The 54399-nt window shown below is 71.2% G+C and carries 58 protein-coding genes and 1 pseudogene (2 of these 59 cut by a window edge); 35 read left to right on the plus strand and 24 right to left on the minus strand.

The features are described 5' to 3' along the window. Together ligD and murJ are read left to right on the plus strand one after the other, a co-directional pair. A protein-coding gene (gene ligD / locus ACQP17_RS31685) for a non-homologous end-joining DNA ligase (protein ID WP_433859372.1) crosses the window boundary here: on the plus strand, window positions 1-791 show its 3' portion. It extends 157 nt beyond the left edge of the window; the window shows 791 of its 948 coding nt (coding positions 158-948); its start codon lies beyond the left edge, outside the window; it ends in the stop codon at window positions 789-791. Window positions 792-800: 9 nt separating this feature from the next. Next, on the plus strand, window positions 801-2561 hold the full coding sequence (murJ, locus tag ACQP17_RS31690) for a murein biosynthesis integral membrane protein MurJ (protein WP_433859373.1): 1761 nt from the start codon (window positions 801-803) through the stop codon (window positions 2559-2561). An 18-nt stretch (window positions 2562-2579) separates the two neighbouring features. Here murJ and ACQP17_RS31695 read toward each other — a convergent pair whose 3' ends face one another. Beyond that, window positions 2580-3008, minus strand: coding sequence for a hypothetical protein (locus tag ACQP17_RS31695; protein WP_433859374.1), 429 nt, complete (start codon window positions 3006-3008; stop codon window positions 2580-2582). 228 nt (window positions 3009-3236) lie between these two features. On the opposite strand from ACQP17_RS31695, the gene ACQP17_RS31700 reads away from it, so the two are divergent. The 4 genes from ACQP17_RS31700 to ACQP17_RS31715 all read left to right on the plus strand — a co-directional run bounded on the left by ACQP17_RS31700 (window position 3237) and on the right by ACQP17_RS31715 (window position 7027). Further along, window positions 3237-3860, plus strand: a complete 624-nt coding sequence (locus tag ACQP17_RS31700; protein WP_433859375.1) for a class I SAM-dependent methyltransferase — start codon at window positions 3237-3239, stop codon at window positions 3858-3860. Between the two features lie 367 nt (window positions 3861-4227). Then, window positions 4228-5106, plus strand: coding sequence for an endonuclease I family protein (locus ACQP17_RS31705; RefSeq protein ID WP_433859376.1), 879 nt, complete (start codon window positions 4228-4230; stop codon window positions 5104-5106). Window positions 5107-5257: 151 nt separating this feature from the next. Continuing rightward, the gene (locus tag ACQP17_RS31710; protein ID WP_433859377.1) at window positions 5258-6529 is read left to right on the plus strand and encodes a D-alanyl-D-alanine carboxypeptidase family protein; all 1272 of its coding nucleotides are present in this window, start codon (window positions 5258-5260) and stop codon (window positions 6527-6529) included. Between the two features lie 294 nt (window positions 6530-6823). After that, on the plus strand, window positions 6824-7027 hold the full coding sequence (locus ACQP17_RS31715; RefSeq protein WP_085922226.1) for a cold-shock protein: 204 nt from the start codon (window positions 6824-6826) through the stop codon (window positions 7025-7027). 202 nt (window positions 7028-7229) lie between these two features. On the opposite strand, the gene ACQP17_RS31720 is transcribed toward ACQP17_RS31715, so the two are convergent. Further along, window positions 7230-7424, minus strand: coding sequence for an antitoxin (locus tag ACQP17_RS31720; RefSeq protein ID WP_364874451.1), 195 nt, complete (start codon window positions 7422-7424; stop codon window positions 7230-7232). Between the two features lie 359 nt (window positions 7425-7783). Here ACQP17_RS31720 and ACQP17_RS31725 point away from each other — a divergent pair, with 359 nt between their 5' ends. Together ACQP17_RS31725 and ACQP17_RS31730 are read left to right on the plus strand one after the other, a co-directional pair. After that, entirely contained in the window at window positions 7784-8104 is a 321-nt protein-coding gene (locus tag ACQP17_RS31725) for a hypothetical protein (protein WP_364874449.1), read from the plus strand. Window positions 8105-8232: 128 nt separating this feature from the next. Next, on the plus strand, window positions 8233-9765 hold the full coding sequence (locus ACQP17_RS31730) for an SDR family oxidoreductase (protein ID WP_433859378.1): 1533 nt from the start codon (window positions 8233-8235) through the stop codon (window positions 9763-9765). Between the two features lie 155 nt (window positions 9766-9920). Here the strand turns inward: ACQP17_RS31730 and ACQP17_RS31735 are convergent, their stop codons facing one another. From ACQP17_RS31735 to ACQP17_RS31745, 3 genes are all read right to left on the minus strand, one after another. Beyond that, complete coding sequence (locus ACQP17_RS31735) at window positions 9921-10379, minus strand: spore-associated protein A (RefSeq protein WP_433859379.1); 459 nt, start codon at window positions 10377-10379, stop codon at window positions 9921-9923. Window positions 10380-10607: 228 nt separating this feature from the next. Next, a complete protein-coding gene (locus ACQP17_RS31740; protein ID WP_433859380.1) occupies window positions 10608-11468 on the minus strand; it encodes a lysozyme in 861 nt (286 codons plus the stop codon). Window positions 11469-11848: 380 nt separating this feature from the next. Next, window positions 11849-12502, minus strand: coding sequence for a transglycosylase SLT domain-containing protein (locus tag ACQP17_RS31745; RefSeq protein WP_433859381.1), 654 nt, complete (start codon window positions 12500-12502; stop codon window positions 11849-11851). A 724-nt stretch (window positions 12503-13226) separates the two neighbouring features. On the opposite strand from ACQP17_RS31745, the gene ACQP17_RS31750 reads away from it, so the two are divergent. Then, on the plus strand, window positions 13227-13412 hold the full coding sequence (locus tag ACQP17_RS31750) for a hypothetical protein (protein ID WP_433859382.1): 186 nt from the start codon (window positions 13227-13229) through the stop codon (window positions 13410-13412). Window positions 13413-13556: 144 nt separating this feature from the next. Here the strand turns inward: ACQP17_RS31750 and ACQP17_RS31755 are convergent, their stop codons facing one another. The 7 genes from ACQP17_RS31755 to ACQP17_RS31785 form a co-directional block, all read right to left on the minus strand. Continuing rightward, entirely contained in the window at window positions 13557-14273 is a 717-nt protein-coding gene (locus tag ACQP17_RS31755) for a transglycosylase SLT domain-containing protein (RefSeq protein WP_433859383.1), read from the minus strand. A gap of 466 nt (window positions 14274-14739) precedes the next feature. Then, window positions 14740-15585 (minus strand): SRPBCC family protein, encoded by an 846-nt coding sequence (locus tag ACQP17_RS31760; RefSeq protein WP_433859384.1) that lies wholly within the window; start codon window positions 15583-15585, stop codon window positions 14740-14742. Continuing rightward, the gene (locus tag ACQP17_RS31765; protein WP_433859385.1) at window positions 15582-15899 is read right to left on the minus strand and encodes an ArsR/SmtB family transcription factor; all 318 of its coding nucleotides are present in this window, start codon (window positions 15897-15899) and stop codon (window positions 15582-15584) included. Before ACQP17_RS31765 ends, ACQP17_RS31760 begins: the two co-directional genes overlap by 4 nt. A 58-nt stretch (window positions 15900-15957) precedes the next feature. Further along, window positions 15958-16857, minus strand: a complete 900-nt coding sequence (locus ACQP17_RS31770; protein ID WP_433859386.1) for an alpha/beta fold hydrolase — start codon at window positions 16855-16857, stop codon at window positions 15958-15960. A 73-nt stretch (window positions 16858-16930) separates the two neighbouring features. Then, window positions 16931-18169, minus strand: coding sequence for a beta-ketoacyl-[acyl-carrier-protein] synthase family protein (locus ACQP17_RS31775; protein WP_433859387.1), 1239 nt, complete (start codon window positions 18167-18169; stop codon window positions 16931-16933). Further along, the gene (locus tag ACQP17_RS31780) at window positions 18166-18372 is read right to left on the minus strand and encodes an acyl carrier protein (protein ID WP_433860061.1); all 207 of its coding nucleotides are present in this window, start codon (window positions 18370-18372) and stop codon (window positions 18166-18168) included. Before ACQP17_RS31780 ends, ACQP17_RS31775 begins: the two co-directional genes overlap by 4 nt. A 296-nt stretch (window positions 18373-18668) precedes the next feature. Then, window positions 18669-19130 (minus strand): MarR family winged helix-turn-helix transcriptional regulator, encoded by a 462-nt coding sequence (locus tag ACQP17_RS31785; RefSeq protein ID WP_433859388.1) that lies wholly within the window; start codon window positions 19128-19130, stop codon window positions 18669-18671. A gap of 126 nt (window positions 19131-19256) precedes the next feature. On the opposite strand from ACQP17_RS31785, the gene ACQP17_RS31790 reads away from it, so the two are divergent. Further along, the gene (locus ACQP17_RS31790) at window positions 19257-19667 is read left to right on the plus strand and encodes an organic hydroperoxide resistance protein (RefSeq protein ID WP_433859389.1); all 411 of its coding nucleotides are present in this window, start codon (window positions 19257-19259) and stop codon (window positions 19665-19667) included. 101 nt (window positions 19668-19768) lie between these two features. Here ACQP17_RS31790 and ACQP17_RS31795 read toward each other — a convergent pair whose 3' ends face one another. Next, entirely contained in the window at window positions 19769-21478 is a 1710-nt protein-coding gene (locus ACQP17_RS31795) for an amidohydrolase (RefSeq protein WP_433859390.1), read from the minus strand. A gap of 58 nt (window positions 21479-21536) precedes the next feature. Beyond that, window positions 21537-23069, minus strand: a complete 1533-nt coding sequence (locus ACQP17_RS31800; RefSeq protein WP_433859391.1) for an APC family permease — start codon at window positions 23067-23069, stop codon at window positions 21537-21539. A 283-nt stretch (window positions 23070-23352) separates the two neighbouring features. On the opposite strand from ACQP17_RS31800, the gene ACQP17_RS31805 reads away from it, so the two are divergent. The 5 genes and pseudogenes from ACQP17_RS31805 to ACQP17_RS31825 all read left to right on the plus strand — a co-directional run. Beyond that, window positions 23353-24105: a helix-turn-helix domain-containing protein gene (locus ACQP17_RS31805; RefSeq protein WP_433859392.1), complete on the plus strand. Its 753-nt coding sequence runs from the start codon at window positions 23353-23355 to the stop codon at window positions 24103-24105. 127 nt (window positions 24106-24232) lie between these two features. After that, complete coding sequence (locus tag ACQP17_RS31810) at window positions 24233-25552, plus strand: PP2C family protein-serine/threonine phosphatase (protein ID WP_433859393.1); 1320 nt, start codon at window positions 24233-24235, stop codon at window positions 25550-25552. Window positions 25553-25782: 230 nt separating this feature from the next. Beyond that, entirely contained in the window at window positions 25783-26019 is a 237-nt protein-coding gene (locus tag ACQP17_RS31815; protein WP_433859394.1) for a DUF6400 family protein, read from the plus strand. Window positions 26020-26021: 2 nt separating this feature from the next. Continuing rightward, on the plus strand, window positions 26022-26252 hold the full coding sequence (locus ACQP17_RS31820) for a hypothetical protein (RefSeq protein ID WP_042158133.1): 231 nt from the start codon (window positions 26022-26024) through the stop codon (window positions 26250-26252). Window positions 26253-26332: 80 nt separating this feature from the next. Further along, window positions 26333-27147: pseudogene (locus ACQP17_RS31825) on the plus strand (IS5 family transposase); the annotation flags it as partial. A 16-nt stretch (window positions 27148-27163) separates the two neighbouring features. Here ACQP17_RS31825 and ACQP17_RS31830 read toward each other — a convergent pair. Together ACQP17_RS31830 and ACQP17_RS31835 are read right to left on the minus strand one after the other, a co-directional pair. Then, a complete protein-coding gene (locus ACQP17_RS31830; RefSeq protein ID WP_433860090.1) occupies window positions 27164-27532 on the minus strand; it encodes a hypothetical protein in 369 nt (122 codons plus the stop codon). Window positions 27533-27601: 69 nt separating this feature from the next. Then, window positions 27602-28501 (minus strand): S41 family peptidase, encoded by a 900-nt coding sequence (locus tag ACQP17_RS31835; protein ID WP_433859395.1) that lies wholly within the window; start codon window positions 28499-28501, stop codon window positions 27602-27604. Window positions 28502-28635: 134 nt separating this feature from the next. Here ACQP17_RS31835 and ACQP17_RS31840 point away from each other — a divergent pair, with 134 nt between their 5' ends. After that, complete coding sequence (locus ACQP17_RS31840; RefSeq protein WP_433859396.1) at window positions 28636-29502, plus strand: SCO6745 family protein; 867 nt, start codon at window positions 28636-28638, stop codon at window positions 29500-29502. Window positions 29503-29510: 8 nt separating this feature from the next. On the opposite strand, the gene ACQP17_RS31845 is transcribed toward ACQP17_RS31840, so the two are convergent. After that, entirely contained in the window at window positions 29511-30380 is an 870-nt protein-coding gene (locus ACQP17_RS31845; RefSeq protein WP_433859397.1) for a hypothetical protein, read from the minus strand. Between the two features lie 243 nt (window positions 30381-30623). Between ACQP17_RS31845 and ACQP17_RS31850 the strand changes: the two genes are divergently transcribed. The 3 genes from ACQP17_RS31850 (at window position 30624) to ACQP17_RS31860 (ending at window position 33446) form a co-directional block, all read left to right on the plus strand. Beyond that, window positions 30624-31481, plus strand: coding sequence for a hypothetical protein (locus ACQP17_RS31850; RefSeq protein ID WP_433859398.1), 858 nt, complete (start codon window positions 30624-30626; stop codon window positions 31479-31481). 123 nt (window positions 31482-31604) lie between these two features. After that, window positions 31605-32555, plus strand: a complete 951-nt coding sequence (locus tag ACQP17_RS31855) for an SDR family oxidoreductase (RefSeq protein ID WP_433859399.1) — start codon at window positions 31605-31607, stop codon at window positions 32553-32555. Window positions 32556-32729: 174 nt separating this feature from the next. Further along, a complete protein-coding gene (locus tag ACQP17_RS31860) occupies window positions 32730-33446 on the plus strand; it encodes a hypothetical protein (RefSeq protein ID WP_433859400.1) in 717 nt (238 codons plus the stop codon). Window positions 33447-33663: 217 nt separating this feature from the next. On the opposite strand, the gene ACQP17_RS31865 is transcribed toward ACQP17_RS31860, so the two are convergent. The 3 genes from ACQP17_RS31865 to ACQP17_RS31875 all read right to left on the minus strand — a co-directional run bounded on the left by ACQP17_RS31865 (window position 33664) and on the right by ACQP17_RS31875 (window position 36169). Continuing rightward, the gene (locus ACQP17_RS31865; protein ID WP_433859401.1) at window positions 33664-34122 is read right to left on the minus strand and encodes a hypothetical protein; all 459 of its coding nucleotides are present in this window, start codon (window positions 34120-34122) and stop codon (window positions 33664-33666) included. Between the two features lie 275 nt (window positions 34123-34397). Next, window positions 34398-35270 (minus strand): undecaprenyl-diphosphate phosphatase, encoded by an 873-nt coding sequence (locus ACQP17_RS31870; RefSeq protein ID WP_433859402.1) that lies wholly within the window; start codon window positions 35268-35270, stop codon window positions 34398-34400. Window positions 35271-35467: 197 nt separating this feature from the next. After that, a complete protein-coding gene (locus ACQP17_RS31875; RefSeq protein WP_433859403.1) occupies window positions 35468-36169 on the minus strand; it encodes a TVP38/TMEM64 family protein in 702 nt (233 codons plus the stop codon). Window positions 36170-36613: 444 nt separating this feature from the next. Between ACQP17_RS31875 and ACQP17_RS31880 the strand changes: the two genes are divergently transcribed. The 3 genes from ACQP17_RS31880 (at window position 36614) to ACQP17_RS31890 (ending at window position 39699) form a co-directional block, all read left to right on the plus strand. After that, on the plus strand, window positions 36614-37777 hold the full coding sequence (locus tag ACQP17_RS31880; protein ID WP_433859404.1) for an elongation factor Tu: 1164 nt from the start codon (window positions 36614-36616) through the stop codon (window positions 37775-37777). A gap of 123 nt (window positions 37778-37900) precedes the next feature. Beyond that, window positions 37901-38743 (plus strand): patatin-like phospholipase family protein, encoded by an 843-nt coding sequence (locus tag ACQP17_RS31885; RefSeq protein ID WP_433860062.1) that lies wholly within the window; start codon window positions 37901-37903, stop codon window positions 38741-38743. A gap of 101 nt (window positions 38744-38844) precedes the next feature. Further along, complete coding sequence (locus ACQP17_RS31890) at window positions 38845-39699, plus strand: spermidine synthase (protein WP_433859405.1); 855 nt, start codon at window positions 38845-38847, stop codon at window positions 39697-39699. A 24-nt stretch (window positions 39700-39723) separates the two neighbouring features. Here ACQP17_RS31890 and ACQP17_RS31895 read toward each other — a convergent pair whose 3' ends face one another. Then, on the minus strand, window positions 39724-41007 hold the full coding sequence (locus ACQP17_RS31895; protein ID WP_433859406.1) for an MFS transporter: 1284 nt from the start codon (window positions 41005-41007) through the stop codon (window positions 39724-39726). A gap of 233 nt (window positions 41008-41240) precedes the next feature. Between ACQP17_RS31895 and ACQP17_RS31900 the strand changes: the two genes are divergently transcribed. Both ACQP17_RS31900 and ACQP17_RS31905 read left to right on the plus strand, forming a co-directional pair. Continuing rightward, on the plus strand, window positions 41241-41696 hold the full coding sequence (locus ACQP17_RS31900) for a DUF4442 domain-containing protein (protein ID WP_364874389.1): 456 nt from the start codon (window positions 41241-41243) through the stop codon (window positions 41694-41696). Between the two features lie 274 nt (window positions 41697-41970). After that, window positions 41971-42621 carry a DedA family protein gene (locus ACQP17_RS31905; protein ID WP_433859407.1) on the plus strand — a complete coding sequence of 217 codons (651 nt, stop codon included), beginning with the start codon at window positions 41971-41973 and terminating at the stop codon, window positions 42619-42621. A 50-nt stretch (window positions 42622-42671) separates the two neighbouring features. Here the strand turns inward: ACQP17_RS31905 and ACQP17_RS31910 are convergent, their stop codons facing one another. Beyond that, window positions 42672-42881: a hypothetical protein gene (locus ACQP17_RS31910; protein WP_189096091.1), complete on the minus strand. Its 210-nt coding sequence runs from the start codon at window positions 42879-42881 to the stop codon at window positions 42672-42674. A 660-nt stretch (window positions 42882-43541) separates the two neighbouring features. On the opposite strand from ACQP17_RS31910, the gene ACQP17_RS31915 reads away from it, so the two are divergent. The 9 genes from ACQP17_RS31915 (at window position 43542) to ACQP17_RS31955 (ending at window position 51578) form a co-directional block, all read left to right on the plus strand. Next, entirely contained in the window at window positions 43542-44537 is a 996-nt protein-coding gene (locus tag ACQP17_RS31915; protein WP_433859408.1) for an alpha/beta hydrolase, read from the plus strand. Between the two features lie 129 nt (window positions 44538-44666). Further along, window positions 44667-45023, plus strand: a complete 357-nt coding sequence (locus tag ACQP17_RS31920) for a DUF4333 domain-containing protein (RefSeq protein ID WP_364874383.1) — start codon at window positions 44667-44669, stop codon at window positions 45021-45023. Between the two features lie 435 nt (window positions 45024-45458). After that, the gene (locus tag ACQP17_RS31925; protein WP_364874382.1) at window positions 45459-46685 is read left to right on the plus strand and encodes an ATP-binding protein; all 1227 of its coding nucleotides are present in this window, start codon (window positions 45459-45461) and stop codon (window positions 46683-46685) included. Next, a complete protein-coding gene (locus ACQP17_RS31930) occupies window positions 46682-47095 on the plus strand; it encodes a roadblock/LC7 domain-containing protein (protein WP_249635696.1) in 414 nt (137 codons plus the stop codon). The genes ACQP17_RS31925 and ACQP17_RS31930 overlap by 4 nt, the downstream gene beginning before the upstream one ends. After that, the gene (locus tag ACQP17_RS31935; RefSeq protein ID WP_364874379.1) at window positions 47092-47472 is read left to right on the plus strand and encodes a DUF742 domain-containing protein; all 381 of its coding nucleotides are present in this window, start codon (window positions 47092-47094) and stop codon (window positions 47470-47472) included. The genes ACQP17_RS31930 and ACQP17_RS31935 overlap by 4 nt, the downstream gene beginning before the upstream one ends. Further along, window positions 47447-48037: a GTP-binding protein gene (locus ACQP17_RS31940; RefSeq protein ID WP_189096097.1), complete on the plus strand. Its 591-nt coding sequence runs from the start codon at window positions 47447-47449 to the stop codon at window positions 48035-48037. Before ACQP17_RS31935 ends, ACQP17_RS31940 begins: the two co-directional genes overlap by 26 nt. A gap of 10 nt (window positions 48038-48047) precedes the next feature. Beyond that, the gene (locus tag ACQP17_RS31945; RefSeq protein WP_433859409.1) at window positions 48048-49409 is read left to right on the plus strand and encodes a cytochrome P450; all 1362 of its coding nucleotides are present in this window, start codon (window positions 48048-48050) and stop codon (window positions 49407-49409) included. Between the two features lie 222 nt (window positions 49410-49631). Beyond that, window positions 49632-50765 carry a cytochrome P450 gene (locus ACQP17_RS31950; protein ID WP_433859410.1) on the plus strand — a complete coding sequence of 378 codons (1134 nt, stop codon included), beginning with the start codon at window positions 49632-49634 and terminating at the stop codon, window positions 50763-50765. A gap of 54 nt (window positions 50766-50819) precedes the next feature. Then, window positions 50820-51578 carry an enoyl-CoA hydratase/isomerase family protein gene (locus ACQP17_RS31955; RefSeq protein ID WP_433859411.1) on the plus strand — a complete coding sequence of 253 codons (759 nt, stop codon included), beginning with the start codon at window positions 50820-50822 and terminating at the stop codon, window positions 51576-51578. 100 nt (window positions 51579-51678) lie between these two features. Here ACQP17_RS31955 and ACQP17_RS31960 read toward each other — a convergent pair whose 3' ends face one another. Further along, complete coding sequence (locus ACQP17_RS31960; protein ID WP_433859412.1) at window positions 51679-52218, minus strand: gamma carbonic anhydrase family protein; 540 nt, start codon at window positions 52216-52218, stop codon at window positions 51679-51681. A 138-nt stretch (window positions 52219-52356) separates the two neighbouring features. On the opposite strand from ACQP17_RS31960, the gene ACQP17_RS31965 reads away from it, so the two are divergent. Further along, window positions 52357-53127: an acyltransferase gene (locus ACQP17_RS31965; protein ID WP_433859413.1), complete on the plus strand. Its 771-nt coding sequence runs from the start codon at window positions 52357-52359 to the stop codon at window positions 53125-53127. A 43-nt stretch (window positions 53128-53170) separates the two neighbouring features. Here the strand turns inward: ACQP17_RS31965 and ACQP17_RS31970 are convergent, their stop codons facing one another. Continuing rightward, on the minus strand, window positions 53171-54040 hold the full coding sequence (locus tag ACQP17_RS31970; protein ID WP_433859414.1) for an EamA family transporter: 870 nt from the start codon (window positions 54038-54040) through the stop codon (window positions 53171-53173). A gap of 107 nt (window positions 54041-54147) precedes the next feature. On the opposite strand from ACQP17_RS31970, the gene ACQP17_RS31975 reads away from it, so the two are divergent. Beyond that, window positions 54148-54399, plus strand: partial view of a helix-turn-helix domain-containing protein gene (locus ACQP17_RS31975; protein ID WP_433859415.1) — the beginning only. 321 nt of this gene lie beyond the right edge of the window; 252 of the gene's 573 nt are visible here — the first part of the coding sequence; it begins with the start codon at window positions 54148-54150; its stop codon lies off the right edge, out of view.

Genomic DNA, 54399 nt, shown 5'->3' on the forward strand with positions numbered 1-54399 from the left:
CCTTCCTGCGCTACCCCGACGGGCCCGACGGCCAGCGCTTTTTCACCAAGAACGTGCCCCCCGGCACACCCTCCTGGGTGAAGACGTGCGAGGTCCCCCATTCGACGTCCGGGCCCACCCGCCAGGTCCTGCTGCAGGACCTCCCCTCGCTGGTCTGGGCCGCGAACCTGATCGTCGAGCTGCACACCCCGCAGTGGACGTCCCGGGCGCCGGGCCTCGCCGACCGGCTCGTCCTCGACCTCGATCCCGGCGCCCCGGCCACCCTCGTGGAGTGCTGTGCGGTGGCGCGGTGGCTGCACGAGCGGCTGGCGGCCGACGGTCTGGACGTCCACGCCAAGACCAGCGGGGCCAAGGGCCTGCACCTTCTCGTGCCCGTCGAGCCCACCCCGGCCGAGCGGACCACCGCCTACGCCAAGGCGCTCGCCGTCGAGGCGGCGGCGGCCCTCCCGGACCTGGTCGTGCACAAGATGACCAAGACGCTGCGGCCCGGCAAGGTCTTCCTCGACTTCTCCCAGAACGCCGCCGCCAAGACCACCGCAGCCGCCTACACCCTGCGGGCCCGCGAGACCCCCACCGTCTCCGCCCCGGTCACCTGGGACGAGATCGCCGACTGCACCGACCCCCGCCAACTCACCTTCCTCTTCGACGAGATCGGCCCCCGCCTCGACCGCCACGGCGACCTGTTCGCCCCGCTGCTCGACCCGGACCGCGCCCGCCCGCTGCCCGCCGTGACACCGTCCGGTGCGCGGTCCGCGTCCCGCCGGACCGGACCCGGCCGCCAATCCCCGTAGATTGGCGGCATGTTGGACGGGACGTCACACACACCACAGCCATCGCACGACACACTGCCGCTGCGTCTGCCGGACCACTCGGGGGGCCGCCCGGCGGACGAGGAGATATCCGGCGACGGAACGGTGCCCGGCGGAGACGAGGGCGCGGCCACCGGGGCGGACGGGGACACGGGCGCGGGGCTGCGGCGCTCCTCGCTCCTGATGGCGGCGGGGACCGTGGTCTCCCGGGCCACCGGGCTGATCCGCCTGGTGCTGCAGGCCGGCGCGCTCGGTACCGGACTGCTCGCCACCACGTACAACATGGCCAACGTCATCCCGATGAGCGTCTACACGCTGATGATCGGCGGCGCGCTCAATTCGGTGCTGGTGCCGCAGCTGGTCCGGGCCAGGGCCGAGCATCCCGACGGCGGCCGCGCCTTTGAACAGCGCCTGGTCACCCTGGTCCTGAGCGTCCTCGTGGCCGGCACCGTGCTGTCGGTCTGGGCGGCCCCGCAGATCGTCGCCGTCTACACGAGCGACACTCCCGGGAATCACGCCGCCTTCGCGCTCACCGTGGTCTTCGCCCGCTTCCTGCTGCCGCAGATCTTCTTCTACGGACTGTTCTTCATCCTCGGCCAAGTCCTCAACGCCCGACACAAGTTCGGCGCGATGATGTGGACACCGGTGCTCAACAACGTCGTGCTGATCACGATGTTCGGCCTCTACCTCGGCCTGCTCGCGGGCCCGGACCGGATCGAGGACATCACTCCGGGCCAGGTCGACTTCCTGGGCACCGTCACCACGTGCGGGATCGCCGTACAGGCGCTCGCGCTGATCCCCTTCGTCCGCGCCGCCGGCTTCCGCTTCCGTCCGCGCTTCGACTGGCGCGGCAGCGGTCTGCGCAAGAGCGTCGGGGCCGCCCGGTGGACGCTGCTGCTGGTGCTCGCCAACCTCGCCGCGATGACCGTCGTCACCCACTTCGCCGGCGCCGCCGACCAGCAGAGCCCCACCGGGGGTGTCGGGTACACCGCCTACAACTACGTCCAGAGCATCTGGATGCTGCCGCAGTCGATCGTCACCGTCTCGCTGGTGACCGCGCTGCTGCCCCGGATGAGCCGGGCGGTCGCCGAACGCCGCCTGGACGACATGCGCGCCGATCTCTCCCGCGGGCTGCGGATCAGCGGGGTCCTCATCGTCCCGGCCGCCTTCTTCTTCGTCGCGCTCGGCCCGCAGACCGCCCAACTCCTGTTCGCGCACGGCGCCGTGGACGCGGCGTCGGCCGTGCCCGCCGGGCAGATGCTCCAGGCCTTCGGGCTCGGCCTGATCCCGTTCTCCGCCCAGTACCTGCTGCTGCGCGGCTTCTACGCGTTCGAGGACACCCGTACGCCGTTCCGGGCGGCGCTGTGCATCGCCGTCGTCAACATCGGCCTGGCCGCGGCCTGTCACCTGTGGCTGCCCACCCGGTGGGCGGTCATCGGGATGGCCGCGGCCTACGCCGTCGCCTACGGGGCGGGGCTGCTGTTCACCGCGGTGCTGCTGCGCCGCCGGCTCGACGGACGCCTCGACGGCCGGCGGCTGTGCCGCACCTACGGCAAGCTGGCGCTGGCCGCGGCCGTGGCCGGCGTGCTGGGCCGGCTCGCGGCCGGGGCCGGCTCCGGTGTGCCCGTCCCGGCGGGCTGGACCGCCGTGCCGGCCCTGGCCGCCGGCGCCCTCACCATGGCGCCGGCCTTCGTGCTCCTGGCCCGCGTGCTGAAGATCGCCGAGCTGCGCAGCATCCCCGGTCTGCGCTGACGGGGGCGCGGCCCGCCGTCACACCGCCCGGGGCCGTGGCCAGGACGCCCGGGTGGCGGCCCCGAGCCAGCCGATGACGGCGGCGACCGTGGTGTCGCCGAGACTCGCGATCTCCGCCAGGGCCGCCAGGTCGGCGTCCGCCGGGGCGATGCCCGCGGCGCTCAGCGCGGCCTGGAGCTCCTGCCGCCGCCGGTCGGGCATGGCCACCGGCCCCTGCCGCTGGTCTCCGGGGGACGGGGGCGCCGGCGGCGCGTCCTGCGGGAGCAGCGACGCGAAGGGCAGCCGGTCCTCCGGGCGGGGCGGCGGGAGAACGGGCTCGGCGAAGTACCCGGACGGGCGCTGCTGAGCGCTCGCCGGCGCACCGAGACGCTCCTCGGGGCGCGGGGGAGCGAGCACATAGCCCGGCGTGGCACCGTACGGCGGGGGAGTGGGGCAGAACTGCGACATAAGGGCCTCCACAACTCACGGTCCGAAGGGGTCGGGGATTCGAGGGGTTCTGAGGGGTCGGCGGGTCCGGCAGGATCGGGGGAATCCGGAGAGTCTCCGGTATTCGGGGCATTCGGTGAACAACGTGTCAGTTCTTCGGAAGCCGGGCCGCGCCCGTCCGGTTGCAGAAGGGGGGCGAGTTCACCCGATAAGGCCAAAGTGCGCCGGTTGCCTCGTTACCGTGGCGGCATGCCGCGCTCGGATGACCTGAACCCGTACTGGAATCACAATGTGCACTATCACCGGCTGGTGCTCGGTGCCGTGCCGGACGGCTGCGCCCGGGCGCTGGACATCGGATGCGGCGACGGCCTGCTGGTGCGCAAACTCGCGCGGCGGATTCCCGAGGTGACCGGCGTGGACCGCTCGCCGGCGATGATCCTGCTGGCCCGCGAGGCCGGCGCCCGGTCCCCGAACGCCACCTTTGTCGAGGCGGATTTCATGACGGCGGACGAGTCCCTTCCAGGCGGGTACGACTTCCTCTCCGCCGTGGCCGTCCTCCACCATCTGGATTTCACCGCGGCGGTCCGCCGTATGGCCGCCCTGCTCGCACCCGGCGGACGCCTCGTCGTCATCGGCCTGGCGCGCACCCGGACGCCGCTGGACTGGCTCGTCAGCGGCGCGGGCGTGCCCGCCGCCCGGGCGCTGGCCCGGCGCCACGGTGGCACGTCCGGACCGTCCGGCATGCCGATCGAGGACGCGGACATGACCTGGGGTGAGATCCGGCGCGCGGCACGGAACATGCTGCCGGGCAGCCGTATCCGCCGCCATCTGCTGTGGCGCTATGCGCTGGTGTGGGACAAACCGCATTCCTGAAGCGGACCGGAGCGGAACGCCAACTCGACCGTCCGGCACGCCATTTCGATCCCCGCTCGGATTTCGACGAGCGGTGGTCGTGTGCCCGCGTCCACCCCTCCCGGGCAGCGGTACGAAACATCCCGGGGCCGAACATCTCCTGTCTCTCCCCCTCCTGACGGGGTATCGACAACTGTGCTGCGTTTCCACGGATTCGGGAGAATTCAGCGACTGTCACGGAGTGGGCACATAACCCTCCCTCCCTGTTCACGCCGTGATGATTCCCGTGATGGAAAGCTGCCTGCGGCTGTGTTTCCCCACGGCCGGCCCGGGTCGCGCCCCCACATTTCGCGACTCGACGCCACAATTCGGGGAGAGGACACACTTCGTGGACACCACTCGCGTGACCCGTCGCGCCCGTATCGGACTGGCTCTCGCCATCGGTACGGTGCTGACGGCGGTGGTCGCACAGATCCCGGCCACCGCGACGGCCGGCGAGGCCGGACACCGGCCCGCCGCCGCGCCCTTCGCTTCGCACCCGTCCCACGCCCTGCGTGCGGGCGACGACACGACGTACGACGACACGTACTACAAGGACGCCGTCGGCAAGACCGGCCAGGCGCTCAAGGATTCCCTGCACCGGATCATCAGCACCACCCAGACCGGGAAGCTGACGTACGACGAGGTCTGGGACGCCCTCAAGGAGACCGACCAGGACCCGGCGAAGAGCGCGAACGTGATTCTGCTGTACTCCGGGCGCTCGGTGAGCAAGGACGCCCACGGCGGTGGCGAGGACGACTGGAACCGGGAACACGTCTGGGCCAAGTCCCACGGTGACTTCGGTACCGACACCGGCCCCGGCACCGACCTGCACCATCTGCGCCCGGCCGAGGTCTCCGTCAACGGCGCCCGTGGCGACAAGGACTTCGACAAGGGCGGTGAGGAGGTCCCCGGAGCCCCGGGCAGCCGCACCGACGACGACTCCTTCGAGCCCCGCGACGCGGTCAAGGGCGATGTCGCCCGCATGATCCTCTACATGGCCGTCCGCTACGACGGCGGCGACGGGTTCCCGGACCTGGAGCCCAACGACAAGGTCGACAACGGCACCGCGCCGCACATCGGCAAGCTCTCCGTCCTGAAGGAGTGGAGCAAGCAGGACCCGCCGGACTCCTTCGAGAAGCACCGTAACCAGGTGATATTCGACAAGTACCAGCACAACCGGAACCCGTTCGTCGACCACCCGGAGTGGGTCGACGCGATCTGGTGACCCAGGACGCGGCCGCGTGGGCCGGGCCGGCGGGACGACCGCCGGTCCCGGCCCGCCGGTCCCGGCCTCCGTGTCCGCCGCTGGAGCCCCCGCACATCGGATGGCGTACGCCAGACGGCGACACGCCCGGGTCGTTTTTAGCGTGGGCGTCATGTCTAGCGTGAGTTGGGCCCCCGTCAGAGTCGCCACCGCCGCCACTCTTTGTGCCGCCGGCCTGTGGGCCGTGCCCGGTCAGGCAGCCGCCGATGGTCCGAACGGCATCGACGACCTGCGGCCCGGAACGCACCTCGCCGATCCGGCCGCCGCCGACTACCGGCTGGACCGGCACGGAGTGCAGTTCCAGCCCAGGGCGGAGGTGCCCGAGCCACCGGACCTCTCCGCGCTGTCCTGGATGGTGACGGACATGGCGAGCGGCAAGGTCCTCGCGGCCAAGAACGCTCACCGGCCCCTGCCGCCCGCCAGCACCCTCAAGGCGCTCTTCGCCGTGACGGTGCTGCCGAAGTTCTCCCAGGGGGAGGTGCACAGGGTCTCGCTGGAGGACCTGTCCGGTATCGAGTCCGGGAGTTCGCTGGCCGGACTCAGGGAGGACATGCCCTACCACGTCGACGACCTCTGGCGGGCCGTCTTCCTGCGCTCCGGCAGCGACGGCGTCCACACCCTGGCGGCCATGAACGGCGGCTGGAACAAGACCATCGACGACATGCAGGAGACCGCGCACCGCCTGGGCGCGCGCGACACGCGGGTGGAGTCGGCCGACGGGTTCGACACGCCGGGCCAGGTCTCGTCCGCCTACGACCTGACGCTCTTCGGGCGGGCCGGCCTGCACAACCCGGACTTCGCCCACTTCGCCGAGACCAAGGAGGCCCAGCTTCCGCAGGACGGCGGCCCGGACTCGTTCGGCATCCAGAACACCAACCGGCTGCTGGTCGGCTCACACGGCGTCAAGCCGTACCACGGGCTGATCGGCGTGAAGAACGGTTACACCACCCACGCCGGCAACACGCTGATCGCCGCCGCCCGGCGCGACGGCCGGACGCTGCTGGTCACCGTCATGAACCCGCAGTCCGGCGCCCCGAACGCGGTCTACGAGGAGACCCGCACCCTGCTGGACTGGGGCTTCGAGGCGGCACCGCACACCGCGGCCGTCGGCGCGCTCCCCGCCTGGGCGCCCGGCGACGCCGACGCGCAGAACGCCGCGCACCGGCAGGGGTCCGGAATGGCCCTGCACAAGGCGGCGATCGGACCGACGGACGCCGGATGGCAGGGGCGGTACTGGTGGCTGCTGTCGGCCGCCGGCGTCATCGCCCTCGCCGGCCTCGGCACCGGGGCGTGGTGGCGCCGCCGCAAGCTGCGCGAGAGCGAGCGGGAGCGCGCGGCCGAGCGGGCGGTCGAGCCCGAGGCCGAAAGCGTGGAGACCGGCTGAGGCCGCCGCCGACACCGCCGGAGCTGTCGCACATCCGTCCGATCGGTCAGGAATACGGAGGACGTGCGATGGCCTTGGCCGGTGAAGGGCGACGCGTCCGTCATGGTTCTGCGGTGCGCCGGGCGTCGCTCGGTGTAGCGTCCTGATCAGCTGTCGTGGTTCCGAAGTGCCGGACGCCCGTGTCGCATTCACGGGCGTCCTTGCTGTGTAGCGCGTCTCCGGACCAGGGCGATCACCTCCGGATTCCGCAGCACGCGGAAGCCGACGCAAGCCCATTGAACGAAGGAGACGGACATGGCTTCCGGCACGGTCAAGTGGTTCAACTCGGAGAAGGGCTTCGGCTTCATCGCCCAGGATGGCGGCGGCGCCGATGTCTTCGCGCACTACTCCAACATCGACGCCACGGGCTTCCGAGAGCTGCAAGAGGGCCAGAAGGTGACCTTCGAGGTCACCCAGGGGCAGAAGGGCCCCCAGGCCGAGAAGATCCGGCTGGCGTAGTCACCGCGGAACACCTCTCGGTGCCCGCTCCCGATCCCGGGGGCGGGCACCGTCGCGCGGGGGCCGCTCACCCCATCGGCCCCGCCCCCGGCCTCCTGGGGGGCACCGGGCGCGACCGGCCGGATGGCACGGTGCTCATCCGTGCGGCGTACGGCGGGGCGGCGGAAAGGTGCCGCCGCCGGGCGGGCCGCTCAGGTCTTGGTCAGGTCCCCGGTGGCCGGTCCTGGCCCTGACCGCCGCCGAACTGGTCCCTGAGCTTCTCCTGGCCCGTGTCGACCTGGCCCTTGTACTTGCCCTGGGTCTTGTCGTCGGCCATGTCGCCGGCCTTGTCGATGCCCTTGTCCGTCTGGCTTTCGTGGCCCTTCAGCATGCTCTTGATCTTGTCCATCATGGACATGATTCGTCCTCCTCACCACGATCCCCCACGCCTCCAGCATCGTCCTGTCCCAGGGGATCTGCATCAGGGAGCCCGGCAGGCCGTCCACGCCCGGGGTATGGCGCCGGTGCGGCGGCGGATTCCCGGGGACCGGATGCCGTCGGCGGCGGGTGACCCGTGCTCCGGCGGCGCGGCGGCACCGTCACGGGCAGCGGACCGTCCCCGCCCGGCCCCGCGGCGTCGGAGGAGGCCCGCCCCGCCCCCGGCCCGGGGAGCGCGCCCGCCCACCCGTGTGGAGCAGTTGCCCGGTGGAAAATGCCGGGCCGCGCCGTCGGCCCGTTCGACGGGCACGGCGCCGCGGTCCGGCTGAGAATGCAGCGGTGAGCGATGAACACCGCAGTGCCGAGGAGCCCGCGCCGCGCGCCGTGTCGTGTGAAGAGGAACGACGGCTCGCCAGGAAGGCGCTGGCCGGCCATGCCCGCAACGCGGGCGACCTGTCGATGCTGATGGACATGCTGGGCCTGGACCCGAGCCGCGATCAGGACGCCGATGCGCCCTGCTGCCAGGAGCCGGGCCATGGCCACGAGTGCGACGGCGGCCCGGCCGCCCGGACCGCCGCCCGCGAACGCGAACGCCGGCCCGAGCCCCGCCGGGACACCTGCCGCGACGCCCGGTCACCCTCGGGCGGACCCCGGGGGTAGGCGGTACGCACGCCGGGCGCCACCCGCCCGGCCGCCCACGACCCGCCCGCTCCCGTACCTACCTGACCGCACGTCACCCACGCACCGTGCTCCGCCTGCACCGTGCTCCACCCGAGGAGGCCGCGCAGATGTCCGGCACCGGCGACGTTCCCGCACGGCCCGGGTCCCGCCCGCGCGCCCTGGTCACCGGTGCCACCGGCTACATCGGCGGGCGGCTGATCCCCGAGCTGCTCACGTCCGGTTACGCCGTCCGCGCGCTGGCCAGGACCCCGCAGAAGCTGCGCGACCACCCCTGCGCGGAGCGGATGGAGGTGGTGCGCGGGGATGTCACCGACGCCGACTCGGTGGCCGCCGCGATGGACGGCGTCGACGTCGCCTACTACCTGGTGCACGCCCTGGGCAGCGGCCGGCGGTTCGAGGACACCGACCGCCGGGCCGCGCAGATCTTCGCCGGGCAGGCCCGCGCCGCCCGCGTGCGCCGGATCGTCTACCTCGGCGGCCTCACCCCCGAGGGCGTCCCCGAGCAGCAGCTGTCGCCTCATCTGCGCTCCCGCGCCGAGGTCGCGGACATCCTGCTGGCCTCCGGTGTCCGCACCGCCGTGCTGCGCGCCGCGGTCATCATCGGCTCCGGCTCGGCCTCGTTCGAGATGCTGCGCTATCTCACCGAACGGCTGCCGGTCATGGTCACCCCCAGCTGGGTGCGCACCCGCATCCAGCCGGTCGCCGTCCGCGACGTCCTGCGCTACCTGGTCGGTTGCGCCCGCCTGCCCGACGACGTCAGCCGGGCCTTCGACATCGGCGGACCCGACGTGCTCAGCTACCGCGACATGATGCAGCGCTACGCCCGCGTCGCCGAACTGCCCGAACGGTTGATCCTCCCGGTGCCGATGCTCACCCCGCGGCTGTCCAGCCTCTGGATCGGCCTGGTCACCCCGGTCCCGCCGGGCCTCGCCCGGCCGCTGGCCGAATCGCTGCGGTACGAAGTCGTCTGCCGCGAGCACGACATCGCCCGATACGTTCCCGACCCGGACCCGCCGGGCCACCCGATCGCCTTCGACGAGGCGCTGCACCTCGCGCTGCGCCGGGTACGGGACGCCGAGGTCGCCACCCGCTGGTCGAACGCCGCGGTGCCCGGCGCGCCGAGCGATCCCCTGCCCACCGACCCCGACTGGGCCGGCGGCAGCCTCTACACCGACCGGCGCGAACGGATCGTGGACGCGCCCCCCGACACGCTGTGGCGGGTGGTCGAGGGCATCGGCGGCGACAACGGCTGGTACTCCTTCCCGCTCGCCTGGGCGGTGCGCGGCTGGCTGGACCGGCTGGTCGGCGGGGTGGGGCTGCGCCGCGGCAGACGGGACGCCCGCCGGCTGCGGGTCGGCGACTCGCTCGACTTCTGGCGCGTCGAAGAGGTCACCCCCGGGCGGCTGCTGCGACTGCGCGCCGAGATGCGGCTGCCCGGACTCGCCTGGCTGGAACTGACGGTCGGACACGACGACCGGGGCCGGACACGCTACGGCCAGCGGGCCCTCTTCCACCCGCACGGGCTGACCGGCCACGCCTACTGGTGGTCCGTCTCCCCTTTCCACACCGCGGTGTTCGGCGGCATGGCCCGCAACATCGCGGCGGCCGCGGAGGCCGAACACCGGGCCCACGGCGAGTGATCCGGCCGCGCGGCCACGGCTGCGCCCGATGCGGCGTCGGCGCCGGACTCCCGCTGCCCGCCAGGGCGTCGGCCCGGTGCCGGGCCGACACGCCGACGGCGGGCCCCCGGGCGCAACGCCCCGGGAACCCGCCGTGGTGGGTGAGGCCGGTGACCTCAGTGAGCGCGGTGGTGCGTCACCACACCGGCCGCGAACCGGCCGCAGTTGGAGCCGGAGACGTTGACGCTGACGGACTCGATCGAGCCGCCCCAGTCCACGCAGATGCCCTTGCCGGGCAGGTAGACGGGACCGGCGTACGAGGTGTACTTGCCGCTGTCGTAGACATACGGTGAACTGCCGTCGCTGGCCGTGATATAGGCGTACATCTGCACGGGCTTACCGGTGGCGTTGCGCACCGTCACGACGCAGTTCTTTCCGGTCTTTGCGTTGTACGTCAGGAACACGGTCCCCTTTCCGGAGACCGGCACGGAATTCACCACGCTGTAGCCGCTTCCGCAGGCGCCGTTGTACGCGGCGGCCTTCGGCGCGGCGGTCGCGGTGGTGGCCGTCGCCATCGTGGCGATTCCCGCGACGGCCAGGATTGCGGATCCCGCGATGGCACGTGAACGCTTCATCAAAATACCCCCGTTGGGCTCGGTGCCTTGTGTGGTCGTTGCGCAGTGTTGGACACCGGTCCGCCGTGAATGGTTGCACGGCCGCCTGAATTCCCGCTTTTTCCAGCCGATGTGCGCTCGGGATTTCCGTGAATTCTGTGACGGCAGAGGCGTATGAGGTATGACAAAGGCCGGTCCCCGGCGCCGCGGAGGGCGCCGGGGACCGGCCCGGGATGGTGGGGTATCAGGTCAGTGGCCGTTGGCGAGGACCTTGAGGCGGCTGTACGTACCGTTGAAGCGGTTGCGGTCGCCCACCGTGTGACCGGAGGAAGTGTGCTGCCAGATGCTGTGGAATTGCCAGCCGGCCGGCAGCGCGCCGACGGAGGAGCCGTAGCGCGGGATCCACAGCGGAGTCGTCCGGCCGAACTTGCCGGAGTTGCCGGTGCAGCGCTTCCACCAGTTGGTCGAGGTGTAGATGACCGGATAGCGGCCGGTCTCCTCCCGGTAGGTCAGCACGAAGTCACGGATCCAGCTGACCATCGCCTTGTGGCTCTTGCCGTAGCAGGTCGCACCGTAAGGGTTGTACTCCATGTCGAGTGCGCCGGGCAGCGTCCGGCCGTCCCGGGACCAGTCGCCGCCGTGGTCGGCGAAGTACTCGGCCTGGGAGCCGCCGCTGGAGTGGTCGGGCAGCGCGAAGTGGTACGCGCCGTGGATCATCCCGGCCTTGTACGAGCCCTTGTACTGCTGCGCGAAGTACGGGTTCGTGTAACTGGTCCCCTCGGTGGCCTTGACATAGGCGAACCGCACACCGGACCTGCGCAGCCCCGACCAGCCGACCTTGCGGTTGTGGCTCGAGACGTCGACGCCGGCCACGGCTCTTCTGGACGACATCCGCGGCGCCAGGCCGCCGGCCCGTAGGGTACCGAGGCCTTCGTGAGCCACGATGGTGGACCCCATCCAGTCCTGGTCGGGATGGGCGGGTCTCTTCCCGGCGTCCTGGGCCGTGGCGGCGCCGGGCAGCGCGAGGGGCAGCACGGAGAGAAGAGAAGCAAGAGTTCCGGCCGCAATAGGGACAGTACGGCGGGCCGGACCGGATCTGCGCAAGGGCATCGCATGCCTCCGAAGGCCTTCGGTTGAGTCAGGTTCGGCAGCATTTGAGCAGAATCCTGCCGATAAGAGACTTATACGCAGAACTGCCTGACGCTATGACCCAACAGGCCGTCAGTCCGCCGACCGGCCCCGCATCTCACCCGTCTGGCGGCCGCCGGGGGCCACCCCGGGCCCGGTTCGCGCACCTGTCCGGACAGAGCGAAGCGGGCCCCGGCTGTGCCGGGACCCGCTTCACCGCGCAGCGGCGAACGCGCCATTCCGCCGCTTCGCAAGCTGCTGTGTGCAGAGCCTGTCGGCTCGTTGTGGGTCCGTCATTCCCGTTGCCTCATCCGGCAGGGCCGGTCCGGGCGGGTGGGTGACGGCGCGTCGGCTCGCTCGGCTCAGTACGCCGAGTCGACGTTGTCGATCGAGCCGTAACGGTCGGCCGCGTAGTTGGCCGCGGCGGTGATGTTGGCGACCGGGTCGGTGAGCTTGTCGGCGGTTCCGGCCACGTGGTACTGGTCGAACGTGGGCTGGATCACCTGGAGCAGACCCTTGGACGGTATGCCGTTGACGGCGTTGACGTCCCAGCCGTTCACGGCGTTCGGGTTGCCGCTGGACTCCCGCATGATGTTGCGGTGCAGGCCCTCGTAGGAGCCGGGGATGCCCTTGGCCTTCATGATGTCCAGGGACTGGCGGATCCAGCCGTCCAGGTTGTTCGGGTAGTCCTTGACGGCCTTGCGCTCGGTGGAGCGGTTGGCTGCCTGCTGGGCGCTGTGCTGCTTCGCGACGGCGGTGACCTTGACGCGGTCGGCGACCGAGGCGGTCACCGGGCGGCCGGTCTTCGCGTCGTCGGCCTTCGCCGGCTGACCCTTCGCATCGACGGGCTTGACCGCGGCCGGAGCGTGTTCAGAAGCGGCCTGAGCGGTGTCCGGGGCCGAGGTGAGGGCCAGGCCGGAGGTGGCACCCGCGGCGGCCAGAACGGCCACGGCGACCTTGTGGGTGCGGGTGATGCGGGTGATACGGGCAGCGCGGGGCAGGGTGAAGCTGGGCATGCAGAGTGACCTCTTCCAGGTACTGGGGACGGGGAGGCGGCCTTCTTTGGCGGCGCGAGACGAACCGGAGGTCTTTGCTGCGTCCGCCGTGCGGCGTGAATCGCAAACTCGCTCTCAGCGCGTCGGAATCCATGGTTAACGCCCGTCCCGAATTGAGGCAATGGTGCTCTGTACTACTCAACTTCGTGAGAGAAATCCGTATCTCCGAAGTGATGGACGTGTGCGGCTCCGTTGACCCGGAATGGCCGCAGAATATCGACTAGGCGGGCTCGTAAGTGACGTACGTCGCGTGCCTCGGGTCACCCGGAAGCGGCCGTAAAGCCCGTTGCGGACAGGGCTATAAGTTGCCTGGCTCACACCGGAATTAGCTTTCGTCGGGGCCGATTTACCCGTCGGCGGCAGCCTATTTATCCGGAGGGCGGCCGGGCGTGGCGTATCGGGACGCCTCAAATGCGGTGACAGGCGCCGCGTCCGGGCCCGTCAGGGCGGCGTTTGTGCCCTGATTCACGCGCGCCGCACGTCCGGCCCACGGCGCCGATGGCCCGGGCACCCGGTGCGCGGGGGTGGCGGCGTTCGCTCGGCCGTTGGTGAGCGCCCGCTACGGCGATACGGCGGTGGTGCTGGGCCGTTCGCAGCAGCGCACGGGGCTGTCGCATGACTCGGGCCCCTCGGCTCCCGGAGGGTGGCATCGCACACCGTCCACACTCAGCGTAGGGAAGTGCTCATGCTCCGTCGTCTTGCCGTCGTGCTCACCGGTCTTCTCGTCACGGGCTTCCTCGCCGCCGGCCCCGCCGTCGCGTCGTCGGACGACGGGCACCGTCTCACCGCCAAGGAACGCGCGGGACTTCGGGTGGCCGGTGAGGTGTTGGACGCCCTCTTCGGCGGCCCGGCGGAACCGGACCGCTACTGACGCGGTGGTCACGCACCACGGCAACGGCAGTGGCCCCACCCGCGAATTGCGGGCAGGGCCAATGCCGTTGCCGATTCCGGTGCCGCCGGTGCGGCACCCGAAGTCAGTCCGTTCCGACCGTCCGCACGGTCGTGTCTCCCCGGCTCAGTAGGCCGAGTTGACGTTGTCGATCGAGCCGTAGCGGTGCGCCGCGTAGTTGGCGGCGGCGGTGATGTTGGCGACCGGGTCGGTGAGCTTATGGGGCGTACCCGAGACGTGGTACGTGTTGAAGGTGGGCTGGATCACCTGGAGCAGGCCCTTGGACGGGATGCCGTTGATGGCATTGATGTCCCAGTTGTTGACGGCGTTCGGGTTGCCGCTGGACTCCCGCATGATGTTGCGGTGCAGGCCCTCGTACGAGCCCGGTATTCGCTTGGCCTTCATGATGTCGAGCGACTCACGGATCCAGCCGTCGAGGTTGTCGGCGTAGCGCTTGGGGGCGGCCTTCGGCGCGGCCTTGGGGGCGGCGGCCTTCGGCGCAGCGATGATCTTGCGATCGGCCGACCGGTCGGCGGCCTGCTGGGCCGTGTGGCCCTGCTTCGCGACGGCGGTGACCTTGAGGCCGGCGCTCAGCGACGAGGCGACCTGGCGGTCCTTCGCGCCGTCGTCGGCCCGGTCCTTCGCGGTGAGCGGCAGACCGTTGGCGCTGACCGGCTTGACCCCGGCCGGCGCCTGCGCGGCGGTGGTCTCGGCGTTGCCGGGCGCCGCGGTGAGCGCCAGGGCGGCGGCACAGCTCGCGGACGCCACCACTGCCGCGGAGATCTTGTGGGTGCGGGTGATGCGGGTCGTACGGAGGGCGCGGGGCAGAGTGAAACCAGGCATGCGGATAGGACCTCTTCCAGGGCTGGGTGGCGGGGGGAGACGGCCTTCGGTTGGCGCGTGAGAACCGAGGGTCATGGCCGCGTTTCGCCGTTCTGGCTGAGGCCGCAGGCTCGTTCTCGGTGCTGTGCGGAACATGCTTAACGCGAGCCCTGGATGGTGGCAAAGGTGCCTTGTACTACCTATCTTCGTGAGATAGGGCGAGATGTCCGTTGTAAAGATGGCGCTCTGCGGTAATGCCGGGAAACGCGTCGACTAGCCGTGCTCGTACGTGACGTACGTCGCGTGCCGTGCATCACCCGGCGCGGGCTCCGAAGCCCTCTCCGGAGCCCCGCGGAGTTGTGTGGCTCACACGGGGGAGAAGGTATTTCCGCGGGGGAGTCGGTGGTGCCGCAGCCGCCTGTTGCGCGCGCCCCCTGCGGAATCCACAGGGGGCGCGAAGAGGCGGGGCGGGGGGAAGGGGGAAAGGTCAGTCGCTCAGCAGCCGGGCCGCGAGGTGCTCGATCCGGTCGTGCCAGGCGTCCAGCGCGGCGGCGGTGTCGAAACCGCGCGGGCCGGTCTGGGTGAGGACGAGGCGGGCGCCGTGACCGGTGCCCGCGCCCAGCTCCCAGCGGACGGTGCCCTGCGGATGCCAGCGGTAGGCGAGCGCCGACGGGGCGTGCACCTCGGTGACGGGCCCGGCCGCCTCCCCGGCGGTGAAGCCCTCCGGAGCGGGCGCGTCCACCGCGGGCTCCGTGCCCGCGGCCAGCGCGGCCCAGACGGCCTCGGCGGGCCGGACGAGCTGGCGCTCGAAGCGGATCCGCGGGCCGTGTGCGGTGTCCTCGACCAGGCCGTGCCCGAGATCGAACTGCTCGACATAGGCCTCGTGGAGTTCGCCGGCGTCGCGCTCCACGGCGGGCGGGGCGCCGTCGAGCAGCTGCGAGAGCGCGGTGAGGCACAGGTGCCAGCCGGACGCGAAGCTGGCGCCGCCGAAGCGGTCGCCGAAGGTGTGCACCAAGGTCAGCAGCGAGCCGTCGCCGTCGGGGGCGATCTCCCAGCGCAGATGGTCCGCGCCCCAGGTGAAGGCGAACAGCCGGGGCTCCTCGGCGTCGGTGACCGTCCCGGTCATGGCGACCCCGCTGACGCCCGGCATGGTGAAGGTCACCGCCCCGCCGGGCCGCAGTTCCACGGTGACCTCGGCGGGGAACCACTGGCCGAGGTGCGCCGGGTCGGTGATCGCCGACCAGACCTTCGCGGGCGGGTGGGCGAGGCGGCGCTCCATGCGCAGGGCGGTGCGGCCGTCGGAGGTGGTGAGGGTGTCGGAGTGCGGGTTCATCGGGGGTCGTCCTCCATGGCGTCGAGATGCCGTTCCAGCGCGTCCAGGCTCCCGGTCCACAGATGGCGGTAGTGGGCGAGCCAGGCGTCCAGCTCCGCCAGGGGCTCGGGCCGCAGCTCGTACCAGCGGCGCTGGGCGTCCTGCCGGACCCGGACCAGCCCGGCCTCGCGCAGCACCCGCAGGTGTTTGGAAGTGCCTGGCTGGCTCAGTCCGAGCTGCTCCGTGAGCTCACCGACCAGACGCGGCCGCTCCAGGAGCAGATCGAGGATCTCGCGCCGGCGCGGTTCGGCGAGTACGTCGAACGGTAGGGGCATGACACCAGCATGCCTGCCTGGCTATATAACCGCAAGAGAATGCACCGGGAGTGGCGGCTCAGACGCACGCCGGATCGGCCGGCGAGGGCTCCCTGCCCGCGGCCGGTGCGAGAGCGGGCGCCGAGCTGAGCGGGCCGTCGGTGAAGAACCGGGCCGCCAAGTCCGCGACGTCCTGCGGACGTTCGAGCACCACCCAGTGGTCGGCGTCCGGAATCATCAGGAAGCGGCTGCCCGGGATGGTGGCCGCGAACGCCCGCTGGCGGGCGGGCGAGGTCACCGTGTCGTGCTCACCGCTGAAGACGAGGGTGGGGATCCCGGTCAGTCCGCCGGAGAAGTCCGGACGGTCCTGGAGTCCGCGGCTGAGCGCGGCGGCGGCGTCCCCTGAGTGGCGGGCCGCATGCAGTATCGAGCGCCGGACGTAGCGGTAGGCCAGCTTGCGGTGGGTGACGTGCCGGCCGGCGTCCAGGCACATCAGCCCCTCGGTGACCAGGGTGGCGAAGGTCTCGTCGTCGCCGCGCAGCAGATGATCGGCGGCCCGCTGCCACAGCTCCCGCTGCGCCTCGCTGATGTGCGCAGGTACCCCGCCGAGGGCGAGCCGTGCGATGCGTCCGGGGAAGCGCCGGGCGCACCCGAAGGCCACGCCCGCGCCGTAGGAGAAGCCGAAGAGATTGATCCGGGGGACGTCCAGGTCGTCGATGATCCGCTCGATCGCCGCGCACACCACGTCGATGCTCGGCCCCGCAGGCAGCGGATCGGCACTGCCCATGCCGGGCAGGTCGGCGGTCACCACATCCGCCACCGGCCCCAGGTGATCCTCCATCTGCGGCCAGCCGAACATCCCCTGGAGCGCGCCCCCCAGCACCAGTACGGGCTCGGTGGTCCACTGCGGCTGCCGCAGCCGCCGGTAGGAGTAGGACAGCCCGCCCACCGACAGGGCACGGATCGTTTCCTCGGACATGGCGGTTTCCTTCTCGGGGCACCGGCGGGGACGTGCCCGCCGGCCAGGCGTGCGGAGTGGTCCAGGGGGCGGGCTAGCGGGTCAGCACCAGCGCGGCGTTGTGTCCGCCGAAGCCGAGCGACGTCTTGACCGCGCAGTCGAAGGACGCCGGGCGGGCCTCCTTGCGCACGATGTCGATCGGGATCCGCGGATCGGGCACCTGGAGGTTGGCGGTCGGCGGCACCAGCTGCTGTTCCAGGGCGAGCACGGTCAGCGCCGCCTCGATGCCGCCGGCGGCGCCCAGCGCGTGCCCGGTCATCGCCTTGGTGGAGGTGACCAGGGGGTGATCGCCGAGCACCCGCCGCAGCACGGTGGCCTCGATCCGGTCGTTGACCACCGTCGAGGTGCCGTGCGCATTGACGTGGCCGACGTCGCCGGGCTGCACCCCCGCGTCCGCCAGCGCGGTCCGCAGGGCCCGCTCGATGCCGTTGCCCTCGGGGTCCGGGGCCACCGCTGAGTGGGCGTCGCTGGAGGCGCCGTAGCCGCGCAGCCGCGCGCGGACCGGTGCCCGGCGCGCCTGGGCGTGCTCTGGGCGCTCCAGCACCAGGAGCCCGGCGCCCTCGCCGACCACGAAGCCGTCCCGGTCGGCGTCGAAGGGGCGGCAGGCCGTGGCCGGGTCGTCCCGGCGGGTGGAGACCGCCTTCATCTGGCAGGCGCTGGCGATCAGCAGCCGGGACAGCACCGATTCCGCACCGCCGGCGATGGCGATGTCGCAGACCCCGGCGCGCAGCAGCTGGTGCGCGGTGCCCAGGGCGACGGTGCCCGACGAGCAGGCCGTCGCCACGCCCAGGCTGGGGCCGTGCGCGCCGAGATCGGTGCAGACACTGCTGGCGGCGCTGTTGACGACGGTCAGCGGGGCGAGCTTGGGCGAGACCCGCCGGGCGCCGCGTCCGGACATCGCCACGTGCTGCTGGTCGTAGAAGGGCAGCCCGCCGTGCGCGGAGCCGATCACCACCGCGACCCGGTCGCTGTCCCAGGACTCCGGGTCGAGCCCGGCGTCCGCGACGGCCTCCCGGGCGGCGATGACCGCCAGCTGTGAGAAGCGGTCCATCAGCCGCTGGGTCGCGACGCCGAGCAGTCCGAGGGTGTCCAGATCGGGGACGGTGTACATGAAGTCGCAGGGCAGATCGGCGAGTTCCTCGTGCCGCGCCACTCCGGAGGGGACCGTGTCCTGGGTGACGGAATGCCAGGTGGCCTTCGCGCCGACGCCCGCGGCGGTGACCAGTCCCAGTCCAGTGACGGCCGCGGCGAACGGCTCCTGGCGGCCCGTCATGCCGGGACGGTGTCGTCGACGGCCGCGACCAGCTGGCCCACGGTGTTCCGCGGGGTCAGCGACACCGCGTCCAGGTCGATGTCCAGCCGTTCCTCGATGAGCACGCGGAGCTCTTCCAGTGCCAGGGAGTCCAGCCGCAGGCTGCGCAGGGCGGTCCCGTCGGTGATGTCGCCCGAGGAGACCCCGAACCGTTGGACCAGCATGGTGGTGACAACTTCTGCCGCATTCACGTGGCGCTCCTCCTTGCCGTAGGCGATGCTGCCGACCGCGTCGTGGGCGGAATCTCACCGGCGGCTCCGGCTGGTTTGACCACCCTTTATACGCCTTTGCCCTGATGACTCCCCAACTTTGGTAGCTCAATGGGGTGATGGGTACGCCAGGGTGGACAGGGCATGCGTGCCCCGCCTTGCGGACGCCGCGGAAAGCACCTACGTACGTAACGCCGCGGACCCGTGAGAGGTACGGGCCGCGGGGGCGCGGACTCGGGGGAGCGGTGGGGTCAAGCCTCGTCGAGGGCGCTGGTGACCCGCCCCAACAGGCCCTGGAGGGTGCGCAGTTCCTCGATCGTCAGGCCGGTCGCGGCCAGGATCCGGAGCGGGACCGGCAGGGCCCGGGCGCGCAGCTCGTCGCCGGCGGGGGTGAGCCGCACGGTGACCGAGCGCTCGTCCTCGCTGCTCCGTTCGCGCCGTACCAGGCCGGCGCTCTCCAGTCGCTTGAGAAGCGGGGAGAGGGTGCCGGAGTCCAGCCGCAGCCGCTCGCCGATGGTCTTGACCGGCTGGGGCCCGTGCTCCCACAGGACCAGCATGGCCAGGTACTGCGGATAGGTCAGGCCCAGGTCCTTCAGGGCGTCCCGGTAGACGCCGCCGAAGGCGCGCGAGGCGGCGTGCAGGGAGAAGCAGACCTGGTGGTCGAGGCGGAGCAGTTCGGCGTCGGGCACCGGGGGCCTGGTCGTGGGCGTCATGGGTCCAGGTTAGCCCGCCCAGTTATTTAATTGTGCACAACTTAGTTGCGTGCAATTTAAATGTGTGCGACTGTGGTGCTCATCGGACGGCCGGGAAACGGCCGCCGCGCCACGAAGGGAACCGTCATGGACGCGCTGTACACCGCTGTCGCCACCGCCAACGGCCGCGAGGGACGGGCCGTCAGCTCCGACGGCCGGATCGACCTCGCCCTGGCCATGCCCCCCGAGCTCGGCGGCAACGGTGCGGGCACCAACCCGGAGCAGCTCTTCGCCGCCGGTTACGCGGCTTGCTTCGCCAGCGCGATGAGCAATGTCGGCCGCCAGATGAAGATCGACACCAAGGACGTCTCGGTCACCGCCGAGGTCTCGATCGGCAAGGACGGTACCGGCTTCGGCCTCGGCGTCGTCATGCGCGTCGAGCTGCCGGAGGCGCTGGAGGGCGAGACCGGCCGCAAGCTGGTCGAGGCCACGCACGAGTTCTGCCCGTACTCCAAGGCCACCCGCGGCAACATCGACGTCGAGCTGGTCGTCGAGTAGGCGCGGTCCGACCGGCGGACCGGCCCCCGCGCTCCCGCGGGGGCCGCACCACGGGGCACACGGCGCGGCCGGGGCGTGGGGCGCCGGCCGCGCCGTCCTGCTCAGGCGTCGTCGGCCGCGTACACCCGGCTCCCGCCGACGAAGGTCTGGAGCACCCGGGTCGCGGCGATCTCCTCGTCGGGGCCGTCGAACGGGTCGCGGTCGAGGACGGCCAGGTCGGCCAGCATGCCGGGGCGGATGGTGCCGGTGTCGTCTAGGTGGTTGGCGTAGGCGCTCCCGGCCGTGTACGCGGCCAGCGCGGACCCCAGGTCGATGCGCTGCTCGGGCAGGAAGGCCGGTGCCGCGTCCGGGCCGTCCGGCGTCCGGCGGTTGACCGCGACGTGCAGGGCGGCGATCGGGTCCGGGGAGCTGACCGGCCAGTCGCTGCCCGCCGCGAGGGTGGCGCCCGAGCGCAGCAGGTCTCCGAACGGGTACTGCCAGGCGGCCCGTTGGGCACCCAGGAACGGGATGGTCAGCTCGTCCATCTGCGGTTCGTGGGCCGCCCAGAGCGCCTGGATGTTGGCGGTGGCGCCGAGCCGGCGGAAGCGCGGGATGTCCTCGGGGTGGACCACCTGGAGATGGGCGAGGTGCGGCCGGGTGTCGGTCCGGCCGTTGGTCCGCCGGGCCGCCTCGACCGCGTCCAGCGCCTCCCGTACCGCCCGGTCGCCCAGGGCGTGGAAGTGCACCTGGAAGCCCTCCGCGTCCAGCCGCGTGACATAGGTGCACAGGTCCCCGGGGTCGATGAACGAGATGCCGCTGTTGCCGGAGGTGCAGCCGCAGGACGTGAGGTAGGGGCTGAGCATGGCGGCGGTGTGGTTCTCGGCGATGCCGTCCTGCATGATCTTGACGCTGGTCGCCTGGAGCCGGCCGCCCGTCAACTCCTCCCGCCGTGCCAGCAGTTCGGGGATCTGCTCGATGCCGCGGTCCCGCTCCCACCACAGCGCCCCCCGCACCCGCGCGGTGAGCTTGCCCTCGCTGCGGGCGGCCACGTACGCGGGGGTGGCGTCGGGCGAACCCGGGGCGCGGCCCAGCATCGCGTCCTGCCAGGCGGTCACCCCGTAGCCGTGCAGCAACTCCTGCGCCCTGAGCAGCCCCGCGGTCCGCTCGGCCGGCGTCGGCTCCGGCACCAGATCGCCCACCAGCCGCATGGCCCCCTCCTGCAGCATGCCGGTCGGATGGCCGTCGGCGTCCCGCTCGATGCGCCCGTCGGCCGGGTCCGGCGTACCGGCGGTCACCCCGGCGCGTTCCAGCGCGCGGGTGTTGGCCCAGCCGCCGTGGTGATCACGGTTGACGAGGAACACCGGGCGGTCGGGGACGAGTTCGTCGAGGAACTCGCGGGTCGGCATCCCGCCGGGGAACGCCTCCAGGGACCAGCCGCCGCCCGTGATCCACGGAACCTGCGGATGCGCCGCCGCGTACGCGCTGATCAGCTCGCGGTACGCGGGGGCGGTCTCGGCCGCGCTCAGATCGCACAGCGCCAGCTCCAGCCCGCCGCCGACCGGATGGACATGGGCGTCCTGGAAGCCGGGGATCAGCAGCTTGCCGCCCAGATCGACGACCTCCGTGCCCGGCCCGATCAGCTCGCGCACCGCCGCGTCGTGCCCCACGGCGATGATCCGCTCCCCGCGGACCGCCACCGCGCTCGCCCGGGTCCGCGCGGGGTCGACGGTGTGGACGGGGCCGGAGAGGAAGACGAGGTCCGCGTGGTGGTCGCCGGCGGAGGCGGAGGCGGAGGGGGCGGGCTCGGGGTGCACGGTGGTGCGGAGATCCATGAGTGTGTGGCTCCAGTGGTGTCGGTGGGTGGTGCGGTCGGGAGAAGCGGACGGGCGGTCAGCTCTCCGCGGGGCGGGGCAGCGGCTCGCCGGCGTCCCCGTCCATCGGCAGGGTGAGCGCGTCGGCGTCGGTGCCCTGTCCGGTGCGGAAGTACGGTGCGTGGCGCACCCACTTGGCCCAGGCGGCGGTGGCCAGCCCCAGCAGCAGGAACAGCGCGGGGAGCAGCAGCATGAACCAGCCGTTGTCCGGGCTGGCCTCGAAGTGGTCGCTCATGGTCGCGTAGTCCCAGACGAGGTAGCCGCCGAGCCCGAACAGCGTCAGGGCGCTCGCCGCCGGGACGACCACGTCCCGCGCCGCGCGCACCGCGCCGTCCCGCAGGCTGCCGCGGAAGCGCACCGCGCAGGCGAGTGCGGTCAGGCCGTAGTAGAGGGCCACGGTCAGGCCGATGGAGTTGACCGCGGTCAGGATCATGTCGTTGAGCTTGGGGATGCCGACCGCGAGCACGGCCAGCAGCGCCGCCATGGCCATGATCACGAGGGTGCCCACGGCCGGCGAACCGTAGCGCGGATGCAGCCGCTGCCAGACCGGGCCCAGCGTGTGGTCGCGGGCCATCGCCAGCGCGCCCCGGGCGGTGGGGATCACGCTCGACTGGAGCGAGGCGAAGGCGGAGCACATCAGAGCGGCCAGCGGAAGCGAGGCCCAGGGCTCCGGCGCCAGGCTGCTGCCGAGGAAGGTGAGCGCCTGCGGCCCGTTGTGGATGAGTTCGCCGGTGCTCATCACCCGCTGGAACGCGACCGCGCCGATCAGGAACAGCCCCAGCATCGCCACCAGAGCGATCAGCCCGCCGCGGGCCGCGTCGGAGGCGCTGCGGGTCTCCTCGTTGACGCTGAACGCGGCGTCCCAGCCCCAGTAGATGAACACCGCGATCACCATCCCCTGGGCGAGCGCCTGCGGTGAGCCGATGTCGAGGGGGTTGAGCCAGGACAGCGAGAACGGCTGGTCGCCGATGTAGAGCGCGTAGCCGCAGAAGACCACCAGCACCGTGTACTCGAAGATCAGCAGCCACATCTGGAGCCGGGTCGCGGACCGCACGCCGGTGATGGCGGTGATCGTCACGGCGACCAGCGCGACCAGGCCGACGGCGGTGCTGATGCCGGTCGACGAGGGATCCAGCCGCAGGCCCAACAGGCTGTGCAGACCGAGCTTGTTGAGGAACTGGAGCACCACGGAGCCGGTGACCGCCCCGGTGTACGCCATGAAGATCACGTTGCCGATCAGCACCACCCAGCCGGTCAGAAACCCCGGCCAGGGGCCGATGGACCGGCCCACCCAGGTGTAGCCGCTGCCGCAGTTCGGCTCGGTGCGGTTGAGCCGGGCGTACGACAGGGCGATGCCGAGCACGGGCAGGAACGCGAGCAGCAACAGGGCGGGCGTCTGGCGCCCGGCGTACGCGGCCAGCGAGCCCATGCCGATGCCGAGGCTGGTGGTGGCGGCGGTGCTCGACGCGGCGATGGCCACCCCGTCCTTCACCCCCAGCGAGCGGTGCATTCTCGGTGGCCGGCCGGGTTCCTGCTGCACGGGGGAAGGCATGGCACTCACTCCTTGAACGGCTGCCCGGGCCGGATTTTCGCCGGGCCGGGGGAGGTGCGGAAGGGGCGGCAGGGCAGAGCGGCGCGGGCCCGGCCCGGGGTCGGGGCCCGGCCGCGACATGGGAAAGGCGTGCGGAGCGGGGTGCGGCACCGCGGCGGTCCGTGTATGTCCGCCGATGAAACCGCCCGCCCCTCCTTGTGTCAACGGTGTTGACGTAACCTGGTGATTAACTTGCGCGCACAGGGCCCGAGGGGCCGGGGACGGAGCGATACGGAGGTCCGGCGTGACGGAGAGTGAGCGCGTACCGGCCGAGCGCAAACGGCGCCGACCGACCAGCTCAGGGGTGGTGCTGTCGGCCGATCTCATCGTCGACGCGGCCTGCGAACTGATCGACTCCCAGGGCGCGCAGGCCTTCACCGTCCGCAAACTCGGCGCGGCGCTCGGCGCCGACCCCTCCGCCGTCTACCGCTACTTCCGCAACACCGAGGACCTGCTGCTGGCGCTCGCCGACCGGCTCATCGGCGAGTCCATGACCGGCTTCGGACCCAGCGGCGACTGGGCCGCCGATCTGCGCGAACTGGGCCTGCGCGCCTACCGTTCCGCGCTGCGCCATCCGCAGGTCGCCGCCTTCAGCACGGTCCGGGTCACGGGTCGCCCCCATGAGCAGCGCGTGGTCGACACCGGCATCGGCCTGCTGCTCGGGGCCGGCTTCGACGAGGCCACGGCCGTCCGCCACTACCACGTGCTCGTGGACACCGCCCTCGGCCACGCGGCCCTGGACGCCGGTGTGCTGCGGCTGGCCCCCGCCCAGCGCGCCGCGGACGAGCAGGCCTGGCAGGACCGGTACGGCAGCCTGCCCGCCGACGAGTACCCGAGCCTGCACCGCGTGCGGGAGCATCTGCCGCTCATGGCGGCTTCGGCCGTCGAGCGCGCCCTTGATCTGCTCGTCGCGGCGATGCGGCAGGAGGTGGCGGACCGGGAGGCGGCCGAACGGGGGGCGGCCGAGCGGGAGGCGGCGGACCGGGGCGGTAGATAGGGGCCCGCGGCGGAAGGGGCGGAGCGGTCGGGATGAGGCGGCTCCGTTGTGAGGGGGTCCCTCGGAGGCGACCCGGCGGGATGATCCGGGCATTTCACCTCCCTCGGTGCCACCATGAGGCATGCCCTTGCGACGGCTGCCTCGGCTCTGGGGACGACGGGAGCTCAGTCACGTCCTGGTACTGATCCCGATCGGACTCATCGCGGCGGTCTGCACGATCGATGTCCTCTCGCCGCCCGACATCCATCTCGGGCCGCTGCTGGTCGCGGCCCCCACGCTCACCGCGGCCTTCGCCGGGCCCGTGCTGACGGCGGCGATCGGGGCGCTGGCGGTGGTCGCGCAGGTGAGCATCGGGCTCGTGCGCCGGGTGCTGTTCACCGAGAATCTCGAGGCCCAGATCGCCGCGCTGGTCGTCGTCTCCGCGCTGGTCGTGCTCTACACCGTCGTGCGCGACCGCGGCGAGCGGCGGCTCACCAAGAGCCGCTCGGTGGCCGCCGTCGCCCAGCGGGTGCTGCTCAGACCGCTGCCCGCGCGCAGCGGCTTCCTGGAGATCGCGTCCTTGTATCTGCCGGCCGAGGAGGAGGCGGCGATGGGCGGCGATCTCTTCGCCGCGGCCCGCACCACCACCAGCACCCGGCTGATCATCGGCGACGTACGGGGCAAGGGACTGCCCGCCTACAGCCACGCGGCCCTGCTCCTCGGCGCCTTCCGGGCCGCCGCCCACCGCCAGGCCACCCTGCCCAAGCTGGCCATCCACCTCGACGGCGCGGTGCGCTGGGACAGCAGCCAGTGGGTCAACGCACCGAAGGTCGCTTCGGGAGCCGGGTCGGGGGCCCGGTCGGGGGGTTCGGCGGAGGTCGGTGATGCGCGTGGGGTGGATGGTCGGTCCGACACGGGCGGGGGTGCGGAGCCCGGCCCGGGGCCCGCGGCCGGCCCCGAGCCGGCCGCCGGCCCGGATCCGGGCCTCGACACCGACAACGCCCCCGCCCCCGCTCCCGCCCCCGACTCGGACACCGACGAGACCTTCGCGACCGTCTCGCTCCTGGACATCCCCGACCACTGGCCCGTGCTGCGCACCATCACCTGCGGTCATCCGCCCGCGCTGCTGCTGCGCGACGGGTGGGCCCTCACCCTCCGACCGGAGCGGACCGCGCTGCCGATCGGGCTCGGGCGGCTGGCCGGTGAGCCCGACTACGAGGTCGAGACGTTCCCCTTCGAGCCCGGTGACCTGCTACTGCTCTACACGGACGGGGTGACCGAGGCCCGCGACGCCAAGGGGGTGTTCTACCCGCTGGCCGAGCGCGCGGGTGCCTGGAGCGGCTGCAGCCCGGAGCAGGTCCTGCGGCTGCTGCGGGCGGATCTGCTGAAGCACACCGACGGCCGGCTGGGCGACGACGCCGCCGCAGTCGCGGTGCGACGCCTGCCCACCGGACCGCCCGCACCCTGATGAATTCCGTCACACCTCGCATTGATGGACATCTCAGGCGCACAACGGGTAATGCCTCGCCGCGGGCCTCCGTTTTGCCCGCTTCCATGCGCTTTCATGAGTGCACGCTGCGCGACCGGCCGTTCCGTATCCCGGACCTCTCCGGGGCGCTCCCCGCCTGACGCTTCCTCAGTGCCGCCCGGCTTGATAGACACGTCCGAATCATCCGCACGTGGCATGGGACGGGCACCATGATCGACCGCAACACCTCGGACCACCACATAGTCGAGTTCGACCTCACCGCAGACGAGGCCCGGCGGCGTACCGAAGTCGTCGCGGCGCTGGGGGACACCTGGGACCCCCTCGCGGTGCTGGAAGGGGAGGCCGACGCCCACCGCCTCCTCTACTCGAACCTGGACGCGGAGCAGCAGGCCACCTACGACATGCTGGTCTCCGCCGGGGTGCTGCCCGCCTCCGGACAGGCCTGAGCATGCTGCCGCTCGACCCCACCGCCGATATCGGCCGCCGGGCCTGGGTCCCGTGCCCCGGCTGCCAGGACCACCGGGACTGCGGTACCTGCCTCGACGGCCGTACTTGTGCGGACCACTGGCGCTACCTCCTGTCGAACAAGGGCAGCGTCCTGCACCTGCAGTGCCCCAACTGCACCCATCTGTGGGCCTGGCAGTCCGGCTTCGGCGCCGGCGGCCGCACCGACGCCTGACCCGCGACGACCCGCCCCGCGGCCTAGGCCTTGCCCGGCCGATCATGTGACTACGGCTTGTCCGCCTCGTCGATGTGGACATGGGGCGAGGTGATCTGACGGATGCCGGGTGGGAACGGCTGCTGCCGTTCCTGCCGGTCAGTTACGGGCGTTGTGGCCGGTGGAGGGCCCACCGGCAGGTGATCAACGGAATCTTGCACAGAGTGCGGACCGGAACGCAGTGGCGTGACCTCCCCGAGCGGTTCGGGCCGTGGAAGACGGTCTATGAACGACACCGGCTGTGATCGGGCGACGGCACTTGGGAACGTCTGCTCCAGCAGGTCCAGGCGTCTGCCGGCGCGACGGGCGAGATCGACTGGGACACCTCCGTAGACTCCATCGTCGTCCGCGCGCATCAGCATGGGGCCGGCGCCCGCACCGATCCGCCTCCGGTACCGGCGTCAAAGGGGGCCGAAGAGCCTGAGCGCGGACGGCCGCTGCCGCCCGCCGTCCCTTGTCCTCACTTCAGGTCAGCGTGCAAACTCCACCCGGTTCATCGCCATGCTGGAAGGAATTTGTGTCCCCAGACCGGGCCTGGGAAGGCCACGTATGAAGCCGGACAGTATCGCGGCCGACAAGGCCTACAGCAACCGCCCTGTGCGCAAGTACCTGCGGCGGAGGGATCCGCCACACGATCCCAGAGAAGACCGACAGCCAAGCCGCCCGCCTGCGCAAGGGCTCACGCGGCGGACGGCCACCCGGTTTCCATGAGGCCCGCTACAAGAAACGCAACACCGTCGAACGGGCGATCAAGCGTGTGAAACAGTCCCGGGCGGTTGCCGCGCGCTACGACAAACGCGGCTATGTCTTCCTCGGCGCCGCCACTGGTGCCGCCATCGTCATCTGGCTGGCACCTGAATACCGAAGAAGACCTACTCACCTACCAACTCCGCCAGTAGATCGGGGTCACCTACCAGCGGCGCAAGCAGGCTTTCCACATAGCTACGGCGGGTCGCCGGTTCCATGGCTGTGACGGCTTCAGCATGGTCCCGCAGGTGTCGTCGAACCCTGTCCAGGGCCTCCTCGTGCCCTCGCGCGTCCCGCCAAGACTCCCACCTCGCGACCTGTTGGGGTTCAGCCCGCATCAACGCCTCAAGGATCGCGTGCTGTGCGGCCGCGAGATGAGGGCTGCCGAAGAAGACGTCGTCGGGACCGTCGAACTTCCGGTTCATCACCATGCGATGCAGGGCCTTTAGATGCAACAACGAGCTGAAAGTCACCGAGACGGAATCATCTGCCACACCGAGATCATGACGCACCAGGCTCAAGGCAGACGCCGCAGGGCCGATACATGATCGGCCGGACAGATCCTAGCCCAGCCGACGCAGCGCCTCCTTGTACGCCACCTCGAATGCCGTGTCGGCCGGTACGTCGTGGTCCGGCCGCACTCCGACGCCCTCCCAGTTGCTGCCCGTGACGGCGTTGATGGTCCGGGCCGTGGGCACGGCGACCGTGATGTGGTCCGTCACCGCATAACGCTCCGTCGGGTGCGCCCCGCCGCGGGTCGTCTCCCCGATCACCTCCGCGCGGTCGTACGCCTGCAGGGTGTACGCCACGTCCTCCCCGCCGGAGAAGGTGGTCGTGCTGGTGAGGACGTACACCGGACGGTAGAGATAGCGCGGCGCCGGCAGGTGCGACAGGGTCCAGAACTGCCGGGTGGAGTCGGTGGCCCGCTCGTAGAAGTCGTTGAGGTGCACCTGATCGTCGGGGAAGAAGTAGCTGCACCACATCGCGGCGCCCGAGGGGGAGCCGCCCCGGCACTCCCGCAGATCGAGCAGCAGCGCCCGGGTGTGCGCGACCAGCTCCATGGCCGCGCCGATCGCCCGCGCGCCCTCCCCGGCGTCGGCCATCCACCGGATGTCCAGGCAGCCGATGTTGCCGTCGAGCTGCTCGACGCGGCGGATGCCCTGGTTCTCGGCCCGCATCAGCGCGAGGAAGGCCGCCCGGCCTCCGTCCTCCTCCGCGGGCTCGGAGGTCTCGACGGCCCGGGGCTCGTCCTGCCACAGCAGCCGGAGGTGCTTGTCCGGGCAGACCTCCTGGAGGTCGGCGGTCACCGCCGCACAGAACGCGGCACCGCTCAGCGCGTCATACGCTCCCGATGCCAGTCGGGCCCGGATCGCCTGATCGATCTCCACGGCGCGCTGCGGGAAGACATAGCCGGTCACTATGCGGTCCAGTGCGCGGTCGATGATCTCTGTGTGCTGGGGCATTGCTGCTGATCCTCTCTGCGGTGTGGGTGGTCTCTCCCCGCCGCGGCCGCGGCTCGCGGGCCGGACTCGTCGGAGGGGGCCGTACGGGGGTGCACGCGGTGCGCCGGACGTCCGCCGGCGGTAGCGTGCCGGGCATGGAGCTGCACGCACGATCGCTTTGGCTGCTGACCGAGCCGGTGCACGCGGTCTGCTACTTCGACGATCACTGCCGTGCCATGGGCAAGGACCTCGGTCTCAAGGGCTTCTGGATGGGCTACTTCGCGGCCCGCACCGCCCCCATGGGAGCGGTGGAACCCTCCGCGGCCACCGCCGTTCTCGGGGTGTTCGCACCGGGGATGGTCGCCCGGGCGCTGCCCGAGGCCTGGAGCATCGTCGGCCCGGCGCATGTCCTCGACGAACGCGGCAGCCGTGCCGCGCGGGCGCTGCGCGCGATCGACCCCGAACTGGAGCGCCGCGCCACCGAGCTGCTGCCCCCGCTCCAGACGATCGTGGAGGCCGCACCCGCCACCGCCCGCCCGCTGTTCGCCGCGAACCGCGCGCTGTGCGACCACGCGGACCCCGTCGAGCGGCTGTGGCAACTGGTCACCGCCGTCAGGGAGTTCAGAGGAGACGCACATCATGCCGTCCTCGCCGACGAGGGCCTCGACGGATGCGAGGCCGTGGTCCTGGCCGCCGCCTCCGGTCGCGTCCCCGGCGAGGCCATGCGGCAGGACCGCGGCTGGAGCGAGGAGGACTGGGCAGCGGCGGCGGACCGGCTGCGGGCCCGTGACCTCGTGGACGCCCGCGGCGAGGCGACCGGGCACGGCAGGCAGGAACGGGAGCGCATCGAGGCAGCCACCGACCGGCTGGCCGGCCGGCTGCTGCACCCGCTGTCCGCGACGCGGGCCGAGGAGATGCTGCACACGCTGGAGCCCGTGGTCCGCCGCATCCTGGCCGCGGAGGTGCTTCCCTTCCCCAACCCGATCGGTCTGCCGCACCTCGACGCGCCCGTGCCGCACTGAGGCGCCCGTCAGGTGCGCGGCCGTATGCCGCCCTCCTTCAGTTTCTGCTCCAGATCCACCGTGTCCGAGGCCGGCGGCGCCTGGATCGTGACCGGCTTGTTGACGCCGGAGAACCCTATGGTCAGGTCCAGCGGGCCCTGGGCCGCCTGCGCACGCTCCCGGAACTTCACGGTCCGGTCATCGGGTCCGATCCAGAGGTCGAGCCGCAGCTTGCGCACCCCGAGCTGCCCGTACTGCTCGATCGCCTTCTTGCGGCGCGTGGCGTCCATCGCACTCTTGGGGGCCTGCTGCCCGAGCAGATCCGCCACGTCCACCGTGCCGGCGTAGTGCGTCGTCCGCACGCCGTCGACGGTCTCCGCGCCGACCTTCTTGATGTCCTTGGACTGCGGAAGCAACGAGGCCTGGGCCGCCGGGTCCTGGTCGGCCTGCTGCTGCATCCCGCCCAGTCCGTCGGCCCCCTTGCCCTTCATGGCGAACTTGATCCAGTGCTTGCCGTCCATCTCGGCCGCCGTCTCCGAGCTCCCGCCCAGATACACCGAGCCCCCGACGAGCCGCACCGAGAACTCGTGCGCCTTCCCGCCCACGGACGCCTTCATCCGCATGTCGGCGACGCGCGGACGGAGGCTGAACGACACCTTGCCCTCGACGCTTCCCTGCCCCGGGACCTTGCCGGAGAGGCGATACGAGGCGGAGTTGAGCCGGGCGCCCTTGTTGACGGCCTTTTGGACCGCGGCGACCGGCGCGGCGTGGAAGCTCTCCGGCCCCGAGCCGTCCGCGGAGGTCCCCTTCGATGCCGTGCATGCCGCCGTGCCGCACAGCATCGCGCCGGTCAGCAACGCCCCCACGACGCGGAACGAGGAACGGGAAATACGAGTCATGGCCCCCCCATGAACACACGGACATATGGAAATGTGACTGATCGAGACAGTAACGCACGGCACCGACAATCCCCCGTGTGGCCGGACGCGGCAGCGTGGCCTGGGCGTATGGCGTCCGGCGGAGTCGGAGGCGGGCGGAAGCCATGGGGCCGGAGTGATTTTCATCTGGTGGTTCGATGGGTGCTTTGGGGTGTTTTATTTAGCCAGATCGGGACACCAGCGCGCGCGAGGCGTTGAATAAGTATGGATCCGAGAGAGTTGTGGGACCGCAACGCCGTGCTGGCAGAAGCGTTTTGTCTGGGCGACGAGCGGGTGCGTGAGGCGCAGGCCAGGCTCGACGAGGCGCAGGCCGACCGGTCGCGGGTGCTGGCGGCGTTCGCGGTCACGGTGGGCAGCACCGGCGCGGTGGCGGGTCTGTTCGGTTTGAACGAGCGGGAAGTACGCATCGCCCGGCGCACGGTCGGCAAGGACGACGCCCGCGCCGTCGCCGAAGAGCTGCTGGCGGCCACCACTCCCGTCGCGGCCCCGCAGCCCGAGGAGGCCCCGCCGGCCCCCGAGGCGGCTGCCGAATACCCCCACCACCAGAACTCCTCTGCCGGAACCCGTCCCACCGCCCCGGTGCGCGAGAACGTCGCCGGCCCGGGGACGGCTGAACAGAGCTGGTCACCGGCCATGGATGCGGTACTGATCGGCAGTTGGCAGACCGGGGTGGATCTACGCGAACTCGCCGCCGAATTCGGGCTCGATCTCACCCGCCTGGTGACCCGGGCCCAACAGCTCTCCGCCCAGGGGCGGTTCTACCCGGGCCCGGTCGAGACCCACGCCGGACGCCACCGGCGCGGCCCCGGCGATGTCCACGAATCCGAATACTCCATTCCCGCACAGCAGACGGCCGCCTGGAACGCCGCGCCCTCGGCCCACCCCATGGCATCCGGCTGGCACACGGGCACGATGCCGACCGCGGAGTCCGTCCCGGACAACATGGCCGCCCTCGCCTCCGAATGGGACAGCGCCCTCGCCCCGTGGGGCACCCTCACGCCCCCGCACGAGGACCCCGTTTCCGCCCATCAGCCCTGGGCCCAGTACCACCTCAGTTCCTGACCGCCCGCTGAGAGGGCCACACGTACGCACTCCGCCCCGCAGGCCGGTACCGGTCGTCCAGGGGCGAAGGGTCCCCGCCCGGCCTCCCGGAGCGGTGCGAGCAGAGGGGAGCAGGCCGCAGCGATGGCGACGGACGAGGCGAGGGAGGCGGGGGAGGAGGGGGTGCTGGCGGGGAAGGTGGCGCTGGTGGCCGGCGCCACGCGAGGTGCCGGACGCGCCCTCGCGGTGGAACTCGCCCGCGCGGGCGCATGGGTGTACGCCACCGGACGCAGCAGCCGGACCGCCGGCCGGTCGGAGATCGACCGGCCGGAGACGATCGAGGAGACCGGAGAGCTGATCGCCGCGGCCGGAGGTGCCGGAACGGCCCTGCGGGTGGACCACCTCGACAGCGATCAGGTCCGTGACCTCGTCCGGCGCATCGACCGTGACCACGGCCGCCTCGACGTCCTGGTGAATGACATCTTCGGCGGCGATGCCTATGCCCAGTTCGGCACCACGGTCTGGGAGCACGATCTCGCCGGCGGGCTGCGGATGCTGCGCATGGGCATCGACACGCATGCGATCACCAGCCACCATGCATTGCCGCTGCTCATCCGCCGGCCCGGCGGGCTGGTGATCGAGATGACCGACGGCACCCCGGAGTACAACGCCGCCTACCGCCACCACGAGGGCTTCTACTACGACTTGGTGAAGGCCGCCGTGCAGCGGATGACCCTAGCCCTGAGCCATGAACTCGCCACGTACGGTGGCGCGGCCGTGGCCGTCACACCTGGCTGGCTGCGGTCGGAGAAGATGCTCGAGGCCTTCGGCGTGACCGAGGACACCTGGCGGGAGGCGACCGCCCGGGTGCCGCACTTCTGTATCGCCGAGTCCCCCACCTATGTCGCGCGGGCCGTGGTCGCGCTCGCCGCGGATCCGGACGTCGGGCGGTGGAGCGGAACGGGCGTCTCCAGCGGCCAACTGGCCCCGCTCTACGGATTCACCGACACCGACGGCACCCGGCCGGACTGCTGGCGCTATGTCGTCGAGGTCCAGGACCGCGGTCTGACGGCGGACGACACCGGCTACCGCTGACGGCCGCAGGGCCGTCCGTATGCCGGCACACGACGGCGGGATCATGGCACTCCTGCCCCAACTCCCGCCACCACAGCGAAAATACGGGCAGGCAATGTAACCATTTGTGTGGCTCATGAGTCTGATGCGTGAAAGAGCATCACTTCCCAGGACAAATGGAGAGGGAAGATCCTCATGCGCAGGACTCTCGCGGTGGCCGCCGCGATATCGGTGTGCACGCTCACCACGGCGCCCGCAGGGGCGGCGCCGCGCACCACGAAAGGCACCGGGATCACCACCAAGGGCACCGGGTGGAATCTGACCTCCCGGCTCGGTGTCACCAGCCTCAGCCCGTCCCGTTCGTACACGGTCACGTTCGCCACGGCCGCCATGAAGGCCCGCTACACCCCCTATCTGACGGCCGCCGTCGCCCAGGCCAAGGCCGCCGGTGTGAAGCTGGTCCTCGGCGGCGTCGAGACCGTCAACCCCGCGAAGTGCGGGCCCGTGGGCCACGTCCAGATCACCGAGATGTACCGGCCCCTGCAAAAGCCCGGCTACTGCCAGGGGATGCCCTGCCCCCACCCGCCGAAGGGGGTCGGAATCGGGGGCATCGCGGCGATCGACAGCGAGTACTTCGACGGCTCCTACCGGATCGACACCTATGTCGTGCGGAACACCGTCGTCCACGAGATGCTGCACGCGCTCGGCCTCGACCACCCGAATGTCGACCTGGACAAGGACGGCGTCGTGGAGAACTTCGAGTGCGTCACCACGTCCTACGGCAACAAGCCGATCATGTGCGACCCCAACGGCGGGTACCGGACCACCGCCAACGTCGGCAAGCTGACCGGCTTCGACGTCAACGGGCTGAAGGCGCTGCTGGCCAACGCCCTTGCGCAGGGCGTGAAATAGCCGGGCGCCGATGCGATTCCCCTGCTGCACCGCCTCGCCGTCGTCAGCCGGATGAGCCCGTGCGCCTGCGGAGTTGGCGGACTTCGGCGCGCTCTGCACGGCCATGCGCCACGGGATGACCACCCGATGGCCCGCGCTCCCGCCGATTCCGCACCGACGCCCGTAGCCAGGCGCCGGCTGCGGGCTCATCAGCAGCCCGCTGTCTCCACTGAGGGGGTCAGCAGAGTCCGCGCCCGTAGTCGAGCACCTCGGAGATGTCGACCTTCAGTCCGTAGCCCAGCTCTTCGTCGTCAGCCCAGATCGGCTTCACGGACGGGTAGCCGGCGTCTTGTGCGGTGCCGTTCACGCCGTACTCCGTGCCGTCGGCCTCAAAGGTGACCGAGACGCCGTCACGGCACCGGAGCGTGCCGACGTCGACGGTGAACGGCCACTCGTCGAACCGGGCCGCGGTGACGATGGCCTGGTGGGTGTCGGAGGCCGGCGGCAGGGCGAACTCCGTCTCATCACTACTGGGGGCCGGCTGCTCCGGCTGGGCCGCGGTGGGCACGTCGTCGGACGTATCGTCCGGCTGGGGACGGTCGCAGCTCTGTGCGAACGCAAGGAAAAGCACGATCGCGAGAAGCCCGACGGAAACGGCGGTGCCGGTCCCGCTCGTTCCATCCGTCTCGTCTGCCATGTCCGCCCCCTGTGCAGTAGAAGGCGAAACTAGCTCGCCCTGCCCAGCCCGGTGGCCCTCGTTACCGATCCGCGACGCCTGCCCCACGACGAAGGCCCCGGCCTCATGCCGGGGCCGGGGTCGTTCCGGAGCCGGTCACTCGCGTGCGACGGGAAAGGTGGGAGACAACTGGGAGACGATCTTGATGATGGGTCGGAACTGGCCGCTGATATGCGCTGGAATCCGCTGATCAGGGAGCTGGATTCGCCCACGACTGACGCTAACGGCCGTCCTGCTCAGCCCGCGGTCTCCCCTGCGTGCGGCGTCAGCACGCCCGCCGCGACCAGGGCGAACAGGGCTATGCCCAGCAGGATGCGGTAGATCACGAACGGCATGAAGCTCTTGTGGGAGATGAACTTCATGAACCATGCGATCACCGCGTAGCCGACGACGAAGGCGATGATCGTGGCGAAGGCGGTGGGGCCCCAGGCGACATGGCCCTCGCCGGCGTCCTTGAGTTCGAAGACGCCGGAGGCCAGTACGGCGGGGATGGCGAGCAGGAAGGAGTAACGGGCCGCGGATTCACGGGTGTAGCCCATCAGCAGGCCGCCGCTGATCGTCGCGCCGGAGCGGGAGACGCCGGGGACCAGGGCCATGGCCTGGCAGGCGCCGTACAGCAGGCCGTCCTTGACGTTCAGGTCGGTGAGGGTCTTGCGCTGCTTGGCGGCGCGGTGGCGGCCGCCGGTCTCGTCGCGGGCGGCCAGCCGGTCGGCGAAGCCCAGGACGACGCCCATCACGATGAGGGTGGTGGCGATCAGCCGCAGATCCCGGAACGGGCCCTCGACCGCGTCCTTGAGCGTGATGCCCAGCACGCCGATCGGGATCGAGCCGACGATGACCAGCCAGCCCATCTGGGCGTCGTGATCGTGCCGCAGCTCGCGCCGGAAGAGGGAGCGCGCCCAGGTCGAGATGATCCGCCCGATGTCCTTGCGGAAGTAGATGATGACGGCGGCTTCGGTGCCGATCTGGGTGATGGCGGTGAACGCCGCCCCGGGGTCCTGCCAGCCGGCGAACGCCGCGGTCAGCCGGAGATGGGCACTGGACGAGATCGGAAGAAACTCGGTCAACCCTTGGACGAGCCCGAGCACGAATGATTCAAACCAAGTCATGGAAAATACGCTATCCAAGGGTGATCAGGCGCTGACCTGCGCGAGATGTGAAAAAGCGGACACGGGCGGCGGATGTCGATCATCGCCGATCGGGGGCAGCGTAACGTCCGAAGATGTCCGGATGGCCAAGGGGGCCTGGACCCGTCACACCTGCCGGGTGGTACCTCCCGCGGCGGGTGCCACCGGCCTCGCGGCGGTCAGCTGCCGCGCAGCGCCTTGCGTTTGCACCAGGCCACCACCAGCGCCCCCAGCGCGCTGAGGACGACGAAGCCGGTGGCGAGGAGGAACGCCGGCGAGGTGGGCGTCGAGGCACGTGCGCCGGCGAGGGCGTAGGCCGCGGTGTTCGGGATGCTGCCGAGGGCCGTCGCGAGGAGGAAGGGGAACCAGCCCATCCGCGAGACCGCGGCGCAGTAGTTCGTGGCCCAGAACGGCAGGCCGGGGAAGAGCCGGACCGCCAGCATCGAGCGGAAGCCGTGCTCGCTCAGCTGCCGGTCGGCGGCCGTCAGCCAGCGGGCGCGCAACAACGGGCGCAGGGCGTCCTGCCCGAGCAGCCGGCCCAGCCCGAAGGACAGTCCGGCGCTCAGCACCGTGCCGGCGAGCGCGGTGGCCAGCCCGGCCGGACAGCCGAAGAGGGCGCCCGCCGCGAGGTTGAGCACCGGGCGCGGGACGAAGGCGGTGGCGCACGCGCCGTACGCCAGCGCGAAGACCCCCAGGGCGGTCGGGCCGGACAGCTGCGCGGGCCAGCCGCCGGTCAGCAGCTGCTGCGGCCGCCACAACAGCACGACGGTCGCCGCAGCTGCCAGCAGGACGAGCAGCATGCCCAGACGGGTCCACGGGGAGAGCAGCACACGCGTGGCGCGCGCGGCGAGGCCGTCGGGCGCTGCGACGAGTGGAAGCATCCCGGGAGCGTAACCGACCGGGATGAGGAGGAAGGGGCATCCCGTCGCGCGGTCGGCGCGTTTCGGGCGGGGCGGAATCGTGCGCAACGTTGTCCTGTGGTGGTCGCCTGCGTGCGCGACGGGTGGCGAATCGGCGGGTAAATCGCTCGACGGCGGTGCGGACACCGGGAACCATGAGGCGCATGCCCCGGCGCGTCTTCCTCCCGCCCCCGTCCGCAGTAGCGGACGGGCCGAAGGGTGCCGTCGTGCCGGTCGTTGAGGTCGCCGCGGCGGACGTCACCGCCGACGTCAGCGCCCACGCCGCGGCTGTGCCGGCCGTTGCCGTGTGTGGCTGACCCTCTCCGGATCGTCCGGCGGACCCCGCAGGGGGAGGGTCGGCCGTCCCCAGGGGGTCCCACGGCGCCAAGTCGCCGCCTTCACCGCAGTGTTGCGAGGCAGAACAGCGTGCCCAAGACGGCATATGTGCGCACCAAGCCCCATCTGAACATCGGCACCATGGGGCATTCCGAACACGGCAAGACCACGCTCACCGCGGCCCTCACCAAGGTGCTCAGCGACCGGGGGAGTGGCACCCCCGTGCCGGCCGGCCGGCGGCCCGGTGAGCCGGCCCGCGGTCGTACCGTCACCGGCGCGCACGTCGAGTACGAGACCGACACCCGGCACTACGCCCATGTCGACCTGCCCGGTCACGCCGGCTCCGTCACGCACATGATCACCGGCGCGGCGCAGCTCGACGGGGCGATCCTGGTCGTCTCCGCGCTCGACGGGATCATGCCGCAGACCGCGGAACATGTGCTGCTCGCCCGGGGGATGGGCGTCCGGTACGTCGTCGTGGCTCTGACCAAGGCCGACGCCGGCGACCCCGAGTTCACCGGCTCGTTGGACCGCGAGGTGCGCCGGCTGCTGAGCACGCACGGCTACGACGGGGCGCACGTGCCCGTCGTACGGGTCTCGGGACTGCGTGCCCTGGAGGGTGACCCGCGCTGGAAGGCGGCGATCGACGCGCTGCTGGACGCCGTGGACGTGGGCGTCCCGGTGCCTGAACGGCATCCGGCCGCCCCGTTCCTGCTGCCGGCGCAGAACGTCCTGACCCTCACCGGGCGCGGCACGGTCGTCACCGGAACCGTCGAGCGCGGCACGGTGCGGGTCGGCGACCGGGTGGCGGTGCCCGGCGCGGGGACCGAGACGACGGTCGCCGGGCTGGAGACGTTCGGCAAGCCCATGGCGTCGGCCGAGGCCGGGGACCACGTCGGGGTGCTGCTGCGCGGACTCCACCGCGACCGGGTCCGCCGGGGGCAGGCGGTCGTGGCGCCCGGCAGCGTCACCCCGCGCCGCCGCTTCACCGCCGTTCTCCAGGTGCGCGCCACCGAGGAGGGCGGCCGCCGGACCCCGCTGTCCACGGGCTACCGGCCGCAGTTCCACCTGCGCACCGCGGACGTCACCGGCCGCCTCGACCTCGGTGGGCGGAGCCCCGCCCACCCCGGTGAGACGCTGACGGTCCACGTCGAGCTGGACCGCCCGCTGCCGCTGGAGACGGGCCTGGGCTTCGTCGTGCGGGAGGGCGGCCGGACGGTCGGGGTGGGCACGGTGCGGATCGTCGGGGAGTGAGGCCGCGCAGGTCGGAGAGGCGGTCCGGCGGGCGTGCGTGGGCACCGCTGTGCCGGGAGCACGCGGGGTGCGAGACTGCTCGCCCGGAGGAACGGCCGCACACGGATGAGCGAGGGTGACCTGATGGCGGGTACGGCACTGGTCCTGGGCGGCGGAGGGCTCACCGGCATCGGCTGGGAGGTCGGTGTGCTGGCCGGTCTGGCCGAGGCGGGTATCGGCCTCGCCGACGCGGACGTCGTCATCGGCACCTCCGCCGGATCGATCGTCGGCGCGCATCTCACCTCCCGGACGCTCCCGCTGGAGGAGATTTACGAGCGCCAGCTCACCGTGCCCGAGTCCCGTGCGGCGGAGCGGATGGGCCCGGCCGCGCTCGCCCGGTTCGCGACCATCGCGCTGCGCTCCCGGGACACCGTGTCCTTCGGCGTACGGATGGGGAAGCTCGCCCTCGCGGCCCGTACCGTTCCCGAGGAGACCCAGCGCACGGTCATCGCCCGGACCCTGGAGCTGGCCGACTGGCCGGCCCGCCGGCTGGTGATCACCGCGGTGAACGCGGCCACGGGGGAGCGGAGCGCCTTCGACGACACCAGCGGGGTGCGGCTGCTCGACGCGGTCGGCGCGAGCTGCGCGGTCCCCGGTGTCTATCCGCCGGTCACCATCGACGGCACCCGCTGGATCGACGGCGGGGTGCACTCCAGCGCCAACGCGGATCTGGCCGCCGGCTGTGACCGGGTGGTGATCGTCGCGCCGATGGCGGCCTCCGGCGGGCCGATCGCCGGCCCGCGGGCACAGGGCGGCCAACTGGCGCGCCAGGGCGCCCGGGTGTGCGTGATCACCCCGGACCGCGCGGCCCGGTCGGCGTTCGGCCGCAATGTCCTGGACCCCGCCCGGCGTGCGGACGCGGCCCGTGCCGGTCGCCGGCAGGCCGCGTCCCATCTGGCGGAGATCCGGCAGGTCTGGCCGGACTGAACCGCCCGCCCCGGGACCGGCGGCCGAGGTGATGCGGCCCGCACGGGCACAAGGGCCGCGGCCGGCACCGGCGCCCCGGTCCGGACCGGCACAATGGGACGGTGGACCCAGCACCTGAGCCGATACCCGTCACCCGGACCGTGGACTGCGGCACCGCCAAGCTGCTGCCGGACGTCGACCGCCACCGGGCCTGGCTGCTCACGGTCGACGGGGCGCCGCAGTCGTACGTGGACCTCGACGCGCCGCTGCATCTGGAATTCGAGTACGTGCGCCGGCTGGCCTTCGTCCTGGACGAGACGGCCGCCCCGGGGCAGCCGCTGGACGTGCTGCACCTCGGTGGCGGGGCGCTGACCCTGCCCCGCTATCTGGCGGCCACCCGTCCACACTCCCGGCAGGACGTCATCGAGGCCGACCTGGCCCTGCTCGACCTCGTGGCGGAGCACCTGCCGCTGCCCGGCAACTGCGGTGTCACGCTGCACGCCCAGGACGCCCGTGCGGCGCTGGAGGTGGCGCCGGAGCACAGCGCCGATGTGATCGTGGCGGATGTCTTCGGCGGCTCGCGGGTGCCGCCGCAGCTCACCTCGGTCGAGTACGCACGGGCCGCCGCCCGGGTACTGCGGGAGGACGGCTGCTACGCCGCCAACCTCGCCGACAGCGCGCCGTTCGGCTTTCTGCGCGGCCAACTCGCCAACTTCGCCACGGTCTTCGAGCACCTGGCACTGATCGCGGAACCCTCGGTGCTGCGCGGCCGCCGCTTCGGCAACGCCGTACTGCTCGCCTCACGCACGCCGCTCCCGGTCGCCGCCCTGGCCCGGCGCGCGGCCGGCGACGCGTTTCCGGCCCGGGTCGAGCACGGTGCGCGCCTGCGGCGGCTGATCGCGGACGCGGCGCCGGTACGAGACGCCGAGGCGGTCGCCTCGCCGGTGCCCCCGGACGGCGCGTTCAGCGTCGGCTGAGCGAGGACCCGCCGCGGCCGCGGCTCACGGCGCCCCCGACGTCTCCGGCTCCGGAGCACCGGCCGCACGGGCGTCCGCCCGCCCGGCCGCCGGCTCCGGATTCGCGCGCCGGGTCAGCCGCCGCACTCCGGGCACGCACAGCACTGCCGCCGTCAGCAGCACGATCAGCGCCGAACAGCCCCACAGCGCGGCCCTGGTGCCGATGAGGTCCTGTACCGGGCCGGCCAGCGCGGTGGCCGCCGGGACGACGGCCAGCGAGCCCAGCCAGTCGTAGGAGGACACCCGGGAGAACTTGTCCTCGGGGATCTCCTGGTGCAGCGCCACCATCCACGTCACCGCGAAGACCTCGATCGCGACACCGGTACCGAACATGACCACGGCGAGCCCGGGCGTGGTGAGCGGCACCGCGAGCGCGGCGGAGGGCAGGGCGAGCGGGAAGACGCACAGCGCACCGGTCAGCAGGAGGCGGCGCGGCCGCAGGCGGGTCATCAGCAGGGCGCCGCCCGCGGTGCCCGCGCCGAAGGCCGCCAGCGCCAGCCCCCAGGGGCCGGGGCCGCCCAGATAGCGTGCGGCGATCACCGGCCCGTAGACCGCCTCGGCGGCCGCGACCATGGCGTTGACGAGGGAGAACTGCAGGATCACCGCCCACAGCCAGGACCGCGAGATCACTTCCCGCCAGCCCTCCCGCAGATCGTGCAGCATCCCGCCGCCGGCGGCCCGTGGGGGAACTCCGCTGACGTCGAGGAAGGTGCGCAGCGCCGCCGCGAGCGCGAACGCCGCGGAGTCGACGGCCAGCACCCAGCCCGGGCCGACCGCGGCGACCAGAGCCCCGCCGAGCGCGGCCCCGCCGATGTTCGCGCCGTTCATGCCCATCCGGTACACCGCGAAGGCGCGGCCGGAGTGCTCGCCGGAGGCCGCGGCGAGCACCATGCCCTCGGAGGCCGGCGCGAAGAACGCCTGCCCGGTACCGCCGAGGGCGGCCAGCAGCGCCATCTGCCACAGCCGCGGCTCCCCGGTCAGCACGAGCAGTGCGAACAGGCCCTGGGAGACGCAGTTGAGGACGTTCGCGGCGACCATCACACGGTGCCGGGGGAGCCGGTCGGCGACCGCGCCGCCGATCAGCAGGAAGAGGAGCAGCGGGATCGTACGGGCGGCCGCTACCAGGCCGACCTCGGTGGCGGTGCCGCCGGCGGCGAGCACCGCGAAGGCGGTCGCGATCAGCGCACCGGAGCCGCCGAGGCTGGTGATGACCGTGGCGCCGGTGAGCAGCAGATAGTTGCGTCCGGCCCAGCCGGGACGGGCTCTCACCACGGCAGTGTGCCCGGGCCCGTGGCGGACGCCCGGCGGCAGGGGGAACCCGGCCTGCCGTGCCCCTGGTGTGCCGGGAGCTCCCTTACCTCTGCGCTGTGTTGTCGACCTGGCCGCATGGGCGTCCACGATAGGCGGCGCGGAGGGCGGCATGGCACCCGGATCGGCGCGGGGCGGAACGCCCGTGCGGTGTGGCCCTTCCCAGCTAAGCTACCGCTAGGTAACATGACCCCATGTCCTCCGAGACCCTGCCGTCGATCGGCGAAATGATGGCGGCCTCCGTGCCGATGGTCCGCACCCTGAACCTGGAGTTCACCGAGACCACCGCCGAGCGCGCCGTGGTCCGCATGCCGGACCGGTCCGACTTCCACAACCACGTCGGCGGCCCGCACGCCGGCGCGATGTTCACCCTCGCCGAGTCCGCGAGCGGGGCGATCGTGATGACCGCCTTCGGCGATCAGCTCGGCCGCGCGGTGCCGCTCGCGGTGCGTGCCGAGATCGGCTACAAGAAGCTCGCCATGGGAGGGGTCACCGCCACCGCGGAGCTGGGCCGGCCGGTGGCCGAGGTCGTCGCCGAACTCGACGCCGGTGAGCGCCCGGAATTCCCGGTGAACGTCGCCATCACCCGTGAGGACGGCGCGGTGACCGGCGAGATGACCATCGTGTGGACCCTGCGCCCCAACAAGTGAGCCGCTTCACCGGGTGAATCGCTTCACAGCCGAGTTCTCCCACCGGCCCGCCGTGTCACCGCACGGCGGGCCGTCGCCGTCCCGGGACGGTCCGTCGCGCCGGTACGGGCCGCGGCGGCGGAGGTCGCCCACCGCGGGACGAATCGGCCCATGGGTGACCCGATCGAGTACGCTTCCCGGGGCGCGCGCAGGCGTGCCGAGGGGATCGAGCGGCCACGGTGCCAGGGCGTCGGGCCCGGCCCACGGGGGCCCTACTTCAGCGGAGGAACCGGTTTTGCACATCCAGGAGTGGCTCGAGACGGTACCGGCCGTGAGCGTCTACCTCCTGGTGGGGGTGGTCATCGGACTGGAGAGCCTCGGCATTCCGCTGCCCGGTGAGATCGTCCTCGTCAGCGCGTCGATCCTCGCCGCGACCCAGGACCACATCAATCCGTACGTGCTCGGCGCCTGCGCGTCCGTCGGCGCGATCCTCGGGGACTCCGCCGGCTATCTGATCGGACGCAAGGGCGGCCAGCCGCTGCTGCAATGGGCCGGCCGGCGGTTCCCCAAGCACTTCGGCCCCGACCATGTCGCCATGGCCGAGGCGCAGTTCGACAAGTGGGGGATGTGGGCGGTCTTCTTCGGCCGCTTCATCGCGCTGCTGCGCATCTTCGCCGGCCCGCTCGCCGGCGTGCTGCGGATGCCGTACTGGAAGTTCCTGATCGCCAACGTGCTGGGCGGCATCATCTGGGCGGGCGGTACGACCGCGCTCATCTACAGCGTGGGCATCGTCGCCGAGCCCTGGCTCAAGCGCTTCTCGTCGTGGGGCCTGGCCGCCGCGGTGCTGTTCGGCATCGGCTCGTTCTTCCTGATGAAGCACCGGGCGAAGAAGGCAGCCGCCGCCCGCAAGGCGAAGGAGACCACGGTCGCGGCCACGGCCGACTGACCGCAGCGACTGCGCTGCCCGCTCGCCGCCCCTTGGTGCCGCCGCATGGCTCAGGGCATCAGCCAGACGTCCGGCCCACCGTCGCGCCATTCGAAGACACCGGTGTCGTCCCAGACGAACCGCGCGGTACCGAAACCGGCCCGGCGCAGTATGGCGGCCACATCGCCGGGGCGCAGCGCCCGTCCCAGATCCTGTCCGTAGAGCGTCACACGGCGACCGCCCGTACAGGGCGGGTGCACGATCACGGGAGCACGCTTCATGCCCCCAGCATGCGACCGGCCCGGCGGCCGCGCATCCCGAACGTGGCCGGGTCGTCACGTTGCGTGACGCCCTTCGTGTCGGCCGGGCAGGTACGTCCGCGCAGCTCAGAGTCGCGCCGGCACAAGGAGTGGCGGTCTTCCCGCGCAGGCCGCCGTCCGCGCCCGCCGGGCGTCGAGCGGGTAAGGGCGAGCGGCGCCCCGGCGGTGTGGGTGCTCCTGCGCGGCGAGATGCCCGGCCGGCCACCGGGCGCGGGGCCTCTGGGGAGAGCAGCAATCGGTGAACGCCACCTCCAAGCCGGCCTGTTCGCGCGCCACCCCCCCAGTCGGCTGCACGCCGCGCGCCGGCCCCACGCGGTCATCGGCCCCACTCACCTCGCCACCACGCCGCGCCCTCGCGAACGGGAATCGACCGTGCCGGAACCGGCCGCTCGGTAAACAGGTAAACAAGCCGCGGGTCTATCGAACGGGGGAAACTCGGTCGGCCCAATTGACGTACGGGAACGTCGTCTTGGAGGCCCGAAGGCCGCGGAGCGGCAGGTCAAGCGGCCGGGAGCGGCGCCCGGCGGGCTCCGGGCGATCGTGGAGCGATGACTTGGGACCGGCGCCGTGATGGCAGCGTGGTGTCCGCGGCCGGACCGAGCATCCAAGGAGAGCGTCCCGATGAAGTGCCTGCGTGTCCGAGCTGCGGTGAGCGTGCTGGCTCTGGTGCTGCTGGCCGGCTGCGGTAGCGGCCGGGACGTCGTCGACGCCTCGGGTGTGCCGCGGCTGCGGGCCCGTCCCGCGGACGCCAACAACGGCCGGCCGCAGGTGGTGCCGCCGCGCGGACCGCGCTCCTCCTTCACCACGTTCCGGACGACCGGCGAGGACGGCACCCAGGTCGTCCGGACCACCTGGCACGGCCACACGTCCGGCTTCACCGGTGACATCTGGGCCTGGGTGCCGCCCGAGTACCACCGCCCCCGGTACGCCCGGAGCGCCTTCCCCGTACTGATCGCGCTGCCCGGTGCCTACGGCTATCCGTTCAACTACTGGGCGGGGGCGCCCTTTTCGCTGGAGGAGCGGCTCGCGCAGTGGTCGCGGCAGGGCAAGACGCTGCCGTTCATCCTGGTGATGCCGGTGCTCAATCCCGGCCGGACGTATTACGACGGCAGTGACATCCCGGGGCAGCCGAAGATGGGCAGCTGGCTCACCGAGGACGTGCCGGACTTCGCGCGGGCCAACTTCCGTACCTACGACAGCCGGGACGGCTGGGCCTTCATGGGGTCCTCATCCGGTGGGTTCGCCGCCCTGAAGGCCGTCCTCAAGGAGCCGCAGAGGTTCAAGGCGGCGATCGTCAACGGCCCCGACACGGCGCCGGATTCGCCGCTGTGGCGCGGGCACCCGGCGGAGATGCGGGCCAACGACCCGCGCCACCTCGCACGGGAGCTGGTCCGGCGGAAGGGGCCGGACGTCTATCTGGCGTTCGAGCTGGGCAGCCGGGAGGTGGCGGTGCCCGATGTGAAGCGCTTCATCGCCGACCACACCGGCGGACCGATCCACTCCACGCTCTTCGACATACCGAACGGTGTGCACAGCGGCCACACCTACATCCAGCGGATGCCCGAATCGCTGCACTGGATCAGCGAACAGATGCAGGGACCGGTGCCGTCCCCCTGACGCACCGTCGCCTGGGTGGCGGCACCACGGCGGGCTCGTGTTGCCGACGCCGGGCATCCGGCAAGAATTGTCCGTGATCCGGCCGCGCCGCGGCCCGGGGAACGGCGTGTACCCGCGGGAAGGAGAGTCGTGCGCACACTGCGAGCTGTCGGTCTGGCGCTGGTCGGTACGGCTCTGCTGGCGGGGAGCCTCACGGCCGGCAGCCAGTGGCTGCGGGACCGCAACGCCACCAGCGCGGTGCACCGGACGACCGACACCGTCCCGCGCCGTGAGGTTGCCCGGTCGATCTCGGACCATCTGTCGCTGCCGGTGATCCCCAGGGGACCACGATCGGTCGACTGCACGCACGACCTGCGTGCCGTCAAGGGGGCGCGGACCCGGTGCACGGCCCACTACCTGCGCGGCACCGACCGCGATATGACCGTGCGCGTCGTCCGGGTCCGCGGCGGCGAGATCACGTACGTGCACGACGCCCCGCATCGCTGAGACCGGCCGGACCGTCCGGCGCCGCGCTCGCCGAGCCAGGTGCCCGTCGCCGCACGTCAACGGGCCGTCAGGATCCTGACCAAGAGCCGCCGCCGATCCCGGCGCAAGAGTCCAATGGCCCCAAAGACGGCCTTTGTTGAATCTCCTTCAGATGAGGAACTGTTCAGATCGCGGTTGGACGATGGCCGTTGTTGTGATGCTAAGATCATCGCACTTGCCAACGGGCTAGTCACCTGCTAAGGCAAGAAAGTAATTCCGCGCATTGGCCTTTGAAAACTGCCACCCCGGGAGCACTATGCCATTAGCCGGCCCTTTGATGGCTTTCTGGCAGGCGACTGCGCGCGGCCGTTCACGTATGTCCGGAACCGCGAATGAGCAGATACGTCGCAGCCAGGCGAACGACACCTGGTGGCTCCGTCGTCCGAAGAGAGTCTTATGACGCAATACTTCCAGGATCCAGCGCTTTGGGGATTGATCGCTGGCACACCTGTAGCCGCGACCGCGATTATTCGCGGTCGAAAGAAAATATCTGAGCTTCGAGCAGAAAAGGCTGATCTCAAGCAGCACTACGCCAATCTGGAAGACCGCTACTCGGAGGCGGTGGAGGAGGCCAAGGACCGGGCGGAAGAGGCCACCAAGACCACTCTGAAGTCCGCGATGCGGACCCTTCAGGGTCTGGCGAGCGAGCAGCAGCTGGCGATTTCCAAGCTGCAGGAAACCTATGGCGAGCACAAGATCCTTCAGGATCTGCTCGACATCGACCACATGAACTCGCAGTTCGCGCGGCGGGCCCAGTCCATCGCCGTCCTCTGCGACGGCTGGCTCGGCCGGCGACGGCACAACGCCTCGCTCTACGACGTGGTCCGCAGCGCGAAGGGGCGAATCCGCCACTTCACGCGCGTCGAAATCCGGTCGCAGAGCAACTTCGCCATCGTGAGCCGTGCGGTGGAGCCGGTCGCGCTGGTTCTTGCCGAACTGCTGGACAACGCCACCAGTTACTCGGCGCCGGAAACGATGATCGAGATCAATATCCGTCCGGTACCCAAGGGCGTATGCATCGTTGTCGACGACGCCGGTGTCGGTATGAACGAGGAGGAGAAGGCGCGCGCCGCCCGGCTGCTGTCGAGCGAGAATGCCGCCAGCGTCTCCAGTCTCGGTAATCCGCCGCAGTTCGGTTTCACGGTCATGGGTGTGCTCGCCGCCCGCTACGGATTTAGCGTATCGGTGGATTCCACCTCTCCCTACGGTGGCGTGCGCGCGGTCGTCCTGCTCCCCGACGATCTACTGACGTCCCTGCACGAGCCCGAGGAGAGCCCTGCCGTGGCCGCGTCCGCTCCGTTGCCGCCCGAGAACCCTCCTGGTCATCCGGCTTCCGGCGGTGCTGTTCCGGCTCCCCGGCGCCCCTCCTACCAGCCTCCGCAACCGGTGCCGACGGGGCAGCCACCGGCTCCCGCGGAGCCGGTCGGCGAGACGACCGCCGGCGGGCTGCCGAAGCGCCGCCGACGGGGCGCGATTTCCATCGTGCCGACCCAGAACGAGACTACGGAAACCCCGGCCCGCGACAGCGCAAGGACCGCGTCCGTCATGGGCGCATTCCAGCGCGGCACCCAGTCAGGCCGGCGTTCCACTAATGCAAGCGATGAAGGGCATGAGGTTCAGTGAACTACGATCTGTCGTGGATGCTTGACAGTGCTCTGGAACTGCCCGAAGCGCAGCATGCCATTCTCGTTTCCGCCGACGGTCTGCTCATGGCCCGCTCGAAGGACGTCGGCCGGGATCACGCCGATACCGTCGCCGCGGCAATGAGCGGAATGCAGTCGCTGAGCCGTACGGTGGCGGACTTCTGCCATGGCGGTGCGGCCGCCAACCGGCCGCAGTGGCGGCAGACGCTGGTGGAATTCGACCATGGCTGGGTCTTTCTCATCTCGGCCGGTGAAGGTGCCTATCTCGCCGTCTCGGCTTCGCCCGATGTCGACATGGCAGAGATCACCTTCCGTATGCAGCAGCTTGTCGGGCAGCTCGGCAAGGCATTGACCAGCCCGCCTCGTGAGAGGGCAGATATTCAGTCATGACTCATGACGACGAGCCGGAGCTGGAACACGAAGCAGCGGATTTAGTGCGGCCGTACGTCATCACCAACGGTCGCGATCTTCTTGACGGCAGCGAGTTCTCGCTGATCACCCTGGTCACCGTGCATGCGGAGCCCCCTCGGACGAAACCGCTCGATCCGGAGAAGCTCCGCCTGCTGGAGCTGTGTTCGGGAGGCTTTCTCTCGATCGCCGAGATCGCCGGGCACACCCGGCTCCCGGTGGGCGTCGTCAAGATTCTGGTGTCCGATCTCGCGCGGGAGGGTCATCTCTACTCCCGCGCGCCCATACCTAGCGCTCAGCTTGTCGACCGGAAAATCCTTGAGGAGGTGCTGAATGGACTCCAGGCCCGCTTTGGATGACGGCGTGTACCTGCGTGATTCAGTGCAGACCGCGGCGAAGATCCTCGTGGTAGGTCATTTCGCCGTGGGGAAGACCACTTTCATCGGCACCATGTCCGAGATTCCTCCGCTGCGGACCGAAGAGGTAATGACCCAGGCGGGCGCGGGAATTGACGACCCGAAGGGCGCACCGGACAAGACCACGACCACGGTCGCCATGGATTTCGGCCGGCTCACCCTCAGTGAGCAGCTGGTCCTCTATCTGTTCGGAACGCCCGGGCAGCAGCGGTTCGTTCAGGTGTGGGAAGACATGACGCGGGGGGCGCTCGGTGCGCTGGTCCTCGTCGACCCACAGCGTCTCGACGAGTCCTTCCCTGTCATGGACCTGGTGGAACACTACGGAATCCCGTACGCCATCGCCGTGAACCGGTTCGACGGGACCCCCTCCCACTCGCTCGACGAGATCCGGGAAGCGCTGGACCTTCTCCCTGAGACGCCTGTCGTCCACTGTGACGCACGGGACCAGCGTTCCTCGGCAGATTCCCTGATCGCACTCGTCCGATATCTACAGTCCCGCGTCAACTAGGAGCTCAGCCATGCAATCTCACTCGGAATTCCAGACTCCGCCGCCAGGCTGCCCCGCGCACGCCGGCGGCGAAAGGGTGCCCCTGCACGGGCCGGAATTCGCCGCCGCACCGGACGCTTTCTACGAAACGATGCGGCAGTACGGCCCCAGCGCGCCCGTCGAGCTGGCTCCTGGTGTGGAGGCCGAACTCGTCACGGACTACACCACAGCGCTCCACGTCCTGCAGAACCCGGACACCTTCGCGCGGGACTCCCGCCGTTGGCGCGCGCTGAACGAGGGGCGGGTCCCGCTGGACAGCCCCGTCCTGCCGATGATGATGTACCGGCCGAATTGCATGTTCTCCGACGGCGCCGAGCACTTGCGGCTGCGCCAGGCGGTGACGGAGAGCCTCGCGCGCCTGGACATGCACCGGGTGAGCCGGCATGTCGACCGCGTCGCGGCGTACCTCGTCGACCAGTTCGGTCTCCGGGGCAAGGCCGACCTGATAAGTGACTACGCGCAGCTGCTGCCCCTGCTGGTCTTCAACGACCTGTTCGGCTGCCCGGCCGAGATCGGCGACCGGCTGATCAGCGCCATCTCCAACCTCTTCGACGGCGTCGACGTGGAGCGGGCCAACGAGGTCATGGCCGGTGCCCTGTTCGAGCTGGTCACGCTCAAGCGCAGCACGCCGGGCGACGACGTCACCTCCTGGCTGATGCAGCATCAGTCACGCCTGACCGACGAGGAGATGGTCCACCAGCTCGCCCTGCTCATCGGCGCGGGCACCGAGCCGGTGCAGAACATCATCGCCAACGCGCTGCGGCTGCTGCTGTCCGAGGAGGAGTTCGGCGGCGGCCCGCAGGGGGGCGGCGACGTCCTGGTGGAGGACGCGATCAACGAGGTGCTGTGGAACAGCCCGCCGATCGCCAACTACGCCACGCACTACCCGGTGCACGAGGTGGAACTCTCCGGGGCGAAGCTGGCGGCCGGGACACCGGTGCTGATCAGCTTCGCGGCGGCCAACGCCGACCCGAGCCTGTCCGCGAGCCGGCAGACGTTCAGCAAGCGGGCCCATCTGGCCTGGGGCGCCGGCCCGCACGCCTGCCCGGCGAAGGACCCCGCGCTGCTGATCTCCATACGGGCGATCGAGAAGCTGCTGAACACGCTGCCCGACATCGAGCTGGGTGTGCCCGCGGAGACGCTGACCTGGCGGCCCGGCCCGTTCCACCGTGCGCTCAACGCGCTGCCGGCCCGCTTCACCCCGGTACGCAGTGAGCGGCGGCGCCCGCTGCCCGCCGCGGCCGGCGGGGGAGAGGCCCGGGCTCAGGAGCAGCAGGGCAAGCCCCAGAAGGGCAGCTGGTGGAGTGGATTCCTCAGCTGGTGGCGGGTGTGAGTTTTACTACAGCTTGAATGTTCGTTTGCCGCATGAACGTTCGGCGGCAGGGGTATGCAGGGTTGGCGATCAGTGAGTGATCTTCTGAAAGAAGGTGCCGCCTTGCCTCCCGCTCTGGCCACTGCCGCTGTTGACCGGCGCAGTGTGGTTTCGCTCTTTTCCCGTCTGCGCACGGTCGACGGCCAGTCGAATCCGCTGCCGCTGTACGCGAAACTCAGGGCAATGGGAGAGGTCGTTCCGGCGCCCTGGGGCGGCTATTTGACGACGTCATACGGGTTGTGTCACCAGCTTTTGCGCAGCAGATCCTGGCGGGTCCCGGACAGTGCCTGGCGGGCCCGTCAGGAGGACGCGACCCGCTGGAGCGCTGATGCCTCCCGCCAGATGGGCGGCACCCTGCCGATGCTCAACCCGCCGCACCACACCCGGGTGCGGCGGTCGTTGGGCAACGTTTTCGACCGCAACTCCGTGGCCGGAATGCGACCGTCGATCGAGCGGACGACGCGGCGGCTGCTCGACCGGTTCGAAGAAGAACTCACGGACGGCCCGGCCGATTTCTGTGCACTGGTCAGCGAAGAACTTCCGGTGATCACCATCGGTGAATGGCTGCAGATTCCGCCGTCCGACTTCGCCCTGCTGCGTTCGCTCACCCACGACCAGGTGTACACCCAGGAATTGTTTCCGACGCCGAGCCAGCTCATGCTCTCCGACGCGTCAAGCCATCAATTGCGCCAGTATTTCAGCGACTTGGTCAGCGAACGCCGAAGAAATCCGGGCGAGGATCCGGTTTCCTGCTGGCTCCGCGCCTGGGACGCCCAGGAACCCGACCGCGAAGCCGTCGACGAGGCCGTCTTCTCCCTCGCGCTCTTCATGGTGCTGGCGGCGCTGGAGACGACCTCACACGTCCTGTCCAGCATGATCCGGCTGCTCCTGGAACACCCCCGGCAGCTGAACTGGCTGCGGCTGCACCCCGAGCAGATACCGGACGCGATCGACGAGGTACTGCGCTACGACGCCCCGATACACATGATCAGCCGGATCGCCCCCGAGGACACCGAGCTGGCCGGCGTGACCGTCCGCAAGAACGAGATGGTGCAGCTCATGGTCGGCGCCGCCCATCACGACCCGGACCGCTTCGCCGCCCCCGAAGAGTTCGACCTCGGCCGGCGGTCCTCCCACCTGAGCTTCGGCGGGGGAATCCACTACTGCCTCGGCAACGCGCTGGCACGCATGGAGGCGGACTGCCTGCTCACCGCGATGCTCGACCGGCTGCCCGGGCTGCGGATCGCCGCACCGCCCGTCTGGGAGTCGCGGGTGGCCTTCCGCCGCCTGGTCACCCTTCCGGTCGTCCGTCTCTGACCGCCCCGGCACACCGGCCTCCCGCACAGCGGAACAACGAAGCAAGGAACGCCCATGACGCACGACTTCAAGTCCCTCCTCGTGAGACGGGAAGGCCCCGTTCTCACGGTGCAGTTGAACCGTCCCGAGACGGGTAACGCCATCTCGGGGGAGATCCTCGACGAGCTGCTCGCCGTACTGGGAGCCCTGGACGACGAGTCCGGCATCCGGGTCCTGGTCCTCTCCGGCGCGGGCGAGGACTTCTGTCTGGGCGGTGACCGCACGGAGTTCCCCGCCCTGCTCGCCGAGGAGCCCGGCGGGGTGGGGCTGCGCGCGCTCGGCAACAAGGCGCGGCGGGTGTGCGAGGCCCTCGCGAGCACGGACGTGGTGACCATCGCGCGGCTGCACGGCGGAGTGGTGGGCGCCGGCGTGGGACTCGCGGTCTTCTGCGATCTGCGGGCCGGCGCGGACACCTGCCGCTTCCGCCTGCCGGAGCTGGGCCTGGGGGTACCGCCCGCCTGGGGCGGGATCATGCCGCGGCTGCTGCACGAGGCGGGCGCCTCGCGGATCCGTGAACTGATATTGACCGCCGACAACTTCGACGCCGTCACCGCGCAGGAGCTGTCCCTCCTGCACAAGGTCGTCCCCGAGGAGCAGCTCGACGGCACCATCGCACGGTGGATCAAGCCGCTGGTGCGCCGTTCCCCCTCGGCCCTGCGGACCGCCAAGCTGATGCTGAACGCCTACGCCAACGCGGGCCGCCTTGCCGACGCCACCCTGTTCGACGCCGAGCTGCTGTCCTCCGCGCTGACCGTCGCCGCCGCCGGACGCTGAGCCGTGCGGCAGCACCGCTGAGCACGGATGCCGAGCCGACCCGCCGCGGCCGGACGCGGGCCACGTCCCCGGTCCGTGCCGCCGCGGCCGCCCGGCGCCTTCACTCCCCGTCGGTCGTGACCGTCTCCCGGTGCTGTGCGGCCAGTTCCCCGTACATCGTGGCGTTGACGGTGAGGAGTTCGCGCTCCCCGGCGGTCAGCTCGCGCTTGACCTTCGCCGGCACCCCGGCGACCAGGGAGCCGGGCGGGACCCGCATGCCCTGGGGGACCAGCGCCTGCGCGGCGATCAGCGAACCCGCGCCGATGTGGGCCCCGTTGAGCACCGTGGCGCCCATGCCGATCAGCACGTCGTCCTCGACGGTGCAGCCGTGCAGCACCGCGTTGTGACCGACCGAGACCCGCTCCCCGACGGTCACCGGGAAGCCGGGGTCGACGTGGACCGTGCAGTTGTCCTGGATGTTGCTGTCGGCGCCGAGCACGATCGGGCCGCAGTCGGCCCGCAGCACCGCGTGGTACCAGACGCTGGAGCCGGCCGCCATGGAGACCTCACCGAGCACGACGGAGGTCGCCGCGGTGAACGCCGAGGGGTCGATGGCCGGCTCCTTGCCGTTCACCGCTGAAATCAAGGCCCGTGCCGTCATTCTTCGCTCTCCTTTGCCGTGCTGCGCCGCGACTCCAGCACCGTAGACGACCGCCGCGGCGCCCGGCGGGGACGGCCGCGGGTGGGGCGAAGATCACAGCACGCCGCGCGGCCGGTTCCGCGGCGGGCCGATTACCGTGTGCGGGTGCCGATAAACAAGAACGTGTTCTCATCCGTCGCGGCCTGGCGGCGCCGGACCGTGTCGCGTGCCGTGCACCGCGGCGCGCGCTGGGTGAGGGAATCCGCGGCCGTGACGGCACAGCGCCCCGGCCCCTACCGCTTCCGCCGGATCGGCGCCGGGACCCGTCTCGCCTTCCCGCAGGGCACGCTCTTCGGCGACCCGTGGATCGAGCTGGGCGACCACTGCATCATCGCCCAGGACGTGACGCTCACGGCGGGCATGATGCCGGACCTCGACCTCGGCCCGGACCCGATCCTGACCCTGGGCAACGGCGTGGTGCTCGGGCGGGGAAGCCATGTGATCGCCGATGTCCGGCTCACGATCGGCGACGACTGCTTCTTCGGCCCCGGGGTGTACGTCACGACCACCAACCACAGCTACGACGACCCGGAGGTGCCGATCGGCAAGCAGTGGCCGCGCAGCGACCCGGTCACCATCGGCCCCGGCAGCTGGATCGGCACCGGTGCGGTGATCCTGCCCGGCGCGCGGCTGGGCCGGAACGTGGTCGTCGCGGCCGGCGCCGTGGTGCGCGGCGCGGTCCCCGACCATGCGGTGGTCGCGGGCGCACCCGCCAAGGTCGTCCGCCGCTGGGACCCCCGGGAGGGCTGGCAGCCGCCGCTGCGCACGCCGACCCCGGTGCCGATCCCCGAGGGCGTCACCCCCGAGCAGTTGCGCGCGGTGCAGGAATGGCACGCGGCGGAGGCCGGGAAAGCCTGCGAGGCGTCCTGACCGGACGTCAGGTGTGCGTGCCGCCGCCGGTGACCGCCCCCGGTCAGCTGCCCGAGGCGAGCAGCACCGTGCCGACCAGCGCGAGCGAGGCGCCGGCCGCCTGGACGGCCTGGAGCCGCTCCTTGAGGACGCCCAGCGCCGCGAGCGAGGTGACGACCGGATAGAGGGAGGCGAGCACCGCCGCCATGGTGACCGGGCCGTGCTGGGCGGCGATGGCGTAGGTGCCGTTCGCGGCGACATCCGCGATCCCGACGAAGGCGAGTGCGGGCAGCGCGCCGCGAAGGGACGGCAGTCCGCCCTCGGGGAGCGCCGGGGTGCCGCGCCGCACCGAGGCGTACAGGGCGGCGCCGCCGACCGCGACGTTGCACAGCCGCTGGACGAACAGGGCGAGGAAGAGCCCGGTCACGGTCGTGGACGCCTCGGAAATCAGCGCCATCACCGCGCCGAAACCGAGCGCCGAGACCAGCGTCAGCACGATCGTCTGGCGGGCCACCGACGTGCCGCCGATCCGCGGGCCGCCGGCCAGCAGCACGCCGACCACGGCGACCACCATGCCGGTGGACTGCAGCAGCCCCGGCCGCTCGCCCGCCACGATCCCGACGCCGAGCGGTACCAGGACGGTGCCGATCGAGGCGAGCGGCGAGACCACACCCATCGGGCCGAGCGCCAGGGCGCGGTAGAAGCAGAGCATGGCGGCGGGCCCGACGACCCCCGCGCCCACCGCGCACCACAGCTGCGGTCCGGCCTCCCGCCAGCCGCCGGTGGCCAGCACGATGGCGCCCAGCACCACGGCGGCCAGGGTCTGCGAGACCACCACGACGGTCAGCGCCTGCAGCCGTCGGGTGAGCAGTCCGCCGCCGAAGTCGGCGAGCCCCCACAGAAGGCTGGTGGCCAGGGCGAAGACCGCTGTCATGGTGAAACCTCGCAGTACAGTGAACCGGACGCTGAAGTACACCACACCGTAGTGTAAGAAACTGAACTGCGGAATCAAATATATTCGCCTTCGACCTGGACGGACCCGTGACGGATCTCGATCAGCTCACGCAGTCGCTCGCCCGCAACCTCAAGCACTGGCGCGGTGAGCGCGGCTTCACCCTCGATGCGCTGGCGGCCCGTGCCGGAGTCAGCCGCGGCATGATCATCCAGATCGAGCAGGCCCGTACGAACCCGAGCGTGGGCACCACCGTCAAGATCGCCGACGCGCTCGGCGTCAGCATCACCACCCTGCTCGACTACGAGCAGGGTCCGCAGGTGCGCATCGTGGCCGCGGAC

Origin of the sequence: Streptomyces kronopolitis (assembly GCF_050953795.1) — a bacterium.
Classification (GTDB): Bacteria; Actinomycetota; Actinomycetes; order Streptomycetales; family Streptomycetaceae; genus Streptomyces; species Streptomyces kronopolitis_A.

Excerpts from the sequence above, each read along its gene's own strand:
- murJ (WP_433859373.1), top strand. The coding sequence starts at position 801 with ATGTTGGACGGGACGTCACACACACCACAGCCATCGCACGACACACTG.
- ACQP17_RS31695 (WP_433859374.1), bottom strand. The coding sequence starts at position 3,008 with ATGTCGCAGTTCTGCCCCACTCCCCCGCCGTACGGTGCCACGCCGGGC.
- ACQP17_RS31700 (WP_433859375.1), top strand. The coding sequence starts at position 3,237 with ATGCCGCGCTCGGATGACCTGAACCCGTACTGGAATCACAATGTGCAC.
- ACQP17_RS31710 (WP_433859377.1), top strand. The coding sequence starts at position 5,258 with ATGTCTAGCGTGAGTTGGGCCCCCGTCAGAGTCGCCACCGCCGCCACT.
- ACQP17_RS31715 (WP_085922226.1), top strand. The coding sequence starts at position 6,824 with ATGGCTTCCGGCACGGTCAAGTGGTTCAACTCGGAGAAGGGCTTCGGC.
- ACQP17_RS31720 (WP_364874451.1), bottom strand. The coding sequence starts at position 7,424 with ATGTCCATGATGGACAAGATCAAGAGCATGCTGAAGGGCCACGAAAGC.
- ACQP17_RS31730 (WP_433859378.1), top strand. The coding sequence starts at position 8,233 with ATGTCCGGCACCGGCGACGTTCCCGCACGGCCCGGGTCCCGCCCGCGC.
- ACQP17_RS31735 (WP_433859379.1), bottom strand. The coding sequence starts at position 10,379 with ATGAAGCGTTCACGTGCCATCGCGGGATCCGCAATCCTGGCCGTCGCG.
- ACQP17_RS31740 (WP_433859380.1), bottom strand. The coding sequence starts at position 11,468 with ATGCCCTTGCGCAGATCCGGTCCGGCCCGCCGTACTGTCCCTATTGCG.
- ACQP17_RS31745 (WP_433859381.1), bottom strand. The coding sequence starts at position 12,502 with ATGCCCAGCTTCACCCTGCCCCGCGCTGCCCGTATCACCCGCATCACC.
- ACQP17_RS31750 (WP_433859382.1), top strand. The coding sequence starts at position 13,227 with ATGCTCCGTCGTCTTGCCGTCGTGCTCACCGGTCTTCTCGTCACGGGC.
- ACQP17_RS31755 (WP_433859383.1), bottom strand. The coding sequence starts at position 14,273 with ATGCCTGGTTTCACTCTGCCCCGCGCCCTCCGTACGACCCGCATCACC.
- ACQP17_RS31760 (WP_433859384.1), bottom strand. The coding sequence starts at position 15,585 with ATGAACCCGCACTCCGACACCCTCACCACCTCCGACGGCCGCACCGCC.
- ACQP17_RS31765 (WP_433859385.1), bottom strand. The coding sequence starts at position 15,899 with ATGCCCCTACCGTTCGACGTACTCGCCGAACCGCGCCGGCGCGAGATC.
- ACQP17_RS31770 (WP_433859386.1), bottom strand. The coding sequence starts at position 16,857 with ATGTCCGAGGAAACGATCCGTGCCCTGTCGGTGGGCGGGCTGTCCTAC.
- ACQP17_RS31775 (WP_433859387.1), bottom strand. The coding sequence starts at position 18,169 with ATGACGGGCCGCCAGGAGCCGTTCGCCGCGGCCGTCACTGGACTGGGA.
- ACQP17_RS31780 (WP_433860061.1), bottom strand. The coding sequence starts at position 18,372 with ATGCTGGTCCAACGGTTCGGGGTCTCCTCGGGCGACATCACCGACGGG.
- ACQP17_RS31785 (WP_433859388.1), bottom strand. The coding sequence starts at position 19,130 with ATGACGCCCACGACCAGGCCCCCGGTGCCCGACGCCGAACTGCTCCGC.
- ACQP17_RS31790 (WP_433859389.1), top strand. The coding sequence starts at position 19,257 with ATGGACGCGCTGTACACCGCTGTCGCCACCGCCAACGGCCGCGAGGGA.
- ACQP17_RS31795 (WP_433859390.1), bottom strand. The coding sequence starts at position 21,478 with ATGGATCTCCGCACCACCGTGCACCCCGAGCCCGCCCCCTCCGCCTCC.
- ACQP17_RS31800 (WP_433859391.1), bottom strand. The coding sequence starts at position 23,069 with ATGCCTTCCCCCGTGCAGCAGGAACCCGGCCGGCCACCGAGAATGCAC.
- ACQP17_RS31815 (WP_433859394.1), top strand. The coding sequence starts at position 25,783 with ATGATCGACCGCAACACCTCGGACCACCACATAGTCGAGTTCGACCTC.
- ACQP17_RS31820 (WP_042158133.1), top strand. The coding sequence starts at position 26,022 with ATGCTGCCGCTCGACCCCACCGCCGATATCGGCCGCCGGGCCTGGGTC.
- ACQP17_RS31835 (WP_433859395.1), bottom strand. The coding sequence starts at position 28,501 with ATGCCCCAGCACACAGAGATCATCGACCGCGCACTGGACCGCATAGTG.
- ACQP17_RS31840 (WP_433859396.1), top strand. The coding sequence starts at position 28,636 with ATGGAGCTGCACGCACGATCGCTTTGGCTGCTGACCGAGCCGGTGCAC.
- ACQP17_RS31845 (WP_433859397.1), bottom strand. The coding sequence starts at position 30,380 with ATGACTCGTATTTCCCGTTCCTCGTTCCGCGTCGTGGGGGCGTTGCTG.
- ACQP17_RS31850 (WP_433859398.1), top strand. The coding sequence starts at position 30,624 with ATGGATCCGAGAGAGTTGTGGGACCGCAACGCCGTGCTGGCAGAAGCG.
- ACQP17_RS31855 (WP_433859399.1), top strand. The coding sequence starts at position 31,605 with ATGGCGACGGACGAGGCGAGGGAGGCGGGGGAGGAGGGGGTGCTGGCG.
- ACQP17_RS31860 (WP_433859400.1), top strand. The coding sequence starts at position 32,730 with ATGCGCAGGACTCTCGCGGTGGCCGCCGCGATATCGGTGTGCACGCTC.
- ACQP17_RS31865 (WP_433859401.1), bottom strand. The coding sequence starts at position 34,122 with ATGGCAGACGAGACGGATGGAACGAGCGGGACCGGCACCGCCGTTTCC.
- ACQP17_RS31870 (WP_433859402.1), bottom strand. The coding sequence starts at position 35,270 with ATGACTTGGTTTGAATCATTCGTGCTCGGGCTCGTCCAAGGGTTGACC.
- ACQP17_RS31875 (WP_433859403.1), bottom strand. The coding sequence starts at position 36,169 with ATGCTTCCACTCGTCGCAGCGCCCGACGGCCTCGCCGCGCGCGCCACG.
- ACQP17_RS31885 (WP_433860062.1), top strand. The coding sequence starts at position 37,901 with ATGGCGGGTACGGCACTGGTCCTGGGCGGCGGAGGGCTCACCGGCATC.
- ACQP17_RS31900 (WP_364874389.1), top strand. The coding sequence starts at position 41,241 with ATGTCCTCCGAGACCCTGCCGTCGATCGGCGAAATGATGGCGGCCTCC.
- ACQP17_RS31910 (WP_189096091.1), bottom strand. The coding sequence starts at position 42,881 with ATGAAGCGTGCTCCCGTGATCGTGCACCCGCCCTGTACGGGCGGTCGC.
- ACQP17_RS31915 (WP_433859408.1), top strand. The coding sequence starts at position 43,542 with ATGAAGTGCCTGCGTGTCCGAGCTGCGGTGAGCGTGCTGGCTCTGGTG.
- ACQP17_RS31925 (WP_364874382.1), top strand. The coding sequence starts at position 45,459 with ATGACGCAATACTTCCAGGATCCAGCGCTTTGGGGATTGATCGCTGGC.
- ACQP17_RS31935 (WP_364874379.1), top strand. The coding sequence starts at position 47,092 with ATGACTCATGACGACGAGCCGGAGCTGGAACACGAAGCAGCGGATTTA.
- ACQP17_RS31940 (WP_189096097.1), top strand. The coding sequence starts at position 47,447 with ATGGACTCCAGGCCCGCTTTGGATGACGGCGTGTACCTGCGTGATTCA.
- ACQP17_RS31945 (WP_433859409.1), top strand. The coding sequence starts at position 48,048 with ATGCAATCTCACTCGGAATTCCAGACTCCGCCGCCAGGCTGCCCCGCG.
- ACQP17_RS31950 (WP_433859410.1), top strand. The coding sequence starts at position 49,632 with ATGGGAGAGGTCGTTCCGGCGCCCTGGGGCGGCTATTTGACGACGTCA.
- ACQP17_RS31955 (WP_433859411.1), top strand. The coding sequence starts at position 50,820 with ATGACGCACGACTTCAAGTCCCTCCTCGTGAGACGGGAAGGCCCCGTT.
- ACQP17_RS31960 (WP_433859412.1), bottom strand. The coding sequence starts at position 52,218 with ATGACGGCACGGGCCTTGATTTCAGCGGTGAACGGCAAGGAGCCGGCC.
- ACQP17_RS31970 (WP_433859414.1), bottom strand. The coding sequence starts at position 54,040 with ATGACAGCGGTCTTCGCCCTGGCCACCAGCCTTCTGTGGGGGCTCGCC.